The 57,671-nt window shown below is 60.0% G+C and carries 49 protein-coding genes and 1 pseudogene (2 of these 50 cut by a window edge); 20 read left to right on the forward strand and 30 right to left on the reverse strand.

Going from position 1 to position 57,671, the window contains the following annotated elements; translation table 11 throughout:
- The 4 genes from HFO99_RS02115 to HFO99_RS02130 all read right to left on the reverse strand — a co-directional run.
- Positions 1-394 carry the 5' portion of an ABC transporter permease gene (locus HFO99_RS02115; protein ID WP_222358884.1) on the reverse strand. 521 nt of this gene lie to the left of the window's left edge, so only the first 394 of its 915 coding nucleotides appear in the window; the start codon lies at positions 392-394; the stop codon falls past the left edge of the window.
- A 158-nt stretch (positions 395-552) separates the two neighbouring features.
- Complete coding sequence (locus tag HFO99_RS02120) at positions 553-1,428, reverse strand: DMT family transporter (RefSeq protein ID WP_222358886.1); 876 nt, start codon at positions 1,426-1,428, stop codon at positions 553-555.
- Positions 1,429-1,810: 382 nt separating this feature from the next.
- Positions 1,811-2,092, reverse strand: coding sequence for a hypothetical protein (locus HFO99_RS02125; protein WP_131663474.1), 282 nt, complete (start codon positions 2,090-2,092; stop codon positions 1,811-1,813).
- A gap of 172 nt (positions 2,093-2,264) precedes the next feature.
- Entirely contained in the window at positions 2,265-2,729 is a 465-nt protein-coding gene (locus tag HFO99_RS02130) for an NUDIX domain-containing protein (protein WP_222358888.1), read from the reverse strand.
- Between the two features lie 388 nt (positions 2,730-3,117).
- On the opposite strand from HFO99_RS02130, the gene HFO99_RS02135 reads away from it, so the two are divergent.
- Positions 3,118-3,798: a peroxiredoxin-like family protein gene (locus HFO99_RS02135; protein WP_222358891.1), complete on the forward strand. Its 681-nt coding sequence runs from the start codon at positions 3,118-3,120 to the stop codon at positions 3,796-3,798.
- Positions 3,799-3,885: 87 nt separating this feature from the next.
- Here HFO99_RS02135 and HFO99_RS02140 read toward each other — a convergent pair whose 3' ends face one another.
- The 9 genes from HFO99_RS02140 to HFO99_RS02180 all read right to left on the reverse strand — a co-directional run bounded on the left by HFO99_RS02140 (position 3,886) and on the right by HFO99_RS02180 (position 13,597).
- Positions 3,886-4,956, reverse strand: coding sequence for an ABC transporter ATP-binding protein (locus HFO99_RS02140; RefSeq protein WP_222358892.1), 1,071 nt, complete (start codon positions 4,954-4,956; stop codon positions 3,886-3,888).
- A gap of 70 nt (positions 4,957-5,026) precedes the next feature.
- Entirely contained in the window at positions 5,027-6,322 is a 1,296-nt protein-coding gene (locus HFO99_RS02145) for a D-tagatose-bisphosphate aldolase, class II, non-catalytic subunit (RefSeq protein ID WP_222358894.1), read from the reverse strand.
- A complete protein-coding gene (locus HFO99_RS02150; RefSeq protein WP_003562434.1) occupies positions 6,319-7,272 on the reverse strand; it encodes an SIS domain-containing protein in 954 nt (317 codons plus the stop codon). Before HFO99_RS02150 ends, HFO99_RS02145 begins: the two co-directional genes overlap by 4 nt.
- 11 nt (positions 7,273-7,283) lie before the next feature.
- Complete coding sequence (locus HFO99_RS02155; RefSeq protein WP_222359245.1) at positions 7,284-8,117, reverse strand: carbohydrate ABC transporter permease; 834 nt, start codon at positions 8,115-8,117, stop codon at positions 7,284-7,286.
- 23 nt (positions 8,118-8,140) lie between these two features.
- Entirely contained in the window at positions 8,141-9,058 is a 918-nt protein-coding gene (locus HFO99_RS02160; protein ID WP_222358896.1) for a carbohydrate ABC transporter permease, read from the reverse strand.
- The gene (locus HFO99_RS02165; RefSeq protein WP_222358898.1) at positions 9,055-10,311 is read right to left on the reverse strand and encodes an ABC transporter substrate-binding protein; all 1,257 of its coding nucleotides are present in this window, start codon (positions 10,309-10,311) and stop codon (positions 9,055-9,057) included. The genes HFO99_RS02160 and HFO99_RS02165 overlap by 4 nt, the downstream gene beginning before the upstream one ends.
- 30 nt (positions 10,312-10,341) lie before the next feature.
- A complete protein-coding gene (locus tag HFO99_RS02170) occupies positions 10,342-11,301 on the reverse strand; it encodes an N-acetylglucosamine kinase (RefSeq protein ID WP_222358900.1) in 960 nt (319 codons plus the stop codon).
- Positions 11,298-12,092, reverse strand: coding sequence for a DeoR/GlpR family DNA-binding transcription regulator (locus HFO99_RS02175; RefSeq protein ID WP_222358902.1), 795 nt, complete (start codon positions 12,090-12,092; stop codon positions 11,298-11,300). The genes HFO99_RS02170 and HFO99_RS02175 overlap by 4 nt, the downstream gene beginning before the upstream one ends.
- Before the next feature lie 188 nt (positions 12,093-12,280).
- Positions 12,281-13,597 (reverse strand): alpha-glucosidase/alpha-galactosidase, encoded by a 1,317-nt coding sequence (locus HFO99_RS02180; RefSeq protein WP_222358904.1) that lies wholly within the window; start codon positions 13,595-13,597, stop codon positions 12,281-12,283.
- Positions 13,598-13,696: 99 nt separating this feature from the next.
- Between HFO99_RS02180 and HFO99_RS02185 the strand changes: the two genes are divergently transcribed.
- Positions 13,697-14,563, forward strand: a complete 867-nt coding sequence (locus HFO99_RS02185) for a helix-turn-helix domain-containing protein (protein WP_222358906.1) — start codon at positions 13,697-13,699, stop codon at positions 14,561-14,563.
- Positions 14,564-14,798: 235 nt separating this feature from the next.
- On the opposite strand, the gene HFO99_RS02190 is transcribed toward HFO99_RS02185, so the two are convergent.
- Positions 14,799-15,758 (reverse strand): HD-GYP domain-containing protein, encoded by a 960-nt coding sequence (locus HFO99_RS02190; protein ID WP_222310577.1) that lies wholly within the window; start codon positions 15,756-15,758, stop codon positions 14,799-14,801.
- An 84-nt stretch (positions 15,759-15,842) separates the two neighbouring features.
- Positions 15,843-17,657: a putative bifunctional diguanylate cyclase/phosphodiesterase gene (locus tag HFO99_RS02195; protein WP_222358908.1), complete on the reverse strand. Its 1,815-nt coding sequence runs from the start codon at positions 17,655-17,657 to the stop codon at positions 15,843-15,845.
- Between the two features lie 368 nt (positions 17,658-18,025).
- On the opposite strand from HFO99_RS02195, the gene HFO99_RS02200 reads away from it, so the two are divergent.
- Positions 18,026-19,561 (forward strand): sensor histidine kinase, encoded by a 1,536-nt coding sequence (locus tag HFO99_RS02200; protein WP_222332153.1) that lies wholly within the window; start codon positions 18,026-18,028, stop codon positions 19,559-19,561.
- Positions 19,562-19,725: 164 nt separating this feature from the next.
- Positions 19,726-20,049 carry an antibiotic biosynthesis monooxygenase family protein gene (locus HFO99_RS02205; RefSeq protein ID WP_222358910.1) on the forward strand — a complete coding sequence of 108 codons (324 nt, stop codon included), beginning with the start codon at positions 19,726-19,728 and terminating at the stop codon, positions 20,047-20,049.
- A 144-nt stretch (positions 20,050-20,193) separates the two neighbouring features.
- Here HFO99_RS02205 and HFO99_RS02210 read toward each other — a convergent pair whose 3' ends face one another.
- Together HFO99_RS02210 and HFO99_RS02215 are read right to left on the reverse strand one after the other, a co-directional pair.
- The gene (locus HFO99_RS02210; protein WP_222358912.1) at positions 20,194-21,681 is read right to left on the reverse strand and encodes a xylulokinase; all 1,488 of its coding nucleotides are present in this window, start codon (positions 21,679-21,681) and stop codon (positions 20,194-20,196) included.
- A gap of 104 nt (positions 21,682-21,785) precedes the next feature.
- On the reverse strand, positions 21,786-22,742 hold the full coding sequence (locus tag HFO99_RS02215) for a sugar-binding transcriptional regulator (RefSeq protein ID WP_222030865.1): 957 nt from the start codon (positions 22,740-22,742) through the stop codon (positions 21,786-21,788).
- Positions 22,743-22,877: 135 nt separating this feature from the next.
- Between HFO99_RS02215 and HFO99_RS02220 the strand changes: the two genes are divergently transcribed.
- The 16 genes from HFO99_RS02220 (at position 22,878) to HFO99_RS02295 (ending at position 41,842) form a co-directional block, all read left to right on the forward strand.
- Positions 22,878-24,233, forward strand: coding sequence for a sn-glycerol-1-phosphate dehydrogenase (locus HFO99_RS02220; protein ID WP_222358914.1), 1,356 nt, complete (start codon positions 22,878-22,880; stop codon positions 24,231-24,233).
- Between the two features lie 4 nt (positions 24,234-24,237).
- On the forward strand, positions 24,238-25,050 hold the full coding sequence (locus HFO99_RS02225; protein WP_222358916.1) for an HAD-IIB family hydrolase: 813 nt from the start codon (positions 24,238-24,240) through the stop codon (positions 25,048-25,050).
- Positions 25,047-26,594 (forward strand): glycerol-3-phosphate dehydrogenase, encoded by a 1,548-nt coding sequence (gene glpD, locus HFO99_RS02230; protein ID WP_222358918.1) that lies wholly within the window; start codon positions 25,047-25,049, stop codon positions 26,592-26,594. The genes HFO99_RS02225 and glpD overlap by 4 nt, the downstream gene beginning before the upstream one ends.
- Positions 26,595-26,760: 166 nt before the next feature.
- Complete coding sequence (locus tag HFO99_RS02235) at positions 26,761-27,648, forward strand: carbohydrate ABC transporter permease (protein WP_222030860.1); 888 nt, start codon at positions 26,761-26,763, stop codon at positions 27,646-27,648.
- A gap of 19 nt (positions 27,649-27,667) precedes the next feature.
- Positions 27,668-28,531 carry a carbohydrate ABC transporter permease gene (locus HFO99_RS02240; protein WP_260688968.1) on the forward strand — a complete coding sequence of 288 codons (864 nt, stop codon included), beginning with the start codon at positions 27,668-27,670 and terminating at the stop codon, positions 28,529-28,531.
- 73 nt (positions 28,532-28,604) lie between these two features.
- Positions 28,605-30,104, forward strand: coding sequence for an ABC transporter substrate-binding protein (locus tag HFO99_RS02245; protein WP_222358920.1), 1,500 nt, complete (start codon positions 28,605-28,607; stop codon positions 30,102-30,104).
- An 83-nt stretch (positions 30,105-30,187) separates the two neighbouring features.
- Positions 30,188-30,913 carry an SDR family oxidoreductase gene (locus HFO99_RS02250; RefSeq protein WP_222358922.1) on the forward strand — a complete coding sequence of 242 codons (726 nt, stop codon included), beginning with the start codon at positions 30,188-30,190 and terminating at the stop codon, positions 30,911-30,913.
- A 58-nt stretch (positions 30,914-30,971) separates the two neighbouring features.
- Entirely contained in the window at positions 30,972-32,036 is a 1,065-nt protein-coding gene (locus tag HFO99_RS02255) for an ABC transporter ATP-binding protein (protein ID WP_222358924.1), read from the forward strand.
- 70 nt (positions 32,037-32,106) lie between these two features.
- Positions 32,107-34,155: a bifunctional aldolase/short-chain dehydrogenase gene (locus HFO99_RS02260; RefSeq protein WP_222358926.1), complete on the forward strand. Its 2,049-nt coding sequence runs from the start codon at positions 32,107-32,109 to the stop codon at positions 34,153-34,155.
- A 45-nt stretch (positions 34,156-34,200) separates the two neighbouring features.
- Positions 34,201-35,241 carry a glycerol-3-phosphate dehydrogenase gene (locus tag HFO99_RS02265; RefSeq protein WP_222358928.1) on the forward strand — a complete coding sequence of 347 codons (1,041 nt, stop codon included), beginning with the start codon at positions 34,201-34,203 and terminating at the stop codon, positions 35,239-35,241.
- A 135-nt stretch (positions 35,242-35,376) separates the two neighbouring features.
- Entirely contained in the window at positions 35,377-36,387 is a 1,011-nt protein-coding gene (locus HFO99_RS02270; RefSeq protein WP_222358930.1) for a LacI family DNA-binding transcriptional regulator, read from the forward strand.
- Positions 36,388-36,429: 42 nt separating this feature from the next.
- Entirely contained in the window at positions 36,430-37,704 is a 1,275-nt protein-coding gene (locus HFO99_RS02275) for an ABC transporter substrate-binding protein (RefSeq protein ID WP_222358932.1), read from the forward strand.
- A gap of 72 nt (positions 37,705-37,776) precedes the next feature.
- Positions 37,777-38,628 (forward strand): carbohydrate ABC transporter permease, encoded by an 852-nt coding sequence (locus HFO99_RS02280; RefSeq protein WP_222358934.1) that lies wholly within the window; start codon positions 37,777-37,779, stop codon positions 38,626-38,628.
- The gene (locus tag HFO99_RS02285; RefSeq protein WP_222358936.1) at positions 38,625-39,482 is read left to right on the forward strand and encodes a carbohydrate ABC transporter permease; all 858 of its coding nucleotides are present in this window, start codon (positions 38,625-38,627) and stop codon (positions 39,480-39,482) included. The genes HFO99_RS02280 and HFO99_RS02285 overlap by 4 nt, the downstream gene beginning before the upstream one ends.
- Positions 39,483-39,495: 13 nt before the next feature.
- On the forward strand, positions 39,496-40,554 hold the full coding sequence (locus HFO99_RS02290; RefSeq protein ID WP_222358939.1) for an ABC transporter ATP-binding protein: 1,059 nt from the start codon (positions 39,496-39,498) through the stop codon (positions 40,552-40,554).
- A gap of 19 nt (positions 40,555-40,573) precedes the next feature.
- Positions 40,574-41,842 carry an MGH1-like glycoside hydrolase domain-containing protein gene (locus tag HFO99_RS02295; RefSeq protein WP_222358941.1) on the forward strand — a complete coding sequence of 423 codons (1,269 nt, stop codon included), beginning with the start codon at positions 40,574-40,576 and terminating at the stop codon, positions 41,840-41,842.
- A gap of 12 nt (positions 41,843-41,854) precedes the next feature.
- On the opposite strand, the gene HFO99_RS02300 is transcribed toward HFO99_RS02295, so the two are convergent.
- The 13 genes and pseudogenes from HFO99_RS02300 to HFO99_RS02360 all read right to left on the reverse strand — a co-directional run.
- On the reverse strand, positions 41,855-44,482 hold the full coding sequence (locus HFO99_RS02300) for an AAA family ATPase (protein ID WP_222358942.1): 2,628 nt from the start codon (positions 44,480-44,482) through the stop codon (positions 41,855-41,857).
- Positions 44,479-45,603: an exonuclease SbcCD subunit D gene (locus HFO99_RS02305; RefSeq protein WP_222358943.1), complete on the reverse strand. Its 1,125-nt coding sequence runs from the start codon at positions 45,601-45,603 to the stop codon at positions 44,479-44,481. Before HFO99_RS02305 ends, HFO99_RS02300 begins: the two co-directional genes overlap by 4 nt.
- 308 nt (positions 45,604-45,911) lie before the next feature.
- A complete protein-coding gene (locus tag HFO99_RS02310; RefSeq protein ID WP_222358944.1) occupies positions 45,912-47,303 on the reverse strand; it encodes an aldehyde dehydrogenase family protein in 1,392 nt (463 codons plus the stop codon).
- A 1-nt stretch (position 47,304) separates the two neighbouring features.
- Positions 47,305-48,951 (reverse strand): acetolactate synthase large subunit, encoded by a 1,647-nt coding sequence (locus HFO99_RS02315; protein ID WP_222358945.1) that lies wholly within the window; start codon positions 48,949-48,951, stop codon positions 47,305-47,307.
- Between the two features lie 371 nt (positions 48,952-49,322).
- A pseudogene (locus tag HFO99_RS02320) lies at positions 49,323-49,851 on the reverse strand (GNAT family N-acetyltransferase).
- On the reverse strand, positions 49,848-50,126 hold the full coding sequence (locus tag HFO99_RS02325) for a DUF1778 domain-containing protein (protein ID WP_222310552.1): 279 nt from the start codon (positions 50,124-50,126) through the stop codon (positions 49,848-49,850). The pseudogene HFO99_RS02320 and the gene HFO99_RS02325 overlap by 4 nt, the downstream one beginning before the upstream one ends.
- Before the next feature lie 201 nt (positions 50,127-50,327).
- Positions 50,328-51,164, reverse strand: a complete 837-nt coding sequence (locus tag HFO99_RS02330; protein ID WP_222358946.1) for a DUF6030 family protein — start codon at positions 51,162-51,164, stop codon at positions 50,328-50,330.
- 448 nt (positions 51,165-51,612) lie between these two features.
- Positions 51,613-53,727 (reverse strand): carboxy terminal-processing peptidase, encoded by a 2,115-nt coding sequence (locus tag HFO99_RS02335; protein ID WP_222358947.1) that lies wholly within the window; start codon positions 53,725-53,727, stop codon positions 51,613-51,615.
- Positions 53,728-53,874: 147 nt separating this feature from the next.
- Complete coding sequence (locus HFO99_RS02340) at positions 53,875-54,354, reverse strand: MEKHLA domain-containing protein (protein ID WP_222358948.1); 480 nt, start codon at positions 54,352-54,354, stop codon at positions 53,875-53,877.
- 124 nt (positions 54,355-54,478) lie between these two features.
- Positions 54,479-55,669, reverse strand: a complete 1,191-nt coding sequence (locus HFO99_RS02345; protein WP_222358950.1) for a M20 aminoacylase family protein — start codon at positions 55,667-55,669, stop codon at positions 54,479-54,481.
- A gap of 70 nt (positions 55,670-55,739) precedes the next feature.
- Positions 55,740-56,519 (reverse strand): amino acid ABC transporter ATP-binding protein, encoded by a 780-nt coding sequence (locus HFO99_RS02350; RefSeq protein WP_222358952.1) that lies wholly within the window; start codon positions 56,517-56,519, stop codon positions 55,740-55,742.
- A complete protein-coding gene (locus tag HFO99_RS02355; protein ID WP_222358954.1) occupies positions 56,516-57,445 on the reverse strand; it encodes an amino acid ABC transporter permease in 930 nt (309 codons plus the stop codon). Before HFO99_RS02355 ends, HFO99_RS02350 begins: the two co-directional genes overlap by 4 nt.
- A protein-coding gene (locus HFO99_RS02360; protein WP_222310559.1) for an ABC transporter substrate-binding protein crosses the window boundary here: on the reverse strand, positions 57,442-57,671 show its 3' end. The gene runs 661 nt beyond the window's last position; only the last 230 of its 891 coding nucleotides appear in the window; the start codon falls outside the window, past its right edge; the stop codon is at positions 57,442-57,444. The genes HFO99_RS02355 and HFO99_RS02360 overlap by 4 nt, the downstream gene beginning before the upstream one ends.

The raw sequence follows: 57,671 nt of genomic DNA on the forward strand, positions 1-57,671 counted from the left end.
TGGCGAGACGGTCGAAGACGCCGCCGACGCGAAACGCCGCGAGCGAACCGATGACGATCGCGGCGACCGTGACCAGCGCCATGGTGATGACAGCCAGCCAGAAGGTCCAGACGAAGGCTTCCAGCACGACGTCCATGGCAGGTCGGGCCTGTCGCAGTGACTGACCGAAATTGCCTTGGGCGAGATCCAAGACATAACGGCCGAACTGGATGATCAACGGATCGTTGAAACCGTTCATCTCACGGAATTGCTGGCGCATTTCCGTGGTCGCATCGATCGGCAGATAGAGGTCGGTCGGATCGCCCGTCAGACGGGAGAGGAAGAACACGATGACGATAAGCACCACGAGCGATACGCCACTGGCGATCGCGCGTTTGCCGATGAAACTCTTCATGCCACTCCTCCCGAGTGAACCCCATGGGGTCGTGATGTCCGGTTTCGTCTTCGTCTGTGCTGCCTGTGATACCCCTCCGGCAACAGGCACAGCTCGACGACCAGTCGCTAGAACTGAAATATTAGTGCATCTAACATTTTTGTGAACCCCAAAAATGATCAGAGCTTGTCAACCGGCGGCTTGCGTCGCCATGCCATGCCGCGGGTTCCAATAATGGCTGCGCCAATGATGACCGCCGCACCGATCCACATCTGTGCGGCAGGAACTTCCGAGAAAAATGAGAAGGCCATGAGGGCCACCACAGGCAGCCGGAGAAAATCGAGGGGCGCCAGGACGCTCGCAGGCGCCATGCCGAAGGCACGCGTGATCAGCGTCATGTTCAGTGCGCCGAGGGCTCCTTGCATAGCAAGCAGCCCGAGTTGGCTCCAAGTCGGCATTGACCAGACCGGCAGCATGAGGATCACGCCAAGCGGCACCGTCGCTATCAGATTCCATGCAACCAGCCGGTCGGCACTATCCCTCAAGGCCATCCGCCGCAGCATCAATTGGCTGGCCGCCGTCAAGACCGCTCCTGCCAGTGCGAAAAGCAGCCATTGGTCGAAACCGGACGCTCCAGGGCGAATGATGATCATGACGCCGATAAAACCTGCGACAATACCGGCCACGCTGGAGATGCCGACATGTTCCTTGAGCACCAGCCAAGCACCCAGAACGAGAAACATCGGCATGGTAAAATTGATCGCCGTGGCATCGGCGAGTGGCGCGTGCGCAAAAGCGATGAACAATGCGACCAGTGAGGCTAGCTTCAGACCCGCACGCACGACATGCAGAACACGATAGGGTGAGGCTTTCAGGTCAACCCGTGAGACGATCCAGGGCGTGACGACAAGAAGCCCGAAAAACGACCGGAAAAAGCCGATCATCAATGGATGCACGTCACCGGCCAGTAAACGCACAATGACTGCGTCGAAACTATTTAAAAAAGCGGCGGCCACCATCAAGCAGACGGCAAGTCCTGTGCGACCAGGCTGCATCACGCTTCTGACCGAACAAAGGTGAACCCTGCTATATCGGCTATTCGATACGGCAGTGCGTTGAACCGGCAATCCATGAGAAATAAAGCCTTCCTGGCGTGTCTGCTAATCTCCCACTCCCACGGTTTGCCGCAGCGGAGACCACTCGTTCTCACCCGGGACTGGCGGCATCCGCTATCCCCCAGCGCGGATTAACGGCTTTATCTCAATCCATCGGCCGCCGTCCAAATGACAGAGCGCATTGCTGACGGGGCCGCCCTCGCTCACAGTTAGAGCATGATGCCGAAAAGTGTGAGCGGTTTTCGGACGACATCATGCTCCAACTATTTAATTGAGAACAGGATTCAAATTTTTGGCCGAGCCGGCCTAAAGCCATCCTGTTCTAGTGGATCACTCCGTTCGTCTTCGCCCGGTTCGAGAACTGGTGGACGAGCATGATGCCCTGCTCAAGGAGCAACTCGGCCGCCTGCAGATCGCGGGGCGTCATGTCCCCGGATAGTCCGCGAATCGTATTGGCGACGCAGATGGAGTTGGCAACGAAGCGGGTGTCGCCCTCACCTTCCGCCTCCTCGGCCGTTGCTTCCAAGGCATCGGCGACGGTGTCGAGCAGGCTCGAGCGTTCGACAAGCGTCATGTCGTTCAGAGTTTTGGAAATGCCGTTCATGATTGTCTCCTCGCGCGTGCTCAAGGCGGATCGCAGCTCGATCTCTCGATTTCAGTCATATGGCGGTGACTGTCAGATAGGATGGCTGTCTTCAGAAGCAACTCATGGCTGCCACGCACCTCACGCATGAGTGAAGCGAGATCGGACGGCTCAATGAACAATTTCGAGCCGATCATTCCAGATGCGTCAGGAGGTCGGCAAGCATCGGTCGCTGCCCTTTCAACAGCTTTATGGCTGCGTCGGGCGGGGAAAACCACCCCGCCCGATCGACCTCAGGAAAGCTCTTTACCTGGCCCGACCGTGGTGGCCATTCCATTTCGAATTGGCAACTTTGTTTCGCATTCACGTCCAGTATCGGATCGGCTTCGATCGCCCACGCGACAACTGTCTTTCCGCCGGGTTGTCGGTATTCGCCCAACCGTGCGAATCTGCCATCGACTGCGAAACCCAGCTCCTCGGTAGTCTCCCTAATGGCCGCCGCGAGCTCATCTTCTCCAGGCTCGATCAGCCCCTTCGGGATCGACCATGCAGCCTCGTCTTTCCCAGCCCAGAAAGGGCCGCCCGGATGGACGAGAAGCACTTCGATGTCTCTGGAAACGCGCCGGTATAGCAGAAGTCCGGCGCTGCGGATTGCCATCGCGATGTGCCCTCTTGTGCATCAGGAGGCCAGGCATTCCTCACAGATGCCGCAGCCGTCATCGTCCATCCACCGACGCCGGCGCTTACAGCAAAGGCAAGCACGACCATCCGGTTGTTCCTTTGTGTCTTCCGGTGGAATAATCTCGATCGTCGTGTCGATTTGAGTGTCGGCCACAAGCTCCGCCATCTCGTTGCTCCATCAGTCTATTCTAAATAAGATAGGAGCGGCGATCGATACCGGCAAGCTCTCAACGCAGGTCGGAGCGGTAAATGGCATGCCGAACCACATTCGGCGTTCTCAACATCGAGTGCTGGGCCTTCTTGCTACAAGTGATATAATCAAATTTCGGTCGTCCACGCGGACGATACGACAAAGGAATTATTCCATGGGAGACCAGAAACGCCCGCTGCAACCAGGAGAAACCGCCCCCGCCTTCGCACTCGCCACGGCCAACTTCGACGGAACCGTCTCTTTCGCCGACTTGAGCGGTCGTCCGTTCGTGATCGGGTTCTTTCGCGGGCTGCACTGCCCGTTCTGCCGGCGCCAGTTAGAACAGCTTGCCGGCGTACAGCCGACCCTGCGCGCCGCCGGGGTGGAGACCGTGGCCGTTATCAATACGCCGGTGGAACGTGCCCGCCTGTATTTCCGCCACCGGCCGACGCCAATAAAGCTTCTGTGTGACCCGGACTGCCGCACGCATCGAGCCTACGGTGTGCCGCATGGCGAGTTCCTGCCCGAAAGGAGCTGCGAGCAGCCCAAATGGCCCTATGGTGCAACGATGGCGCAGTTCCAGGCGGCACGCATCAACCCCACGGGCGAGCTGCCGGAACCGCTGCACCCGATGGAAGCCAACACAGTCCTCAACGCCAAGGACGGCTTCGAGCTTGATGAAGTCGATATGGCGATCTTCTCGAACCACCCCACCCAGCTCGTCGGGCACTTCCTGGTCAATGCGAACGGCACCATCGTCTGGTCGCAAATTGAGGCGCTGGACGGACCGAACAGCCTTTGCATCTTCCCAACCGCGGCGGAGATAATCGCCGCCGCCGGCAGCCTTGAACGCTGACCTGCAGCGAACCATTCGCCGGCGTTGGCGAACTCGTCTCGGGACCTGTCATCAGCTTGACCTCCACCGTTCCGCCAGTCCGTCACGTTAGACTGACCTCAACCGCTTTTCGCTTTTTGCGTCGAACAGATGCAGTTTGCTGAGATCTGGGGCAATGACGATCTGGTCGCCGGCGTGGAGATCAAGGCGCTCTCTTACCGTCGCAACGAGGTGATCGGCGCCAAACTTCGTTGTTATCTGGATCTCAGCACCAGTAGGCTCAACGAGGACGACCTCAGCGGTAGCAGGACCTTGTCCGATTGTAAGATGTTCAGGGCGAATGCCGTAGATAATCTGCGCGCCGCGTTCCAATGACGCTGCTTCGGGCAGTGGCAACCTACCTCCGCCGTCCGCGATCAACTCCAGCGGCCCCGAAGTGCTGACCAGGCCTCGAATAAGGTTCATCGCCGGCGAACCGATGAAGCCCGCCACGAAAAGGTTTTCCGGCCGGTCGTAGAGGTCGAGCGGCGAGCCTATCTGCTCGACGAAGCCGTCCCGCATCACAACAATCCGATCGGCCATCGTCATCGCCTCGATCTGATCGTGAGTGACGTAAATGGTCGTTGTCTTCAGTCGCTGATGCAGTTGCTTGATTTCGGAACGCATCTGCACCCGCAGCTTCGCGTCCAGGTTCGACAATGGTTCGTCAAACAGGAAGACCTGCGGATTCCTGACGATGGCACGGCCCATCGCCACCCGCTGGCGTTGGCCACCAGACAGGTTTCTGGGGTATCTGTTGAGCAGATGCTCGAGCCCCAGAATTTCAGCGGCCTCCCGAACACGTTGCCTGGTCTGTTCCTTGGGTGCTTTCGCCAGCTTCAGCGAAAAACCCATATTCGCCTCGACGGTCAGATGGGGGTAGAGCGCGTAGGACTGGAAAACCATCGCGATATCGCGTTCTTTTGGCGCGACATTGTTCACGACCTTGCTGCCGATCGATATCCGGCCAGCCGAAATCTCTTCGAGGCCGGCGATCATCCGCAACAATGTCGACTTCCCGCACCCGGACGGACCGACCAGGATCACGAATTCGCCGTCTCGGATATCAATATCCACCCCATGCAGAACCTCGAAGTGACCGTAGCTCTTGCGGGCATTCGCCACACTTACTGACGCCATAACTTTCTCCGGCTAAATGTTGATATCTTCGGGACGCAGCCGCTCGTCTGACGCGGCTGTCGATTGCTCATTAACTTGCCGCGGCGGCTGAATAGGGTGCCAGTACCGCGTCGACCGCAGCAAGGCAGAGCTCGCGGGCCTTCGGAGCGACCCGCTTCGACACCACGTCGGAATAGAACCGGCCGAGATATTGGCTGATCAGAGTTTCGGGGATTTCATCTGGAAGCCGGCTGAACAATTCGCCGACTGCGGCGGATGCACGAGGATCCGGCCAGTAATAGCGAATTCGATCGCTATAGCTGAAATGCCGTTGCAGTCGCTGCTCATCGGGACTGCCGCCATAGTGGCCCGCCCAGCTTGCCGGTTGCTCAACCATCATTTTTTCCATGGTCGACACCAGTCCGGTTCGTTGCGTCTTCCCTGCAAGTGCATCGGCGATCGCATCGAGACCGTACAGCGCTTCGCGCAGCGCGAAAGTCAGCCCTGGTCCGACCTTGAGGATTGCAAAGCCGCCGTCAACGAGAGCAGACAAGGCTTCGGCCGGTTGGTAGTCGGTGGAGTGGGCTTCGAAGACCAAGCCGGGCATGTCGTCCAGCGAACGAATGAGGCTCTTGGCCCGTTCGGGCTTGTAGAGCGCCACGTCCGTGTTGCCAAATTCCACGCCCGGCTGAACCACGATCCCAATGACCCGCTCCATCGCCGACGTCAAACCTGCTTCGGCAAACGACGCCCGGTGAACCGCAAGGGTTTTCATCGCCGCATCGGCCCGCGTGATTTCAATGTCGTCGAGCGCGTGCGTTGCACCACCTGGAGGCGGCACCTCGGTTCCGATGATATAGACCGGCGGACGGCGGCCTGAACGAAGAGCGGCCTCCTCAGCGGCCTTTGCCAATCGAGTGGCCCGCGCCGCGGTCAATTCGTCATCGAGCGCCGTTGGTTCACCGGCACAGCCCATCGACGTGTCCAGGTGAATCTTTTCAAAGCCTGCCTCGACATAGGCCGTCACCATAGCCGCGGCGCGCAGCATTGCCTCCTCGGCCGCCAATTTTCTCCATGGGTTGGGACCGAGGTGATCGCCTCCCAGGATGATGCGTTCGGCTGGAAAATCAGTCGCTGCGGCGATGTCCTCGATGAACCTGCGAAAGTCTGCCGGCGTCATCGCAGTATAGCCGCCCTCCTGATTAACCTGATTGCAGGTGGCTTCGATGAGGACCGCCCGGTGCTCCATGCCGGCACGCCGAAGGGCTGCCTCGATGACCAGTGGATGCGCCGAGCAGACCGAAGTGACGCCATGGGGAAAAGGCAGGTTCCGGGCACCGAAAAGCTTTCGCAGCGCGATCTGCCGGTTCTCTTCGATCGACGTCATGCGAGCGTCACGACCTTCGTCAGGTGACGGGGAGAAACCGTATCGATTTGCCGAGCCTGCGCGGCCCGTTCGCCGAGGACCTGCAGCGCCGGAAGGACAACGAGACCCGCAAGCGACAGATCGACATCAACGGCGAGTTCCAGATCGCCTGGACCACCTACACCGATGACAACCGCGCCTTTTTCTCTCAGTTCTCCCACCAGTTTCGTCTCCGCCTCCCTCTGGTCGGAGCTGTAGAGCATGACCGCAACCGTCTTCCCGTCAACGAGGCTGATCGGCCCATGCCGGTATTCCAGCGGGTGGAAGGCCTGGGTCATGATCTGGCTCATTTCCATCAGCTTGAGCGCTCCTTCTAGGGCGACGCCGAAGAGCGGCCCACCACCGAGAAAGACGAAGTGCGACCGGTCGGCGATAATTCCAGGAAGTGCGGCATCGAGAGCGCTTGCGAGCTTGCGGGCGGAATTCACGACAGAGACAGGAACCTTCTGCCCGATCATCTGCAAACCGAGAAGGACCATGAGGCTCGCCGATACCGTCATGACGATCCCTTCGTCCGGATGGGTTTCGGCCGCGACCATCCGATCGCAATTTTTCGCCAGAGAGCTTTCCGGTTCGACGGTGATCGCCGTCACGAAGGCGCCGGCGGCGCGGCTTGCCTTTGCTGCGGCGACTGTCTCTGTCGTCTCGCCGCTCCGGGAAAGTGCGACGACGTGCGTGTTGCGCCACTCCGGCCAGAAGGCCGAGGGGCGGTTTTGCCATTCGGCACCGGGCACCGCGATTGCCTTGCGTCCGGCCATATTGGCATAGGCTGCCAGCGAGAGTGCAAGATTGAAGGATGTGCCGCAGCCGACGAAAACGAGCAGCTCCGCCCTATCGGCAGCTGAATTCGAGCCGATCGCCTTATCCCAGTAGGGAAATTGCTCGAAAATGACTTTTTCGGTCGTGTTCATGAAGTCTCCGATTATTTGACTGAACCAGCCAACAGGCCGCTGACGAGGTAACGGTTGAGGAAAATGACGACGAGGGCGGGGATGACGATGGCGATCGAGCCGCTCGCTGTGATCAGGCCGTAGTCGATGAAGTTCTTCGTTACGAATTCCGGAATCAGAACCGTTAGCGGCTTCGTCGCCTGCGGTGAAAAAATGAGCGGTACGAGATACTGTCCCCAGGCACCCAGAAACGTAAGGATTGACGCTGCCGTCAGACCCGGTCCGGCCAACGGCAGGACGATGTAGAAGAAGATGTAGAGCCGGCCGGCTCCGTCGAGTTGGGCCGCTTCCTCCAGTGCGATCGGAAGAGCTTCGAACACGCTCCGCAACAGCCAGAGCGACAGGGGCAGGAAGGCCGAGACGTAGATCAGCGAAACACCCAGATAGGTATCGACGAGATGAAGCTTGATCATGATCTGATAGAGCGGGATCAAGACAGCGTAGGCAGGAATGGCGAGGGTCGCGACGACAGCGACAAAAAGCGCTTTGCGGCCGGGAAACTGCAGCCTGGTGAACGCGTAAGCCCCAAGAGAGGATATCGCGACGCAAAGCAGCGTAGCAGCGATCGATGTCACCACGCTATTGAGCAATGCGGCACGGAACTGTTTGAACACCTCCACACCCCCGATCCGGGCGATATTGATGCCGAGCAGCCGCGAGTAGTGATCGAGCGTAAAGTGCTGCGGAAAGAAGTTGATCGGTCGGGTCGAAAAGTCTTCGCTTGGCGTAACCGAACTCGCGATGGTCCAGTAGATCGGCCCCAGAGACCAGATCAACAGGACGACGACACCGGTCCAAATCATCATTCTATAGGCAATAGTGGATCTCATCAGTCGAACCGTGTGTTGCGATAGACACGAAGGACGTAGACCAGCGAAATCAGCAGAGACACGAGAGTGATCACCACCGATAGCGCCATGCCATACGAGAAGCGGAGATTCTGGAAGGTTTCGAGGTAGATCTGGACGAGCACCGGTCGGGTCTCGACGCTGGCACCCGCCAGAACCCAGGCCTCGTCGAAGAGATTGAAAGCGTTCACGGTTGCGTTGGTCATGGCGACAGCGATCGCACTGCGAACCAGCGGCAGGGTTACCCATCCGAACATCTGAATGCGCGTGGCCCCATCAATCCGCGCAGCCTCATAGAGATGAGCAGGGATGCTCTGCATAGCGGCAAGGACGATAACGATCGTCAAAGGCATCATGCGCCAGACGTGGACCACCGTTACGGCGACGATGGCGCTGGTGCGATCGTTGAACCAGACGTGATTTTCGAAGGGGAGCCCGAGTGCCGAAAGAATGCCGTTCAACAGACCCGCGCCCGGTTGATAAATCCAAAGCCAAATGACCGAGTTCACAACGCCGGGCAGAGCCCAGGGCAAGATCACCGCTGCGAGAACCCACTGCCGCCCGACCTTGATCTGATTGATGAGAGCGGCTGCAAGAACGCCGAACACGGTTTCGGCGGTGACAGCCAGAACAACGTACATGAGCGTGTTGCTCCAGGTCGTCGCGAGCTGGCCATCCGACAGCATTCGGCTGTAGTTCTCAAGACCGACGAATGGCGTGCCGGCCTGCATGGGGTTGACCCTGTGCAGGCTGTCCCAGACGGTTCTTCCCATCGGGTAGAAGACCAAAGCTGCCATCGTGAGAACGATGGGCGACACCAACAGCAAGCCGAGTGTGGCGTCGGCGTTGAAGCCGACCCCACGCTTGCTCGTGGCCCCTTCGGACGCCAAAGCGGTCATTGCGCCATCGCCTGCTTGGCGGCGGAAGCGATGGCCTGCATCGCCTGGTCGACGCTCATCTCTCCCTTGGCAGCGCTATTGATCGCTGTGTTTACGCCGCTGGAAAATTGCGGGTACCAAGGCGGCGTGCCCTGCGGGAACAGCGGCTCAACCGTCTTCGACTGCGCCACCAAAGCGTCGCCGCTGTTCAGCTTTCCGGACTCGTTGAGTTCGGAAAGCGCCGACGTGCGTGTCGGCAGGAAGCCGTTCACGGCATTCTTCTTCTGGAAGTCCTTGCTGGTAAACCATTTGACGAAGGCAATCGCCGCCTCCTTGTTGGGAGAGACGTTTGGAATAGCCAGCGCTTCCGGAAGGCCGAAACTGCGCGTTTCGCCGCTTGCCGTCGGCACGAGGATCGCCTCTACCTGGCCGGCGACTTTCGACTGCTTGGGATCGTTCATCTGGCCAAGACGACCAGGCTCGCCGGAGATCATGATGCTGGTGATGCCCTGCCCGAACATGCTCTCATTGATTTGGCTGTCCTTCAGGCCGGTAGACGCCGGATCGACCAGCCCTTCCTTGAGGAGCATCAACTCGAAAGCAAGCGCCTTGTAACCAGCCGAATCCGGCGAGGTGAAGAGCGGATTGAAGTCCTTGTCGAAGAGTTCGCCACCGAAGGCCTTGGTCAGCAGGTACCAACTCGTTGACGCGCCTTCGGTCGCTGAAACCGGCAGGCCGACCGGATACTCGACAATACCCTTTTCCTTGATCTTCTTGGCTGCAGCGACCAGGGCGTCCAATGTTTTCGGCATCTCGGTGATGCCTGCATCCGCGAAATGCTTCTTGTTGACGAGCATCACCCGGAAGTCGTTGGTGTAGGGAATTCCCAATAATTTGCCGTCAACCGTGAAGATCTTGGCAACGCCGATATCTTTCACCGTATCGGCGTCGATCACGTCGTTGAGCGGCATATACCAACCGGCCGCGCTGAACTGACCGGTCCAGGACCAATCGAATTCGGTCACATCCGCTGGCGCTGTACCGGCAACCAAGGCTGTCACCAGCTTCGGGCGGATGTCGTCCCACGACAGGGTCTGCAGATCGACGTGAATGCCGGTTTCGGCCTCGAAGTCAGAGGCGATGTTCGGTCCCTGCGGCGATGGCATGAGCACCGTGATCGACTGACCGGCAAGCGGCTTGGCGTCCTGGCCCAGAGCGGGCATGGCGATTGCCAGGGCCGCCGATGCAAGTAGAGGCAAGATCAATTTATGCATGTTCCCATCCTTCATTATTCTTGAGCTCAATTACTGGGATGCGCAGTCACCGCCTTCGGCCGTGGCCACGATTTGCCCGAACCAGCCGTCGTCTAACGGCCAGTCGAGAAGTTGGGCGGCAGCCAGGAGCGCGCCGCCAATCGGGGGAAGTTTCGGCAAAGCCGGAGGCCTGCCAATTCGCCGTTCAATCGCCTTCAAAAGAAGCCGGCTTGAAAAAGTACCGCCAGCATGGGTCCAGTCGGCATCCGGATCACAATGGCCGGCAATTGCCGCATGATGCTTCGCCAGTTCATCGGCGGCCTGCTCGATCAACCCGATCGCCCCTCTGTCGCCGCCAAGTGCAACCTGATCGACGAGGGCCGAAATTGCTGCAATGTCCGCCCGTGGGTTCGCCAGGGAGCTGGCCCAATCACCGAGCCCATTCATGGGATTGCTCGGGTCGATGCCAAGGTGGTCAAACAAGGCCTTTGCGAGAGCTGTTGCGGGAGCACGCCCGTCCAGGCTTTGGCTGACGAGATTGAGCGCCCTCTGCCCGATCCAATGACTGCTGCCTTCGTCACCGATGAGATCTCCCCAGCCGCCGGTGCGCGCCGACTGGCCTTTGGAATTACGCGCCCATGCCATTGAACCGGTGCCGGAAAGAATGAGGATACCCGGCTCGCCAGCAAAAGCACCAAGGTGCGCCGCGTCGACGTCGTTGAGGACGCGCGGGTGGACGTTTGGGAACATGCGCTCGATCGCATCGCGCTGTAGAGCCGAGAGGCGCTCAACCTCGTCGTAGGCGGGCAGCGCTGCGGCGACGGCCGCCAGATTTCCTTCATCGCGAAAGGGAAGGAGATGCTGCTCCAGCTCCTGGAGCCAATTCGCATTGTCCATGGGATTGACGCCATGGCCGCGGGAACGCCGCAATATCCTGCCACGCTTGTCCGCAAGCGCAACCAGCACCTTGCTTCCGCCACCGTCGATGCCGAGGATCAGCGCGTCGCTCACTCTTTTACCCTCAGATCCGCGATTGTTGCGTCGATGCCGAAGTTGACAAGCTCGTCGCGCCAGTGCCGCGAAAGCCCGGAATCGGTAATGACTTTCGCGGTGTCCAGCGGCGCGACCTTGTAGGTCGCCGTTGTTCCGAATTTCGATGAATCGGCCAGGACGAAACGATGGGCCGACCGAGCCAGCATGCGCCGGTTGAGGTTTGCTTCCGCACTGTCCACGCTGTAGATCGCACCGTCGGAGCTGATGGCGCTGGCGCCAAGAAAGAGCTGGTCGAACCATAATGTTTCCAGCATTGCCTCCGCCTGGGGTCCGACAAGCGACGCATTCTCGCTGCGCAGCTGACCGCCGAGAAGCACTACTTCCAAAGTCGGAATATTCAGGAATTCCTGCGCTACCGTCAGGCCGTTGGTGAATATTCTGAGCGGCATGGGGTTGATGCGAACGAGGCGCGCAAGCTGCAGGACGGTGGTTCCCGCGTCGAGAAAGATTGCCGTATGCGGATGAAGCAGGTCGTAGGCCGCGGTGGCAATCGCCCGCTTGGCCGATAGATGGCGCTTTTCCCGCTCCTGAAACGCAACCTCAACCGATGATCCTTCGGCAATGCGCGCTCCGCCATGCACGCGATCAATGGCCCCCTCCTGCTCAAGGATCTGCAAGTCTCTACGAACCGTGGCAAGCGATGCCCCGATCGCATCGGCAAGAGCCTGGATGGTCGAAAAGCCGTTCGCATAAAGGTGGCTGCGAATGGCATCCAGCCGATCGACCTTTACTCCAACTGCTTGGCTCAACGAAAATCTCCCTCACGACCTACCCCAATTTCGATCACATTTTCACTTCAAGTAATCAGTGTCAATCAATTTTCTGACGTTTTATGATTTGTTGGGTGAGGCTCGAACGAAAAAAGACGCGCCGTGAAATCACGGCGCCCTAAAACGAATGAACTTCCATGTCCTGTGGCTGGCTTACCCGCGGGATCTCACTGATATCTCGGCAGCAAATCGCCGTGCGCATCGATCAGGTCATCGACAAGATTCCAGACTTGATCCGGTGACAATTCCGCAGACGTATGCGGATCGAGCAGAGCGGCTTGGTAGATGCGCTCGCGGTTTTTTGTAAGAGCTGCCTCGACCGTCAGCTGCTGAACAGAAACGCTCAGGTTCATGACGGCAGAAAGCTGAGAGGGGATCCGACCGACCCGGACCGGCTGAATTCCATTTCTGTCGACATGGCAAGGTACTTCCACGATGCATTCATCGGGCAAATTCTCGATCAAGCCGTTGTTTGGGACGTTGCCGTATATCAGCGCCGGGTTGCCAGTGACTGCGGCATGGATGATGCCGGCCGCATATTCGTTGCTGCGGCACACCTCGATCGGCTCGTCGCCTTCCAGTTCCTTGCGCAGGGCATGCCACTCTTTGATCTGCACCTCGCAGCGCCGGATGTATTCGTCCAACGGGATATTGAGCTGATCGACCAGGTCCCCTCGTCCCTCCTTGATGTACCAGGAGGTATACTCGGAGAAATGCTCGCTGGATTCAGTGACGAAGTGGCCGAGCCGCTTGAGCACATCGAAGCGCACCCGATCGTCCGGCGGAACGCGGCCGCCGGCGGCGAGCGCGTTCAGTCTCGGATAGAGGTCTTCCCGCCGTCCGTCGCTGTGAACTTTTTCATATTTCAGGAAGAAGGCGACGTGATTGACCCCGGCCGAAACATAGTTCACGTCGGCAATGTCCTCGCCGAGGCATTGCGCGAGATGCCCGGCTGTGTGCTGCACGCTATGACACAAGCCGACGGTGCGGATTTCCGGGGCCAGATCCTTGATCGCCCAGCAGTTGATGGCCATCGGGTTGACGTACTGCATCAGAAGAGCCCGCGGGCAAACCTCCTGCATGTCTCGGCAGATCGCCTCAAGGACTGGTATCGTCCGCAAACCGCGGAAAATGCCGCCGATGCCAAGGGTGTCGGCGATTGTCTGACGCAAGCCATATTTTTTTGGAATGTCGAAGTCCGTGACGGTCGCCGGCTTGTAGCCGCCGACCTGCATCATGAGGATCACGAAATCGGAACCGCGCAGCGCTTCCCGCCGGTCGAGCGTGGCGTCGATCCTGACGTTTGAAAGCTTAAGCGCGTCGCAGATCCGGCGAGCGACGATCTCTGACGTCTTCAGTCGCTCTGGATCGATATCGAAGAGGCTGATGACGTAGTCGCCGCCTCTCTGCGAAGACAGGACGTCTCCCAGAATGTTCTGTGCAAAAACGGTGCTACCAGCGCCTACCAGGCAAATCTTCGGCATTGCAATCTCCCTATCGGTTGTGATTGCTTATTGCTCCTCCTAGGTCAGAATTTCTTCCCGACATTGGCCTATTAATTCCGGAATTCGAGTCTTGCGCGCATGAACCATACCCAAAGCCGCGGCGAATGGATTGGATCCCGAGGGGAGTTCCTGATCGAGCGTCACATCGCTGATGCGATGGCCGCTCCGCATTGGCACGACCACGTTGAATTAAACCTGCTCATGGAAGGCCGGATGACCTACCTTTTTAATGGAAGGCAGGAACAGGTGGAGGCCGGCCGCCTGGTTTTATTCTGGGCCGCAATTCCGCATCAGACGATCGCTGTTGCCGAAAACGTGCCGCTCGTATGCCTCTACCTTCCCCTTGTCGATTTTCTGGGTCTGCCGGTGGACAGAAAGGCAAGGCAGTCGATCATGCAGGGGAGATTTCTGTCGCAGGGAAATCAGGAAGCGATGGATGCTTTGACCCTCCAAAGATGGGAAAAGGAATGGCAGTGCGGCAGTGCGGCAAGACGGAAACTGGTCGTGGAGGAAGCACGACTGCTAATACGACGTCTGATCCTGGACAATGCTGAAAGCGACAATTCGCCAACCCATGTCTCTTCGACATCGTTGGCCGGCCACGCGGTGCGACACGTCGAGCTGCTGATCGACCTCATCAATTCCCGCTACGCAGATCCGGTAAGCGTAGCCGATCTCGCCAAGCTTGCGGGAATGCATCCAAGCACCGCCAACAGCGCCTTCCGAAAGGTTCTGGGAATATCAGTCAACGAATGCCTGGCCCGACATCGGATTGCCCGCGCGATGCAGCTACTGACGGACACGGACGATCCGGTCCACCAGATCGGTTTTGACTGCGGGTTTGGTTCCAGCAGTCGCTTTTACGAGATTTTCAAGGAGCGAACGGGTACGACCCCCCGTCATTTCCGGGAAGCGGTGAACTCCAAGAACGCTCCAGCGCCCTGATGGGATTCAAACCGACGAAATAGAGATCGTTCTTGTGACCCTGGCCTCCGCTGCCGAAATGGCCGCCGATCGAGAGCGGAGTTGCAATTGACGTTTAGCCGCTACGACGCGCCACCCGGCAAATGATGGCTCTAAAGCATGTCGCGCAAGAGTATGTAGCGGTTCTGCGCTAACGACATGCGTAAAAACAAAGACCTAAAGCGCGAGGAGCGAATCTGAAAGATTGCGACGCGCTTTAGTGGAGCGTGCCGCTGATTACCATTTTCGACACGAATGCGGAAAGAAGCTGGCTATCGAAATGGCCGGGCGAATTCATCATCATGTTGATCGCCTCCGCTTGTGAGAAGGCGCGCTTATACGGCCTGATTGTGGTCAGCGCTTCGTAAACGTCACAAATCGCCGCAAGCCGGGCGACGTAAGGGATCTTCTTTCCGGCGAGCCGACCAGGATAGCCAGAGCCATCGAACTTTTCGTGGTGGTAGCGACAAATGTCGAGCACCGGCTCCGGGATATTAGCGACACAAGAAACCAGCTCATATCCCCGCTGGGGATGCCTGCGGACTAGATCCATTTCCTCGGCCGTCAGCTTACCGGGTTTCGTCAAAATTTCTTCCGGGAGCGCCATTTTTCCAAGATCGTGAACCAGCCCACCCAGCCCCAATACCCGCACATCCTCTTCTCCATGACCGAGGCTGCGCCCTAGGGTGATCATCAATGCGCTAACCGCCAGCGAGTGGAGGAACGTCAACTCATCCTTTTCCTTCAGCTTCGCGACTGCGATCAGCGCGCCGGCGTTGTCGAAGGCTGCCGACATGATCCGCTCCACAGCTGCGCTTGCCGCATCACTGGCGAAAGAGGCTTTGATCCTGGCATGGGCAAGCATTTGACGGATCTGCGGTCTTGTATCCTCGACGCATTCTCTCGCCTGCTTGATATCCTCTGCCGAAAACACGGCACGGAGCTGGGCGTCAAACGCAGCCCGGTCGATGTCCTGTGCCCCGCCCGGATCGACATCCGCGCCCTTTCCAACATCGATCACGACCGTCATCAGGCGGCTTGCCATCAAACTTTCGAGCTGACCGGCGGCCGAGATCAGGAACGGCTTGAACCGACGTGTCCTGTCTTCTCCCTCAATTTCGACATCCTCAACATACATTCCGACCCGCAATTGGCTGACATGTATCCGTTTTCGCATTTCTGATCCGTTCAAAATAATCTTGGTACTCAAGCGTTGTCTCAGGTATCCGGGGCTGGCCCGAGCGCGAAAACCTGGCTCAAGCTATAGGGCTCCGGCACGGGTCTTGTCTTGGTTGAGCCGTTGTCCGTGCTGCTCCAAAATGGCTGTGGCAACCGTTCGATCGACTGCTTTCGAAAACAGATAGCCCTGTCCGAGCTTGCAGCCGAGTTGGCTCAGTTGAACAGCTTGGGGCTCTGTTTCAATCCCTTCTGCGACGACCCGGATTCCCAGCTTGTGAGCTATTCCGATCAGGCCCTCGACAATGAAAGTCCCAGCGTCGCCCGGCACCATGCGGTCGATGAAGGACTTGTCGATCTTGATGATGTCGACCGGCACCGTCAGCAGGTGGGTCAAAGACGCGTAACCCGTGCCGAAGTCGTCGAGAGCAACTCGCAAGCCCTTGGACCGAAGAGCCTTTATCTCGTCCGCGACGACATAGTCCCGTTGTCCGAGATAAACCGATTCCGTCACTTCGAGGATGATGTGCTTGAGAGGAACCTCCGCTTCCCCGAAAATTCGGCACAACCTGTCTTGCAGATTACCGCCACGAAAATCTGCGGCGGACAGGTTGATGCCGACATGCTGGAGAGGAAGGCCTCGGGCCAGCCAGCTGCGGATGTCGCTGGCAACCCTCAGCAACATCCGTTGGGTCAGCTCAGCAGCAATATGCGCGTCTTTCGTCGCCTCATGGAAATGCGCTGCGGCTATGATTTCGCCGGAAGGCGTGGTCATTCGACACAAGGCTTCGAAACCGACAATTTCGCGCGTATCCAGGCGCAAGATCGGCTGGTAATGCGCGTCGATGCGATCGTCCTCCAGGGCGACGCCCACATCGCGAACCGCCCTGAAGCGTCTGGTCAGGGCGGTGCCGAGGCCGGGATAGTGTTGCACGTACCGACCGCGGTTGTATTCTTTCGCATGATAGAGCGCCACATCGGCGTTCTGGCGGATCTGGTCAGGGTTTGTTTCCGTCTCTGCCAACGCGCCGCCAATCGTCGCGGCGGGAAAGACGACATGGCCGTCGCACGGTGAAGGAGAAGACAGTGCTGTGAGGATGTCGGTCGCTCTCGCTTTCAGATCAAGGTCTTTGTCGTCCGACACGATGACAGCAAACTCATCTCCGCCGAGCCTAAAGGTGTTTTGGGCGCCTGCTGTCGCGCAAATCCGGTCTGCGACCACTTGGATCAATGCGTCGCCGGCTGCGTGCCCGAACGTGTCGTTCACGAGTTTCAAGTTGTCGATGTCAACGAGCAAGATGCCCCAGGGGCGCGGGGATCGAGGCAGCTTTTCGGCGAGAAGCAGGTTGAAACGAGCGCGATTCGACAGGCCCGTCATAGCGTCGCTGTATGTCAGCCGCTGGCGTTCCATCACTCGCTCTTCGCGATCGATGGCGATTGTGCAGAGATGGGCACAAGCGTCGACGAGGTCCCGCTCGACGGCCTTTGGACCGCGGTGGTCTCGATAGTAGAAGGCGAAGGTGCCGATCACCCGGTCGCCGCTCTTGATTGGGCTGGACCAGCAAGCCCGCAACCCCAGCGGAAGTACCAGGAACTTGAAATCCTGCCAGCGAGGATCGGTCTCGATATCGGTGACAACGACCGCTTCTCCGAAGTAGGCAGCAGCGCCACAGGAGCCCGCAAGAGGACCGGCTTCAAGATTGTCGACAGCCGCTGAGTAGTCAGGCGGAAGTGAAGGTCCAGCGAGTGTGTGAAGACGACTTCCGTCGAACCTCAGCACCGAAGCGACGATCCCAGGAACGGCGGCCTCAACCTTTAGGCAAAGTTGCTCGATCGTTGCTGCCAGCGGTTCCCCTTTGGCAATCATTTCCAGAATGGCATTCTGCAACTCAAGGATCATAACGTCACTTCCCGGAAGGAAACCCATGCCTACCAAACCGACTTTCAAATCAGGTTACGCCGTTGATTAGATTTTGATCGAATAGACGCCGAATGATCAGTTCGGGACCTGTCGTGCCGAGCTTCGCGTGCGAAAGTTTTCTCCACCATTCTGACCTCCTGCTCGGACGGAGTGAGATTGACCGATGTCACGCTCATTCTCTAAAGACGATTATCAAATACAATCCTCAGTCGCGCTCTTGAGGGCGCCGAGTCGGTGAGCACGGCATAATTTTCGAGAGTCAGAAATCAGCTTATCGGATATGGTTCTAAATGCGTTGCAATGTCCCCATCTGGCCGTCGCCGCACAAATGGAAATTGGCCTAAAAGATGATCGGTGGCGATAAATACGTTGGCTCCGTGGGAAAAGCATCGCTCGCGATCATCGCGCTGATGTTTCTGTCACTGACCACCCTCTTGTCGCTCTGGCTCATATCCAGCTACGAGACAGCTGTTCGCCGGGGCGATGAGCGTGTCAGCGCCGCTTCCAAAATCGTTGCAGCGAACGCGAATTGGTTGAATTCCCTTGCCCGGGAGACCCTGCACCGAATTGATGATGCCCTGGGGCCGAGTACGTCTTTGCCGGGCCCGGACCGCGTGCGCGATCTCGACGCTGCCGTCTACGACCTTCCTCCTCAGGCGACTGCCTATGTCATCGGGGCCGATGGAGAAACGCTCTATTCAAATGACCGCGATCTCCGGCCGGTCGACGTTACGGATCGCGACTACTTCGTTCGGCTGAGAAACGGTGCTGACGAATATACATCGCCGCTGATCATCAGCCGCCTTTCCCAGCGGCAGATATTCGTCTTCAGCCGCAGGCTCGAACGAAATGGCGTGTTCGCCGGCGTCGCCGTGATTGCCTTCGACGCGACCATCCTAAGGCCAATATGGGACGCGGTCGCGATAGGCGAGAACTCGATTGTCAGCCTCATAAGACGCGACGGACAACTTATCGCCCGATACCCGGAACCCGCCGGACCAGTCGATATGCGAAACCACAAGCTGTTTACCGACTATATGAGGAAGGCGACATCAGGCACATATCGCTCCGTGTCGCCAGTCGACCATGAAGACCGCCTGGTCGGATACCGAATCCTCGAACGCACCCCTTTTGTGGCCATTGCTTCGGCAGATATCCATGTGATCATGCAGCCCTTTTGGGAAGATGCCAAGATCGCGGCTTTGTTGGTCGCTTTCGCCCTTGTCGGCGCTTTAGCAGCTGCAATGTGGATTCAGAACCTCATCAAAGTGGACACATTGCACACTAGGCAGCTTGCGGATGCGTTGCGGTCGAATGAAACGCTCATGCGCGAGATACACCATCGCGTCAAGAACAACCTGCAGACGGTGATGGCCCTGTTGCGTTTGCAGGGTTTCGAGCCGGAGGCCGTTCAAAAATTAAATGAGCGCATTTCTGCAATGTCCGCAGTTCACGAGCAGATGTACGGCTTCGATCAGTTTAGCGGAATATCTGCTCGAGATTTCATTCCATCATTCGTCAGGACGCTCGTCGACGTCCATGGTCGCGCCGTTTCCGTCGACTTTGAAATCGACGACATCGTGATTGCAGCCGACAAGGCAACGCCGTTTGCCCTCCTGCTCAACGAGTTGATTGCCAACAGCATGAAATACGCGTTCGACGGCCGGGCATCGGGAAACATTCGCGTCATGCTGCACGCGACTGAAAGAGAGGATTCTCTGCTTACCGTCGCGGATGACGGGATTGGATTTGATGGCCGATCAGACAGCGCCGGGATGGGGACGCGGCTGATTAAGGCCTTCGTCAATCAACTGCATGGCGAGGCGAGATACAATCGCCTGGAAGGGACGCAGTTTACGGCGACACTCAAACTTACGGATTGAGCGAGAGAAGCCACCTCCCTGCCCAAAGCGAGCCTTCGTTTATCCCGCCGCGTCGGGCCCTTTTCATTGGGCTTGGGGCGACACATTTTCCAGATGGCCGCCGCTCGTGCGGGATTGTTCCTCGCCGTCGGCTTGCTTCGTTCAGATGTCACTGGGAGCAAAACATGACGAAAGTTCCAACCATAGCCCGTATCTGGCGTGGTCGCACGAAGCCGGAATTTGCCGATGAATACGAAGCCTACAATCGCGCGGAGGGAATTCCACCACTGCTAAAGACGGCACTCGACGTCCAATTGCTGCGCGAAGATCGAAAGGATGAAACATGGTTCACGACGATCTCCTACTGGGCCGACATGGAATCGATGACGGCATTTACGAAAGGCGATCCACGGCAGGTTCATCATCTGAAGCGAGACGCAGAACTACTTTGCGAACTTCCCGAGCGTATCCAGATACACAAGATAGTGGTCCCGCCCAGGCTCCGTTGAGAGTTCGTAGTTGCCAGAGCTCTATCGCCTGACGCCCTGCTCCGCAGCGGTGAACGGTGCCGGTATTCGTCTCAATAAGGAGAGTCGCTTCCTTCGTAAGGTATATGCCACCTCGCAGACTCGATAGCTTCATCGAATAGCTTATTAAAGTTTGTCACAGTTGTTAAGGTAGACGCGGGCCTGACGTTTGGAGAGGCCGGACCAATCGCCATGGGCGGCGAGGTCGGGGGCTATCGCCTCGGTTGTTCTGGACATGGCGCTGGCCGCATCCTGGAAGGTTCCAAACCATCCGGCTCCGACGGCTGCCGACATACCTGCGCCAAGCGCGGAGGCCTCGTTCGACAGGCTTCGGTGAACGGGAAGGCCGGTCGCGTCCGCCACCATCTTGCGCCAAAGCTTGCTTGAGGCGCCGCCTCCGATCACGAAGATGCGATTCGTTGCCAGGCCCTTTGCCTGCATCTGTTCGAGGGCGCGGGTGAATTCCAGGGTGATGGCCTCCAGGGACGCGCGGTAGAGATGTGCCATGCCGTGGTCCGACCCAAGACCGGTAAAGGTCGCGTGTGCGTTTCCATCCCAATGCGGATCCATGCAGCCCACCAGATAAGGGCAGACCGTCAGCCCGTGGGAGCCGACCGGCAGCCGCATTGCTTCGGTTTCGAGCCGTTGGAACACCGTGGGATCGGCCCGTCCGCCGGCAAAATTATCGAGCAGCCAGTTGACGAAAAAGGCGCCGCTGCGCTGCACGCTTTCCAGCATGTAGCCTTGACCGGTCGGGGACACCAGCGTTCGCCAATAGGAACTGAGTTCGGGAGTGGCAGACCAGACTCCTCCAACCACGGCCGTTCCGAGATTGAGATAGACAGTTCCCGGTTCGATTGCGCCAACTCCCAGGCCCGCACAATGGCCGTCCCCACCGGCGGCGTAAATCGGTGTTCCCGCTCCGAGGCCCGTCGCAATGGCGGCCTCCTGCGAAATCACGCCTATCCGGGACGCGGGTGGGTTCAGCGGTGGAAGCTTGTCCTCGCTGATTTTCAGGTGATCGAGGAGCTTGCGCGACCAAGTCTTGGTGACGATGTCGAAAATGCCGAACGGATCGGCGCTGGTCCATGTTGCCTGGGGTTGCCCGCTCAGCCGCATGACCAGGTAGTCGTGTACGGAGAGGATATAGGCGGCTTTGTCGAGCAGGTCCGGTTGGTGGGCGCGCAACCAGCGCAGACGATAGATGCAAGGGATGACATCCACCGGCTTGCCGGAAATCGAATGTAGTGTCTCCGCGCCTATTTCGTCAGAGAGAACGGTGGTCATGTCACGGGCGCGACGGTCGAGCCAGATCGTTGCGGGCGCAAGCGGACGTCGATCGGCCCCCAGCAAAGCCATGGTTTCTCGCTGGTTTGAGATCGCCACGCCATCAATGCGGTCGGGATCGATCACATCGGTTACAGCCTTGAGGGCTATCGTCGCCGCACTCCACCATTCATCGGGGTCCTGTTCGGACCTATAGGCATCCGGGTTTGAGAGTGTATGAGGCGCACGCCCCTCGAATCGAGGTTCGCCCTCGCGCGTCCAGGCAATAGCCTTGACCGATTGCGTCGATGAATCGATGCCGATGACATAGCGTTCGTTCCGGTGCATCAAAGCGGCTCCTCCTTCCGCTGACCGACTATCGAGCGGCACGCCGCATCCGGTCTGTTCTATTCTCCGCAACCGGCGCCCTCATCGGCCGCCGGTCTTGCGTGTCAAACCGCCAGCAAGGCCTCTCCCGTAGCCAAGTCGGTGACGAAATGTGTGGCATAGCCGCCCTCGAGGGTTGCGGTGATCGCTTCGATCTTTCGGGATCCGCCGGCCACGCAGATCCTGTTTGGTGTCTGCTTCAATTCCTCGAGCGCAATGCCCACCATGCGCTCGTCGTGATCTCCGCCGACAGCCCGGCCGTGCGCATCGATGAAGCGGCCGATAATGACTGCTACCGCGCCATCCTCGACATATTTGTCGATTTCCGCCTGGCTTGCGATGCCTGACGCCCTAACCGTGCTTTTCGCACCGACGTCGCCGACACCAAAAAGGATACGGTTGGTGGAGTGGATCAGATCGAACTGCTTCTTCAGGACCGGTTCGTCGAGCAGCATCGTTCGCAGTTCCTTGGTCGAAAGAACCGCCGGTGCAAGAAGGTTGACGCAGCGCGCGCCGATCCTGCTCGACAGCAGCGACGTGCAGAGTTCGGGTGAAAAATCCGGTTCGCCGGTCGAACTTCCCGAGACCTGGACAACCGTGAGATCGTGCACAGCTTCTGGCAGCGAAATCTTGTCCGCGACCGACAAGACGGTGCGTCCCCATGCAACACCGATCACGTCACCCGCCACGATCTGCTCGGCGAGGACGCGCGCACCGGCATCGCCCAGGCGAGAAACCAGGTCGCGATCCTCGGCGTGCGGGATCACCAGCGCGCCGCCCAAGCCGAATTTCTCTACCAGGCCCCGTGCGACCCGTGTACGCCCACTCGCATTCGTGTTGATGCGGATCGAGACGATACCCCGGTCGCGCGCCTCTTGAAGATAGTTGACGATGGTCGCACGCGATACGCGTAGCGTCTTGGCAATTTCGCTCTGGGTCATCTCATCGGCGTAGTAGAGCCATGCAGCCCAGGTGACGGCGTCGTCGAATTCCATGGGCAGGGGGGCGCCCGCATCCAACATATGATTCCTCGAATTTTTTGTCCTGGCATATCTGACGGCATCCCATGACAAATGTCAACGTGCGTTGTCTTATGTGTTGACAAATGTCACCGCATGCTGTCACTTGTATTCATCGCATAGCAAACGGATTGCAGAATGGAAACGGCAAAGAACCGGGGTGGCGCGACAAGCGCTCCCAAGGGCGGCTGGACCGCGCTTATTGATGACATCGTGGCAGGCCGGTGGACGTACCCGGCGACTGGAAAATGCGCTGTCGTGCCGTATGAATCCATCGTTATCGCCGAGAGCCTTGAAGGGCGAGAAGCGGAGCTTGTTTCAAGCCTGGGTCTGGGCGAGACCTTTACCGTCGTTGCCGATAAGGCGACTTGGGATGCAATGGGTGCGCGGGTTGCCCGCGCGTTGGAAAAGCTCGGCCCAGTCAAGTCGATCCTTCTCGATCATCCGCATGCCGACATGGCAACGATCGCGCTCCTGACCGAAAAGTTGAAAGGTGCTGAAGGCGTCGTGGCGGTCGGTTCCGGTACGATCAACGACCTTGTCAAATATGTGACGGGACTTGATGGCCGCCGGTATTGTGTCTTCGCCACCGCGGCATCGATGAACGGGTATACATCCACCACAGCCTCGATCACCCTGGACAGCGGGTTAAAAGTCTCGCTGCCATCCCACGCGCCGGCGGGGTTTTTCGTCGATCTCTCGGTGTCGGCGGCCGCGCCGACCTACCTCTCGGCTGCCGGATTCGCCGACTGCCTGGTGCGCTCCGTCGCCCAAGTGGACTGGTGGCTGTCGCACCGGTTGTTCGGAACCGTCTACTCCGATGCGCCCTATATCATTCAGGCCGAGGACGAGATCGCGCTCAACCGGAATGCCGCCGGGATCGGCAGCGGTGATATTGGCGCCCATGGCTATCTCTACCGGGTGCTGACCGAATGCGGCCTTGGCGTCTCCTTCACCGGCATGTCCAACCATGGCTCGATGGGCGAGCACCAGATTTCGCATTACATCGACTGCTTTGCGGGGGACAGGCACCCCGGGACGCTGCATGGGCAGCAGGTGGGTGTCGGCGTGCTGACAATGGGCCGATTGCAGCGCCACTATCTGGACAGCGCGACAGCCCCAAGAATGAACGCAACGAAGATCAGCTTCGATGGCATGGTCCGCCGCATGGGGCCAAGCATTGCCACGCAGTGTTTCGACGAGATCCAGCCGAAGATTTTCGATGACAAGGCAATCGGCGCGCTGAATGAAAAAATCGTCGATCTCTGGCCGGTGCTGCGGGAAGAATTGAAAAGCTTCGTCGTTCCGGTCGACGAAATGACCCGGTTGCTGAAAACGGCAGGCGGTCCGACGACAGCACGGGAGCTGGGCCTGCCCGTCGACTTTTACCGGGAGGCGGTTGTTCACTCGCGCGAGATGCGCAATCGGTACTCCTTCCTCGATGTTGCCGCAGACGCCGGCCTCCTCGAGGATTTCGCGAGCGAGGAGACCTGAGGCCATGCGCGCGATTTCCGATATGCCGGCAGACGCTGCAAGCAGGATCACCACCCTGTTTGCCGATATAGATGATACGCTGACCAATGACGGTCGTCTGCCCGCATGCGCCTATGAAGCACTCGAGAGGCTGCTTGTTGCGGGCATCGCGGTGGCGCCGATCACTGGCCGTCCGGCAGGCTGGTGCGACATGATCGCGCGAATGTGGCCGGTCTCGGGTGTCGTCGGCGAAAACGGCGCATTCTACTTCTCCTATCATCAGGACAGCCGGCGGATGCGCCGTGTGTTTGCGATGAATGATGGCCAGCGCGCCAATGACCGAAAAAAGCTGGAAATTGTGCGAGCGCGCATTCTCACTGAGGTCCCTGGCGCCGCCATTTCAGCCGACCAGCACTATCGCGAGGCAGATCTTGCCATCGACTTCTGCGAGGACGTGCCGCCATTGCCGACCGGCGAGGTGGAGCGCATCAAGCGGATTTTCGAAGAAGAAGGCGCGGTCGCCAAGGTGTCCTCCATTCACGTCAACGGCTGGTATGGCACCTATGACAAGCTGACCATGACACGGCGGTTTGCGTCCGATGTGCTCGGGTTGGATATCGATGTGGATAAAGACAAGATCGTCTTCGTTGGCGACAGCCCCAACGACGCGCCGATGTTCCGTTTCTTTCCGAATGCCTGCGGTGTGGCAAACGTCGTTCAGTTCCGGGGGCGCATTGAGGCTGAGCCAACCTATGTGACCCGCGCTGAAGGCGGACATGGCTTCGTCGAGGTCGCCAATCACATTCTCGCTGCGCGCAGAGAAAGAGCCGTCGCATGACCGCCCGGGTATACGATCTAGCCGTTATCGGCGGCGGCATCAACGGGGCGGGTATTGCCCGCGATGCGGCCGGGCGCGGGTTGAGCGTATTTCTCTGCGAAAAATCGGATCTCGGTTCCGGCACGTCGTCGGCGTCGACCAAACTGATCCATGGTGGTTTGCGTTATCTGGAGCACTACGAATTCAAGCTCGTGCGCCATGCACTGCGCGAAAGGGAAATTCTCTGGCGGATCGCGCCGCATATCATCTGGCCGTTACGGTTCGTTTTGCCGCATCGCAAGGGACTGCGTCCGGCGTGGATGCTTCGGCTCGGTCTCTTCATCTACGACCACCTTGGGGGGCGGCAGACACTGCCGGGCACGAAGACGCTGAGATTGTTACGCGATCCTGCCGGCGAACCGCTTCGGGACGTGTCCACGGTCGGGTTCGAATATTCCGACTGCTGGGTGCAGGACAACCGCCTCGTGGTGTTGAACGCCCGGGATGCCGAAGCCCATGGTGCACACATCCGCACCCATGTGCGATGCACCGGCGCCGTGCGTGAAAACGGTTTCTGGCACGTCACCATTGAAGAGGTGGAAACAGGAAGACGTCAGACCATCCGTGCGCGTGCATTGGTCAATGCTGCCGGTCCGTGGGTCGATCAGGTGCTGGCAACAGTGAGCGATCGCAAAGCTGCGGGACAAATCCGGCTGGTCAAGGGATCGCATATCATTGTGCCGCGCCTCTACGAGCACGACCGATGCTATATTTTCCAGAACTCCGATGGGCGCATTGTCTTTGCCATACCCTATGAGGACGATTTCACGCTGATCGGCACGACAGACGTCGACTACAAGGACCAGCCGGAAAAAGCATCGATCTCGGCAAGCGAGACTGCGTATCTTTGCGAGGCGGCATCGTCATATTTCAAGCGGTCCGTAACACCGACCGATATTGTCTGGACCTATGCCGGCGTTCGGCCTCTCTACGATGATGGCGCCGCCAACGCGCAGGAAACCACGCGCGACTATGTGCTGACAATCGATGCAGCGACCGGCGAGGCCCCTCTTCTTTGCGTCTTTGGCGGGAAAATCACCACATATCGCTGCCTTGCGGAGGACGCGCTGCGTAAACTGTCGGCTCATTTTCCGCAGTGGATGATCGGTGCGGGATGGACCGGACGGACACCCCTACCAGGCGGCAATTTTGAAGCGGGCGCCGCCGATCGGCTCGCGCATGATCTGGGCAAGGAATACCCGTTTCTCAGTACACGCGCCGCCCGGCGGCTTGTCCGGCATTATGGCGTCGATGCACGCAAAATCCTGGCCGGTGCGCGCAGCATGTCTGATCTTGGGCGCAGCTTCGGCCCCGATCTCAGCGAAGCTGAAGTTCGCTTCCTCATACGGCACGAATATGCACGGGCCGCCGAAGACGTGGTGTTTCGGCGGACAAAGGCCGGAATTCGCATGAGTATGGAAGAGATATCCGAACTGGACACATGGATGGCACGGGAGCGCGCCGCCCAAGAAAATGAAGAGAACGGGATCGCCAGAGTGGGATAGCTGCATCGGCGCCCAGACGCATGGATGAGCCGGGTTCGCCGGCGACGAAGAGCAACAGGGTGGAGAATGATCCGGACAGGCAGAGGAGCGCCGGGCCGGATCGGGAGAAGGTCAAAGCGCCGGAGCGAGGCGTCAACGCCATCGCCCGCTCCAGGGAGGAGTACGAATGTCCGTCACACAGGTAAAGCGTATAGCGATCTCGGATTCGCCTTGGCCGTGGCTTCTGCCGCTGGTCAGTCTGCTGGTCGTTTTTACGATCTACCCACTAATCTACAATATCTGGCTGAGTTTTCACGAGTTCATGCCGCGCAAGCGTGCACTTGTCTTTGTAGGTTTCGCCAACTGGGTGCAGCTTTGGCACGATACGCGCTTCTGGGGCGCGCTCGGCGTGACCTTCGTCTATTTCACCATCGCACTTGTCTGCGAGATCGTGCTGGGCATGGCGGTCGCCCTGTTGCTGGATGCGGAACTGCCCGGATTTGGCGCATTACGTGCCGTCTTGTCGATGACGCTAGTGATACCGCCGGCCATCGCCGGCATGATGTTCCTGTTGATGGAAGATCCGCAATTCGGCGTGCTCACCTATTTTCTTAACATGCTGGGCCTGCTGGACAAGGCAACGCCAATCCTTGCCACATCCTCACTGGCGCTCGCGGGCGTGCTGGTGGCCGAGATCTGGCAATGGACGCCCTTCATGGTGCTGATCTTCATGGCCGGGCTGCGGTCGCTGCCGCCCGAGCCCTACGAGGCGGCGATGATCGACGGTGCCTCTTCGCTGCAAATGTTCCGGCGCCTGACGCTGCCGATGATGTCGCGTGTCATCGCAGTCGCGGTCCTGTTGCGCGGCATCGATCTGTTCCGCGTCTTCGACTACGTCTTCGTCATGACCTCCGGCGGGCCGGGCACATCGACCTACAGCCTCAGTCTTTACGCTTGGCAGCAGACCTTCAGCTTCCTGAAATGGGGGTATGGCGCAACTCTGAGCCTCGTCAGCCTGGCGATCGTGATGATCCTCGCCAATCTCTTCATCCGGGCCTTCAAGGTGAGGTGGTAAAATGCCGCAAAGCAAATCCATGCGCATTTTCAGAACGCTCGCCGGCTGGCTCGTCGTTTCCTTCTTTTTCTTCCCGATCTTCTTTTGGACGTCGGTCGCTTTCCGCAACGCCAAGGACATATTCTCGTGGCCGCCGAAATTCTTCGAGTTCGAGCCGACGGTCAGAAATTTCGAGCAGGTTTTCGGCATCTCGCTTGGGTTCGGTTTCGGCACGCAGGAGACGGTCAATCCGGGTGGCGGCAATTTCTATATGGCGCCTCGCCTTTGGGACTCGATCGTCGTCGCCTCGATGTCGACCGTACTTGCGATCGTGGTTGCGACGCTGGCCGCCTATTGCCTGTCGCGCATGCAATTCCGTGGGCGGCACGAGTTCGTCAATTGGGTTCTGTCGACCCGCATGATGCCGCCGGTTGCCGTCGCCATTCCGATGTTCTTCATTTTCAAGCAGCTGAACCTGCTCGATACCTATCTGGGCCTGATCCTCGTGCATGGACTGATGAACCTGCCGTTGGCCGTATTGCTGCTGAAGAGCTTCTTCGACGACATTCCCGCTGAGATCGATGAAAGCGCGTTGCTCGACGGCGCGTCCCGCTGGACGATTTTCCGGCGCATCGTCCTACCGATGGCCAAGGGGGGCATCGCCGCATCCGCCGTACTCTGCTTCATCTTCAGTTGGACGGAGTTTCTGTTCGCACTGACATTGACGCAGACCGGCATCAAGACTGTCCCCGTCGTGTCCTCGACATTCGTCACGTCCATCGGCACGGCCTGGGGCAACATGGCTGCCCTGGGAGCGGCAGCCATCGTTCCCGCCTTCATCGTCGTCCTGCTCGTGCAGCGCCATCTGGTTCGTGGCCTGACGATGGGTTCGCTGAAGCAATAGGAGGATGCGCCAGCGGCGCATCTGGAGCATCCGGACGGCGATCCCGTCGGCCGATTTAGAGGAGGAGAAGTTGATGAAAGACAGTGTGAGAAAACATTACCTCGCGTCGATCACGGACAAGTTCGTCCGGGGTCAATTGGGGCGCCGGGAGTTCCTGCGAGCCGCTGGAAAGCTTGGCCTTGGGGCAGGTGCGCTCGGGATGGGTTTCGGCAATCGTCCGTTTGGTGCGTTTTCCAGCGCCAGGGCAGCCGAGGAACTGACCCCCAACCCTGAAATCCTAAAATGGCTCGCGGATGTCGGCAAGCCTTTTGCCGGGACGACATTGAAGCTTGCGACGGAATCAACCCCGCCATCGAACGCCATCAACGGCCAGCTGAAGAAGTATTTCGAGGAAGCCACCGGCATCAAGGTCGAGATCGAGGTGCTTCCGCTTGAGCAGGTGCTGCAGAAGCTCACGCTCGACGTGGCGTCCAATCTGGGAACCTACGATCTCTACTACATCGATCAAAGCTGGGCGGCGAGCTTCAGCCAAGATGTCTTCGATCCGCGCGAACAATATTCGGCCAAGGCTGACCTTGCCATGCCGAACTACAATCTCGACGACTTCCTGCCCGCCCTGGTCGATGGCATCGCCAAATACGAGGATCGATGGGTCGGTGTGCCCTACGATATCCCGATCTTCATCATGATCTACCGCAAGGACATCTACGACAAGCTCAACCTCAAGGCACCGGAAACGATTGAGGAGCTCTACACCAACTCCAAGATCATCACTGATGAGAAGGGGCCGAATGTCTACGGCACGACCGGCCAGATGAAGTCCGGGCATTACAGCCTGGAATGCGACTGGACGGCATGGCTGTGGGGGCATGGCGGCTCCATCTTTGGACCGGATGGCACGTTTACCGGCAATGATGAGAAGGGTGTTGCAGCGCTGGAATACTGGACGAAACTCAAGGCGACGATGCCTCCGGGTGTCGACGGCTGGACCTGGGATGGCCAGGGGCAGTCGGTGGCGCAGGGTGTTGCTGCGTCCATGCTGTCTTGGGGCGAGTTCTTCCCGTACTTCGACGATCCGACTCAGGCGAAGGTCTCCGGCCTTTGCGAAGTCGCCGTCCCGCCGCGGGCCACGTCGCTTCGCACCGTGAAGGAAACCGGTTATGGCGAAATCCCCGGGGTCGGTCACCAAGGCGGTTCATCGCTAGCGGTTTCCCGCTACTCGAAGAGCCCGGATGCTGCCTGGATCTTCATGCAATGGGCGACCTGCGCCGATACCCAAGCCCTGATCACAACGCTCGGCGGCGGCACGGGTCCGACGCGCGCCAGCGTCTACGATGATCCGCGCGTGCTGGCGCAGGCCCGTGTCGGGGCCGGCACCACGCGGCACCTGCCGGTCGTTCGCGAAACCATTGCGAAACACATGGGCTCCGAGCCGGATCTACCGGAATGGGCGCAGCTGTCGAGCGACACGATACCGGTGTCGTTGGGCAAGTATTTCGCAGGCAGCTACGGTTCTCCCAAGGAAGCACTTGATGACATCGCCAAGCAGGTGGGCGAGGTACTCAAGGGCTGATTGACCGCGCGACGACGATCGTGGCGTCTGCCACGATCGTCGTCGCGAGGACCGCCGGACCTGTGCATTTTGGAGTTTTAGGAATGACCAGAAAATCCCTGATTGCGATCACCGGCGCCAGTTCCGGTATCGGCGAAGCTACCGCGCGCGCCTTTTCCGCAGCCGGTCATCCGCTTCTTTTGATGGCGCGCCGGCTGGACCGGCTGGAGGCGCTCGATCTCCCTGAAGTCGTCTTGAAAAAGGTCGATGTTCGCGACCGCGCGGCGATCATTGAGGCCGTTGCTGAGGCCGAGGCCCGGTTCGGGCCGGTCGGCATGATGTTTGCCAATGCAGGTATCGCCCGGCTGGGGGATATTGCGACACAGCCGCCGGTGGAATGGGACGAGATGATCGACATCAATACCAAGGGCGTGATGAACAGCGTCCATGCGGTGTTGAACGGCATGATAGCGCGCCGATCGGGGACCTTGATGATGATGAGCTCGATTGCCGGTCGCAAGACCTATCCGGACCACACCGTTTATTGCGGCACCAAGTTTTTCGTCCACGCGATTTCCGAGAGCCTGCGCGAATATCTTGCTCCGCATGATGTGCGGGTCATCGTCTTGTCGCCGGGTATCGTCGAAACCGAGGTGTTGGATCACGTGAAGGATCCGGCGACCCTCGCCAACTACAAGGCCAACAAGGCCGCGATCGGCGGCGGGATTGCCGCTGACATCGTCGCCGACCTGATCTTGAACGCCTATCAGCTTCCGCAAGAGGCGATCGTGCAGGAAATCGTCATCACGCCGACCCGGCAGAAATACTGAGCGCGGATGTGCATAGCCCACATGCGCGGCCGATATAAAACAGAGAGTGGAATCTGCAATGGCAACCGTTGAATACAAGCATATCGGTAAGGCCTTCGGCGCCTTCACCATCATGCGCGACATTTCCTTCCTGATCGAGGACCATGAGTTTGTCGTTCTGTTGGGGCCGTCAGGCTGTGGCAAGACGACCCTTTTGCGCATGACGGCTGGGCTCGAGAGCGTGACTGCCGGCGACCTTATGATCTCGGGACGCCGCGTCAACGACGTGCATCCGCGCGACCGCGATATCGCCATGGTGTTCCAGAATTATGCACTTTACCCGACAATGAAGGTCTATGAAAATATCGCCTTCAGCCTGGAGGTGGCCAGGTTGCCGCCCGCCGAAATCAAGAGGCGGGTGGAACACGCTGCAGAGATTCTCAATCTCACGCCTTATCTGCAGCGCTACCCGAAGGAGCTTTCCGGCGGCCAGCGCCAGCGTGTTGCGATGGGGCGCGCCATGGTGCGTGAAGCGGCAGTGTTTCTTTTCGACGAACCGCTTTCCAATCTCGATGCCAAGTTGCGCGCCCATATGCGCACCGAAATCCGCCAGTTGCACAATCGCCTGAAGACGACGACGATTTACGTTACCCATGACCAGATCGAAGCGATGACCATGGCCGACAAGATAGTCGTCATGCGCGCGGGCAAGATCGAGCAGATCGGCACGCCTGACGATGTCTACGACCGGCCGGCGAGCAAATATGTCGCCGACTTCATCGGCTCGTCGGCGATCAATTTCCTCGGCGGCGTGGTTGTCGCCGATCAGGGCATACCGGCGGCTCAAACCAGTGCCGGCCTCATTCGTCTCGACCCGGCGCTCAAGGTATCTGTGGGGCAAAAGGTGATTTGCGGCATCCGCCCGACCGATGTCTTGGTCGACCCGAATGGCTCTGTTGCGGCGCGATCCCTGCTGATTGAGCGCATGGGACACGAAGCGCAGCTTTGCTGCCAAGGACCGGAAGGCCAGTTTCTCGCCATTGTCGACAAGTCGGCACGATTTGACGAGGGGGCCGAAGTCCGTTTCTCGATCGCTTCGGAGAAAGTCCACGTTTTCGACGCGGCAACGGAAGATCGCATCTGACCCGTCAGTGCGGCTCAGTCAACATACTTTGACCCGCTCCAGAAGGACGCGGGGATGAAAGGTGATACCGATGAAATCAAGATGGAACGATGGCGAACTTGCCTCCTTGCTCAATGCCTACGAGGCCAAGGGCATCAATCGCGATCTGGCGATCAGGACATATACGACACGTCTTCTCGGCCAGGATCCGGAACTGGTTCTGCACGGCGGTGGCAATACTTCTGTCAAGACCGCGTTTATCGATCGCGATGGGTCGTCGGTGGATGTTCTCTGTGTCAAGGGCAGCGGCTGGGACATGGGCACAATCGAGCCTCAGGGGCTGCCGGCCGTACGGCTCGACCCGCTGAAGGCGATGGTCGGCTACGACGCACTGACCGACGACGAGATGGTGATGCTGCAGCGACGGCTGCTCATGGACCCGAATGCGCCGAATCCATCGGTAGAAGCGATCCTGCATGCGATCCTGCCCTTCAGGCACATCGATCACACGCATGCCAATGCAATCGTCTCTCTGACCAACCAGCCGCATGGTGAGGACCTTGTGCGGGAGTTGTTTCCCAATTCGATTATCGTCCCCTATGTGATGCCCGGGTTCGTCCTGGCGAAGGCCTGCGATGCGGCGTTTCGCGCCAATCCCACGGGCGACGGCATGATCCTGCTGAAACATGGGATTTTCACGTGGTCGGATGATCCGCGTGAAGCCTATGAGGATATGATCGCCAAGATCGATCAGGCCGAACGGCGTCTGGCGCGCGGCCGCGCGAAGCCTTTCGTCTCGGTCGCCATTCCGCAGGATATCGCGGCAGCAAAGGACATCGCGCCAATCCTGAGGGGTGCCATTGCCATCGATACTGGGATAGAGGGTGCGCCAAAACGCCTCATTCTCGAACACCGCAGCAGTGAAAAAATCCTCGATTTCTGTAATGCAGAGATGGTCGAGAGCCTAGTGCAGCGCGGCAATGCCACCCCGGAGCATGTCATTCACATCAAGCGCTTCGGCATCGCTCTGCCGGCGCCGGAGGCCGGACGCATTGCCGAATGGGGTGACACGGTGCGGGCTGCCGTAGAGGCTTATCAGGAGGACTACAGGGCGTATTTCCAGCGCAACAACGATCGCGCTGGCGGCGGCAAGACCATGCTGGATCCGATGCCCCGCGTCTTCTATGTGGCGGGCGTCGGACTGTTTGCAGCAGGGGCCACACGGAAGAATGCGCTTGTCGGCGCTGATGTGGCCGAAGCGACGATCGCGGTCATCACCAGTGCAGAAGGAATTTCGTCGTTCGAGGCTCTCCCGGAAGCGGACCTCTTCGATATCGAATATTGGTCCTTGGAACAGGTCAAACTCACCAAGCAGGTGGAAAAGCCGCTGACGCGCCACGTGGCAATCGTCACGGGTGCTGGCGGCGGGCTCGGCCTGGCGATCGCCGAAGCTCTGCGTGCCGAAGGCGCGGAGGTGGCGTTGGTCGACATTGCCGAAGACCGTGTGACACGCGAGGCAAAAAGGCTGGGCGGGATCGGTGTCGCCTGCGACGTCACCGATCCCGCCCAGGTGGACGCGGCCATCGCCAGGGTGGTGCAGCATTTCGGGGGTGTGGACATTCTGATCTCCAATGCAGGCGCTGCCTTCCAAGGACGTCTGCTTGAGGTATCGGAGGATGTTTTCAGGAAGGCGTTCGATCTCAACTTCTGGAGCCACCACTATGTCGCGCGGGCGGTTGTCCGAGTGATGGAAGAGCAGAGAAGCGGTGGCGCCATCGTTTTCAACGTGTCCAAACAGGCCGTGAATCCCGGAGCCGATTTCGGACCTTACGGCACATCGAAGGCCGCGTTGATGGCACTGATGCGGCAATATGCCATTGAGCATGGCCCCTCCGGCATCACGGCGAACGCGGTCAACGCCGACCGGATACGCACCGGCCTGATGACGGATCAGATGGTGGTCGAGAGAAGCCGGGCGCGTGGCCTGACGCCGGAGGCCTATATGCGCGGCAATCTTGTCGGCCGCGAAGTGACCGGTGCGGACGTTGCAGCGGCCTTCATTCATCTTGCCAAGGCACGCACCAGCACTGGCGCGGTGATCACCGTCGATGGCGGCAATGTCGCTGCCATGATGCGGTAAATTGGGCTTCCGCTCAGTGTTGAAGACAGCCAAAGGATCAGGATCGTGGCGAAAATAGTAATTCTCGGTGCCGGTGTGATGGGAACAGCGCTGACAGTGCCGGCAACGGATAACGGCCATAACGTCCTGCTTGTCGGCACGCCGCTGGACCGCAAAGTTATCGCCGAAATGCACCGTCGCGGTGGTAGCCATCCGAAGCTTGACGAGCCCTGTTCACGCCTTGTCACGGCGATCTCGATTGATGATCTGGGATCGGAGCATCTGGAGGGTGCGGACATTGTCATTGTGGGTGTTAGCAGCCCGGGCATAGGATGGGCAGTCGATGTCCTGAACAATCTGATGGTCAATCGCCTGCCGGTGGCGTTCGTGACCAAGGGGCTCGCTGTCCGGGGCGAGGGGTTGGCGACCTATGCCGAAACGCTTCCCCCTCAATTGCGCCAGATGCATGCCTTCATCGGGATCGGCGGTCCTTGCATTGCGCGTGAACTGGCTAACCGCCAGCCGACGGCCAGCATTTATGCCTGCAAGGACCTGCAGATTGCCGAACGTTTCGCGAGTTTCATGCGGACCGACTATTATCGGCTGTCGGTTACCACCGACGACACTGGCGTCGAAGCCTGCGCCGCCCTCAAAAACTTCTTTGCGATTGGCGTCAGCGCCATGCAGACACGATATCCCGACAAAAAACGCAGGGATGGACAATCGAAAAATCCAACGGCGGCCGCTTTCACCCAGGCAACACTTGAGATGGCGAGACTCTGCGAAAGGCTGGGTGGACATCCCGCCACTGCGTTCGGCCTTGCCGGACTGGGCGATCTCCATGTCACCGTGGGCGGCGGGCGCAACAGCCGGCTTGGCCACGGTCTGGGCCGCAACCAAAACTTCACGGATCTCATGTCCAGCGAACTGGCAGGCGAAACGGTGGAAGGCGTGGACACTGCCCGTGCCCTGGCAACGATGGTTTTGAGCAATGCTGCAAATACGATGGATAGTGCCGACTATTTTCCGCTCACTTTCGCCATTATGGAATCGCTTATCAGGCACAGGCCGTTTGTACTGGACTTCGCAAGTTTAATTGTGCGGTAACCAGGCCCGAAACCTACTCCCGGACCTAGCTCGAAATAATCCCACATTTCCTGACCCCCTTATCGAACCAAAACGTCCTGGCTTGACTCCCAAAACGTTTTGGAGAATCTTTTTTCTTAATTCGGGAGGAAGATCTTGGCCAATCTCAAACAGCTCGCGCAATCGCTGGGACTGTCGATCACGACGGTGTCGCGTGCGCTCGACGGTTATGCCGATGTATCGGCCGCCACGCGCGAGCGGGTTCGTGAGGCTGCCGACAAGGTCGGCTACCGGCCGAATGCTTCGGCCCGCCGTCTGCGCAGACAGCGCGCCGAACTGGTCGCCGTCACGCTGCCGAGCGATCCTGGCCATATCGGCCCTCCGCATTTCCTCGATATGCTGTCCGGCTGTGCCGAACATCTTGCCGCCGCCGGCCTCAATCTGGTGATTGCGCCGGTGCCGCGCGGCGAGAGCGAACTCGACATCTGCCGCCGCTTCGTCGATGGCCGCCGCGTCGACGCCATGCTTCTCGTCCGCACCAAGCGGAAGGACGAGCGCGTCGAATTCCTGCAGTCGCGTGGCATTCCCTTCGTCACCAACGGCCGCACGGAAAGCCTGCTGCCCCATCCCTATATCGACGGCGACGGTTTTGCCGGCTTCCGGGCTGCGACGCTGCGCTTCCATGCAGCCGGCCATCGCCGCATCGGCCATGTCGCCGGCCCGCAGGAGTATTACTTCGCACATGACCGCTGCCGCGGCTGGCGGGCGGCGATGGAGGAATGTGGCCTTGCGACCGACCTCTGCGCCGAGGGCGCGCCGCTGGAACAGGGCGGTTATCTCGCAGCACTCGAACTTCTGCGCCAACCGTCGCGTCCGACCGCACTCGTCTGCGCCACCGACGAAATGGCGATCGGGGCACTCCGCGCGCTGCGCGAGGTCGATGGGGGCAACCAGATCAGCATCGTCGGCCATGACGACCTGCCGATGGGCGCCTTCACCAGCCCGCCGCTCTCGACCATGCGCATGACCGGCGAACACCTCGGCGCGAGCTTCGCCTCGCTGCTGCTCCGCGCCATTGGCGGCGAACCCGCCGAAGAACTCCAGGAGCTTCACGCGATCGAATTCGTCGATCGCGACAGCCATCGCCGTCCCGCCAAGGCGGCATAGACAGAAGTGCATCTCAAATAAAGAACAATGAAGGAGGAGAAGATGAAACATATCATGTCATTTGGAATTCTGGCTTCCACTGTGCTGGCCTTCGCCTCGCCGGTGCTTGCCCAGACCGTTTTCGTGTCCACCCAGCTTCGTCCGATCGAGGAAGCGACCGTCGTCCGCGAGGAACTCCTGAAGGACGTCGGCTCGGTTGACTACGTGGTCGAGGAGCCGCCGCAGTTTGCCGTCCGCATGGAAGCCGAGCGTCAGGCCGGCAAGCGCACAGTCAGCCTCGTCGGCGCGCTGCATGGCGAGCTTTCGCCGCTTGCCGACAAGGACACGCTTGAGCCGCTCGATGACCTTGCCAAGAAGCTGGCAGCGAGCGGCATGCCGCAGTCGCTGCTCGACCTCGGCAAGCTTGGCAAGTCGACCCAGCAGTACATCCCGTGGATGCAGGCGACCTATGTGATGGCTGCCAAGAAGGAAGCGCTGCAATACCTGCCGGCCGGCGCCGACGTGAACGCGCTGAACTACGATCAGCTGATCGAGTGGGGCAAGAATATGCAGGACGCCACAGGCCAACCGCAGATCGGTTTCCCGGCCGGACCGAAGGGGCTGATGGCGCGTTACTTCCAGGGCTATTTCTATCCGTCCTTCACCGGCGGCGTCGTGCGTACTTTCCAGAGTGCCGATGCGGCCGCCGGCTGGGTGAAGCTGAAGGCGCTATGGGCCTATGTCACGCCGAACTCGACCAGCTATGACTTCATGCAGGAGCCGTTGGCTGCCGGCGAAGTCATGGTCGCCTGGGACCATATCGCCCGCCTGAAGAATGCCATTTCCGCCGCACCGGATGATTATGTCGTCTTCCCAGCGCCTGCGGGTCCGAAGGGCCGCGGCTATATGCCGGTCGTTGCCGGTCTCGCCATTCCGAAGGGTGCACCCGACAAGGCCGGCGCCGAAAAGGTCATCGAGCACCTTTCCATGCCGGAGACGCAGCTCCTGACTGCCTCCAAGGTCGGCTTCTTCCCGACGCTGAACATCAAGCTGCCGCCGGATCTCGATGCCGGCGTCGCCCTGCTCGCCGGTGCCGTCACCGCCACCCAGGCGTCCAAGGACGCGGTCATCTCGCTACTGCCGGTCGGCCTCGGCGACAAGGGCGGCGAGTTTAACAAGGTCTACATGGACAGTTTCCAGCGCATCGTGCTGCAGAACGAGCCCATTGCAGACGTGCTGAAGACCCAGGGCGCGACTATGGCCAAGCTGATGACCGACACGAAGGCTGCCTGCTGGGCGCCGGATGCCAAGAGCGATGGCCCCTGCCCGGTCGAATAAATCCGCCTACGAAGCGTCCGGGCGAAATGCCCGGGCGCTCTTTCAACCCTCTGCTCGTCGAGGCGGGAGCCGATGACCAATAGCCGACCCTGGATCCCCTATCTGCTGATCCTGCCATCCGTCGCCTTTCTGGCGCTGCTCTTCGTCGTGCCGCTGGTGCAGACGATCTGGCTGGCGGTTTCGGATAATGGCGCGCCATCGCTCGCCAATGCCGAGCGCATGGTAACCGACATCAATTTCACCCGCTCGGTGAAGAACACCTTCCTGCTGACGATCGCGGTCGTGCCGGTGCAGATCGCCTTGGCGCTGGCCATGGGCACGATGGTCGCCAAGGTCGGCCGCGGGCGGGAGACGATTCTGTGGATCTGGACAATCCCGCTCGGCATTTCCGACCTTGCCGCCGGTCTCGTCTGGTTGTCGATCCTGCAAAATACCGGCTATCTGAATTCGCTGCTCTTCGGCCTCGGCATCATCGGCAGGCAGGCAAGCTGGCTTTCCTACCAGACGCCGGTTGCGCTCTTCATCGCGATTGCAGTTGCCGAAATCTGGCGCGGCACGGCCATCGTCATGGTCATCATCGTCGCCGGTCTGAACCAGGTGCCGAAGGAGTTCAAGGAGGCTGCCGAAATCTTCGGTGCTAGTCCGTGGACGCGCTTCTGGCGCATCACGCTGCCGCTGATCCGCCCCGCCCTGCAATCGGCGCTCATCTTGCGCACCGTGCTCGCCTTCGAGGTCTTCGCGGTGGTCTATGCGCTCGGCGGGCGCAATTTCCCGGTCCTCGTCGGCGAGGCCTACACCTGGCAGAACCAGAACCAGAATTACAGCGTCGCCGCCGCCTACGCGGTGCTGATCATGATCATCTCGCTTGGCGCCACGCTCATCTATCTCAAAGCCTTGAAGGTCGATCCGGAGCGCCTGCCATGACCACGGATACCATCAGCACGACCGCAGACACCCCCAACGCCGCCGGCTTCGTCTCCTCGCGCCGCTGGCTTCTCTGGAGCGGCATCGCCGCGCTTTGCGCCTGGGTGCTGGTGCCGATCTATCTCGTCGCGCTCGGCGCCCTCGGCGGACGCCAGGGCGTCTATATCTGGCCGAAGACCGGCCTTCCCACTGGCATATCGCTGGAGCCCTTCATTCTCTTCCTGAAGACCGAAGGCGTCGTTCAGTCCTTCCTCAATTCGCTGGGGGCAGCCGGCATCACGGTGGCGCTTTCGATCCTGCTCGGCGCGCCGGCTGGTTATGCGCTCGCCCGCTATGATTTCCGCGGCAAGGACAGCTACCGCCTCCTGGTGTTGCTGACCCGCGCCTTTCCGCTGGCGATCCTGGCATTGCCGCTGACGGTCTCCTTCATCCGGCTCGGCCTCTACGACACGATCCTCGGCGTCGGCCTCATCCATACGGTCCTAGCGCTGCCTTTCGCGGCACTCGTTACGCAGGGCATTTTCCTCGGCGTGCCCAAGGAGTTGGAGGAAGCCGCCTGGGTGTTCGGCTGCACCCGCATCCAGGCCTTCTTCAAGGTGGTGGCACCCTTGGCGCTTCCCGGCATCGTCGCAACCGCGATCTTTGCCTTCGTCATCTCATGGAACGAGGTCTTTGCTGCCTCGGTGCTGACGGTGCGCAACCGCACGCTGACCGCCTACCTGCTGACCGTGCTTTCGGAAAGCCCGATGCATTACCGCTTTGCCGGGGGCCTGATGCTCATCCTTCCCTCGGTTGTCTTCATCTTCGCGGTCAGGCGCTACCTCTTCGCGATCTGGGGCATTTCCTCCAAATAACAGGATCAGAGATATGGCCAATATTGTCATCGACCGCATCCGCAAGAGCTTCGGAGCCTTCCAGGCGCTGAAAGAGGTCTCGCTGACGATCAACGACGGCGAATTCGTCTCTCTGCTCGGCCCGTCCGGCTGCGGCAAGACCACGCTGCTGCGCATCATCGCCGGCCTCGAGACGGCAACATCAGGAGACGTCCGCATCGGCGACAAGTCGGTAATCGGCCTGCCGCCTAGGGATCGCGGCCTTGCGATGGTCTTCCAGAACTACGCCGTCTTTCCGCATATGACGGTTTACGAGAACGTCGCCTTCGGGCTGCGGATGCAGAAGGCCGACGACGCCAGGGTGAAGGCACAGGTCGAGAAGGCCGCCGGCCTTCTGCATATCGAGCAATATCTCGACCGATACCCGAACAAGCTCTCCGGCGGCCAGCGCCAGCGCGTCGCGGTCGCTCGCGCGCTTGCTGTCGAACCGAAGGTGCTGCTGATGGACGAGCCGCTTTCGAACCTCGACGCGCTGCTCCGCCTGGAAATGCGCACCGAACTCAAGACCGTGCTGCAATCTGCGGGGACCACGACGATCTACGTCACCCACGATCAGACGGAAGCGATGGGCCTGTCCGACCGCATCGCCGTCATGCATGGCGGCGTGGTCGAGCAGGTCGGCCATCCGGTCGAGATCTACAATCGCCCAGCGACACGTTTCGTCGGCGGCTTCATCGGCAACCCGCCGATGAACTTCATCAAAGTGCCGGTGACGAACAGCCTGGTGGCGGCGGGCACTGAGCAGCTTGCCGCGCCGCAGGGGTCCGGCAATGAAGTGATCCTCGGCCTGCGCGGCGAGGCGGTCGAACTCGCGCCGCTGCCGCAGGGTCTCGAAATGCGGGTGCGCGTTGCCGAACCGATGGGCTCGCACCTGCTTTTGACCGGATCGATCCACGACCAGCCGGTGCGGGTCATCCTGCCGGCCTCGGAAACCGTAAAGAGCGGCGACACGATCGGCCTGAAGCTCGACCAGAAGCGCATCACCTGGCTTTCGCCCGAAAGCGGCAAATCCTTTCCGCCCGTCCTGGCCTAAGAATACCGGAGTACCCGAAATGAACATGAATATCGACCAGGCGAAGCGCATCCTCGCTGCGAACGATCGCGGCGGCTATACCGTGCCGACCGACAGGCTCTACCCCTTCCAGTGGAACTGGGATTCCGCCTTCGTCGCCATGGGCTTCGCACTCTACGATACAGATCGCGCCTATCGCGAGCTGGAGCGGCTGGTCGAGGGCCAGTGGGCGGACGGGATGATTCCGCATATCGTCTTCCACGCGCCGAGCGAAACCTATTTCCCGGGACCAACCGTCTGGCGCACGAAGCACACGATCCCGACCTCCGGCATAACCCAGCCGCCGGTCTTCGCGATCGCGCTACGCAAGCTGCACGAAGCCGCCGGCAAGGACGGCGAGGCGCGCGCCTTGCCCCTTTACGAGGCGGCGCTGAAATGGCACCGCTGGTGGTATTCCGCCCGCGACCCTGAAGGCACGGGGCTCGTAGCACTCCTGCATCCCTGGGAAAGCGGCAGCGACAATTCTCCCGCCTGGGACATCGCGCTCGCTCGTGTACCCACCACCACCGATACCCCTGTGGTGCGCAAGGATACCGGCCATGTCGATGCCGACATGCGTCCGCGCGACGAGGATTATCGCCGCTTCATTCATCTCGTCGATACCTATGCCGCCTGCGGCTGGGATCCGGCGAAACAATGGGAAAAGGCGCCGTTCAAGGTCGCCGAGATCCAGACGACCGCCATCCTGCTCAAGGCGGGCGAGGACCTCGAGCACCTTGCCTGCCTGTTCGGCCGGACCGAGGACGCGCTCGAAATCGCTGCCTTCAACAACCGCACGCGAAAGGCGATGATGGCCCAGTGGCGGCCGGAGCTTGCCCGCTTCGTCTCGCGCGACCTGATCTCCGGCCAAGATGTCGAGGCCGCCACGCAAGCCGGCTTCATCCCCCTTCTCTCGCTGGACCTCGACAAGCAGGTTGCCGACGCCCTGGTCTCGGAAATGAAGGCCTGGTCCAAGGATCTCAAGGTTGCCTTCCCCACGACCAAACCCGGCATCGCCAGCTGGGAGCCGAAGCGCTACTGGCGCGGCCCCGCCTGGGCGATCATCAACTGGCTGCTGATCGACGGACTGAGGCGCAATGGCCATGCGGATGCGGCCGAAGAGCTGCGGAAATCCACCATCGCGGCGATCGAGACGGAAGGTTTCGCCGAATATTTCGACCCGGTCACCGGCCAAGGCTGCGGCGGCCTCGGCTTTTCCTGGACGGCTGCCGCCTATCTATGGCTTGAGCGAGGAGCAGTCTCCGCCTGAGTGTGGAACCTTCTAATCCGGCTGCCATGGCTGCATGGTGAGCACATTGCCGCCCAGCTTGGCGAAGGCGCGCTGGCGACAGGAGAAGACGAGGATTTGCTGGTCGCGCGATTGGCGGTGCAGCGCATCGAACATTCGCTCGATCCGGTCGTCGTCGGAATAAACAAGCGCATCGTCGAGGATGACCGGCGCCGGCCGGCCGTCGCGGGCAAGCAGCCTTGCGAATGCGAGGCGGGTCAGCACCGAGAGCTGCTCCCGCATACCGCCGCTCAGCCGGTCGACATCCTCGTCCAGGCCGTTGCGGCGCACGATCTGCGGCAGCAGCGTGTCGCCGTCGAAGGTGATCGAGATGTCGTCGAACAGCAGGCCGAGCAGCGGGGCGAGTTCGTTCATGACCGGCTTGAGATAGAGGTCGCGCGCCGCTGCCCGCGTCGCCGTCAGCGCCTTGCGCAGGCGATCGAGCACGCCGACCTCCGTTTCGAAACGCTTCACCTGCTCACGCGCGGCTGCCAGAAAATCCCGCGTTTCCGACCAGTTTTCTTCCAGCGCATTGTCCGAGCGGGTGCGGATCTGACCGCCGAGATCGGCAAGCTCCTCGCGAAGCCTGGCAATTTCGCGGCCCGCGGCGTCGGCGACCGAGCGCGCCCTGGCAAGGGCGGCCTCTGCGCCTGCCAGGTCCCGCCCTGTCCTGCGCAAAGGCGCGGCCCGGAGTTCGACAGCATCGACCTGCTCTTTGGCGCTGGAAAGCTTGAGAACAAGGTCCCGCTGCAATTCAGTTCGGCCGACTTCGGGGCCGATAACCGCTTCGATCGCCTCGAGTTCCTGGCCAAGCCTGGCGTGCTCGGTCTGCGCGCGCAATGTGGCCTCGCCGGCTTCCGTGCGCATCATTGACGCCTCCCGCGCCCGGTTGCGCGCCAGTTCGATGCGCCGTGTCGCATCCGCGAGACCGGCACGCACCTCTTCCGGGTTGGCATCGAGTTCGACCGGACCCTGGCTGAGTTCGGCAAAGCGTGCGGCGTCGAGGTGAAGCGCGTCGATGCCATTCGGGGCGAGATCGGCGAGCCGCTGGCGCGCCCGCACCAGTTCCTCCTGCTTGTTTCGCGCCGCGATATCGCGCTGCCGCGCCGTCCGCAGACTGTCGACACCGAGCTTGGCAAGCAATGTTTGGCGCGTGGCTTCCTCGGTCTCGAGCGCCCCATCGTGATCGGCCTGCCGGCTGGAATGGATGGTCAGGGTGCCGACGCCTGCTATGTCGAGCCTCGCCATTCCGGCAAAGCTCTTATCCTCGCCCCCATGCAAAGGCTGGCGGTCCATGCTCACCAATCCGGAGACGTCCTTCAGATAATCGATCCTGAGCGTGGGAAGGCCGACTTCGGCGGCAGCGCGCAAGCCGACGATCTTGATGTCGAGTGCTTCAAGCCGTTCGATGGCATCGGCCGGAATCGCGAGCAATGCATGCGCCGCCTCGCCGTCCTCGATCTGCTGCCGCGCCGCTTCCGCCTGTTCGAGACGCAGACGGACCTCGGCCAGACGCTCAGCGGCGTGGCGTGAACGTAGCGCTGCCTCCAGCCGCGCAAGCAGTTCACGGTTCAACCGCTCCTCCTCTTCGGCCGCCTGCACCTCCGTCGTTGCAGCCTCGCTTTCAACAAGCGATGCCGTGCGTCGCTCGGCTGCATTTGAAAGCTCCTTTTCCGCCAAGGCGAAACGCCGCGCCAGTTCGCCGCTACGGTTCAATGCCGTATGGAAGCGGTCGAATGCCTGATGCGCCTCATCGCGGCGGCTGGCGGCCAAGGCTGCCTCGGCATCGAGCGCTTTGAGTTCCCTATCATGCAGTTTAGCGGCTTGGAGCACCGACTCGGCATTGGCAATCGCGGTCTTCCTGCCCGCCTCCTCATCAGGGTTTTCCAGTTCGCCGAGTCTCGCCTGCACCGAACGGCGGCGGTCGAGTGCGCCGTGCAGCATCTCCACCTCCTTGGCCAGCCGCGCCTCCTCCTCCTGCAGCCGGTCACGCTCATCGATAGCGGCGGCAAAGCGGCCTCCTGCCTTCGGCCGCAGCGTTGCGGTAACCAGGCGATTGAGTTCTTCCTCGCAGGCTTCGAGCACCGCCGACATGCGCCGTCCGCCCGTCAGCGCCTCCACCTCGCCCTGCACCGAAGACAGCAGGCTTTCGCGGACCCGCTTGTCGTTTTCTTCCTCGCTCTTGCTGCGATTTTCGATGCCGGTGACGCCCTGGCGCACCCAGAGCAGGCCTGCCGGGCCGGAGGTTCCACCGGAAATGAGATCGCCGATGAAAGCCTCGGCTTCGTCGGCCTGGGCGACGATCCGGCCGCTGCCGAGATCGGTGACGCTGGCGCGCCGTCCGCTATGGAACTGCTTGGTCAGGCGGTAGCGGCCGGCTTCGATCGTGATATCGGCCTCGACGATCGGATTGCCGCCGCTATAGGGGCGGAGCATCTGCACGCTCTTTGGGTTGCCGCTGTGCGGCTGGAAGAACAGGGCATGCAGCGCCTCGAAACAGGTTGATTTGCCATGTTCGTTGGCGGCGCTCAGCACATTGACGCCGTCGGTGATTCCTTCAACTGATATTCCGCGGCCGGCGAAGCGTTTGACATTGTGGAGGCGAAGGGCGGTGAGTTTCATCGATCGATCGTCTCGCAATAGGAAAACAGGCGGATCAACGCTTGGCGCGCCACGTTCCTGTCATCGCCGGAACGGGCCTCGTCGAGGCTTTCGGCAAGCAGCAATTCCGCAGCATCGCGGAGCGCACCGGCTCGGTCGATGGTCTCGAGATCATCGCTCTCGCAGTCGGTCCCCAGAAGGTCGGCATCGATCTCCAGATGCGCAAATTCCGGCGCGACCTGCTCCAGCAGGCTGATCATTGCCGTTCGCCCGTTCAACCGGGCACGGCCGGACAGCGCGACGCGCAACAGGGTTTGTCGCCGCGCGAACGGTTCCGGCAACGCGGCCTTCAGCACTTCAATTCCGTCTTCCGATGCCAGCAGGGGAAGGTGCAACGTCTGCCAGGAAAAACTGGCGGTCGTCACCGCCGTCGTCGTCGGCATCGCCCCCTGCCCGGCAATGGAAACGACCATCGCCTGCCCCGGTCGGTCATGCTTGAAACGGTCCGGCTCGGGGGCGCCGCTATAATATGTTCTGGCGTCCACCGCCACCGATCCGTGCCAATCGCCGAGCGCCATGTAGTCGAGGCCGGCCAGCGCCGCGCGGTTCGGCGCAATCACGTTGGTGGCCGTGGCATCCTCCGAAAATTCCTGGATGGGGCCATGGGCGAGGCCGATGCGGATAGCGCCGTCCGGTGTGGCGGCACCCGTCATCCATTCGGTCAGGTCGCGGCCCGGCCTCCTGGTCGTGCAAGGCGCCGGCAGCAGGATGACATCAGGTCGAAGCGCAAGAGGCTCCGCTTCCGTCGCCAGGATGACATTGTCGGGCACCACGCCGCGCGCAGCACTCCAGAGCTGATCGGCCAGAAGCGAGTCGTGATTGCCCGGAAGCAAGACCCAGCGTAGCGGCGCATTCCGGGCCATCTCGCCAAGCGCTTGCCGAAGCACGGCAGGCGTCGGCGTCTCGGTGTCGAAGGTGTCGCCGGCGAGCAGGATGACACCAGCGTCATGCTCTCGTGCTGCACCGGCAAGCCTGGCGATGACGCCATGCCGCGCCTCGCGCAGGCGCCCTCTCAAATCCTCCGGAAGATTGCCAAATCGCTTGCCAATATGCAGGTCCGAACTGTGCAGGAAGGAAAACATTAATCAGCCATGTTTGCGATGCGCTGCGAGCTTTCGAGCATGGCCAAAGACCTCTCGTGCGCAGTTTTGTGATTCCGTTGTTCCGAGGCAGACCATGCCTCCCGGCTATGGGCGATGCAAGTCCATCCTGGCCGAGCAAGCGGTTATCCAATGTTTGTCTAATTTTGAGCGGTGCACGACACCCATCCCGTCGCCGTACTAGAATTATGCAGACGCGGTGACCGACCACGTCGGCGAAGGCATCGTCTATTATCCAAGGGTTTTACCTGCCGATGGAAATCGAACAGTTGGTCCCATCATCGCTGCCCCTAAGTCACCTGGTTGAACACCACCATCTTGTCGTCGGCCATCTCTTCCATCGTCCAGGGAATGCCGCCGACCCCGTATCCTGACTGCCTGCGTCCGGCGAAAGGCATCCAATCGGTGCGGAACGCGGTGTGGTCGTTGACGAGAATGGCCGATGCATCCAAGTGTTTTGCCGCCCTGAGAGCAACCGCTATGTCGGCGGAAAAGACGCTCGCCTGGAAGGCATAAGGCAGCGAGTTGGCAATGCGGATCGCTTCGTCGAGGTCGCGGTAGCCGTAGACGCAGGTCAGCGGTCCAAAGACCTCGAGCATGGACACTTTCGCCTCAGCAGGCGGGTCCAGCAGAACCGAAGGCAGAAGTGTCGTCTCGGACATCCGCCCACCTCCGATCTGCCTGGCTCCGGCGTTCGTCGCCTCCTTGATCCAGGTCATAACGCGGTCTGCCTCGCGTGGCAGGATGAGCGGACCTACTTCTGTTTGCGCAAGCTTGGGATCACCGACATGCAGGGCTGTCACCCTGGCGGCGAGGGCCTCGGTGAAGGAAGCCAGAATATCTTCGTGCACGAAGAGACGCTGGGCCGACACGCAGACCTGCCCGGCGTGATAATAGCCACCTTTGACGATGGTGCCGACGATCGCATCGACATTGGCGCTGCGGTCGACGATGACGGGCGCTGCTCCACCATGCTCAAGCGCGCATCGAGTACCCGGCGGCAGCTTGGCCTTGAGGTACCAGCCGACCTTTGCCGAGCCGATGAAGCTCAGAAACGCGACACGGCGATCGGTTGCGAAGGCTTCGGCAAGCGCATTGTCCTCGGTGATGAGGGTCTGGCACCAGCGTTCGTCGAGACCGGCCTCCCAGAACAGCTTGACGATCTCGATGCAGGAAATCGGCGTCGTCGCTGCCGGCTTGATGATCACCGGGCAACCAACGGCGATCGCCGGCGCGATCTGGTGGATGATGAGATTGAGCGGATGGTTGAAGGCCGAGATCGCCGCCACGACGCCGATCGGTTCCTTGGTGGCGAAGGCCCATCGGTTGGCGCTGGCCGCAGTCAGCCCCATGGGGATTTCCTTGCCGCCGAAATTGCGCAGTTCGTCCGCCGCATTGTGGAGGCCGTCGATCCCACGCGTCACCTCGATGATCGCATCCGTCAGCGGCTTGCCGCCTTCACGAGCGATCATCATCGCAAAACGATCGCGGTTCTCCTGCAAAAGCGCCGACGCCTTTCTGAGGATTGCCATCCGCTGATGCGCGGGCAGCCAGCCGTCGCGATCGGCGAAGGCGTTGGCGGCGATCTGAAGCTTGCGTTCGAGTGCGGCCGCGTCGTCTGCCGGCAGCTCCGCAATCGGCTCGCGGTCGAACGCCTGATAGACCTTCATGGTAGACTGCATCTCAGGCCTCCAATATCGCGGGGAGCCGTCCGCGAAGCTCCTTCACCAGCACGCGTTCATTTTCCGAGTAGTCCACCGGCACATTCACCAGATGCACCCCGCCTCCGGAGAACGCCTCCTCGAGGACCTGTTTGAACCGGCCAATATCGTCGACCCTGGTTCCCCTGGCGCCATAGGATTCGACATATTTCACGAAGTCGGGATTGCCGAAGGTCATGCCGAAATCCGGGAACTCGTCCACCGCCTGCTTCCAGCGGATCATGCCGTAGGCATTGTCCTCGATCACGAGCACGACGAGGTTGAGTTTAAGCCGGACGGCGGTTTCGAGTTCCTGGGAGTTCATCATGAAGCCGCCGTCACCGCAGATCGCCATGACCCGTCGCTCGGGATAGAGCATCGAGGCAACCATCGCCGATGGCGGTCCGGCTCCCATCGTTGCAAGGGCGTTGTCGAGCAGCAGCGTGTTCGCCATCCGGGTCCGGTAGTTGCGGGCAAACCAGATCTTGTACATGCCGTTGTCGAGCGCCAGGATGCCGTCATGCGGCATCACCTCTCTTATATCGTGGACCAGCCGCTGTGGGGTGAAACGATCCTCTGTTGCCCGCGCGGCGATGCGCTCGAGAATGCGCTCCCGGAGATGGAGAAGCGCCTGCGCATTCGGCAGCTTGCCCTCGAGGCGATCCGCCAGCGCCTTCAGCGAGGGGCCGATGTCGCCGATGACCTCGGATTGCGGGAAATAGACCTGCTCGACGGTCGCCGGCTGATATCCGACATGGACAACCTTCGGGCCGCCCTTGCCCATGATGAACGGTGGCTTCTCGATGGTGTCATGGCCGATCGTGATGATGAGGTCGGCCTGTTCGATGGCCTCATGGACATAATCCCGCTCCGACAGCGCCGCGGTGCCCATATAAAGTTCGGTTCCACCTGGAACCGTTCCCTTGCCCATCTGGGTCGTGAAGAACGGAATGCGCGTGCGGATCACGAATTGGGCGATGTCGGAGGTCGAGCGAGGACGGGAGGCGGCAGCCCCGAACATCAGGAGTGGACGTTTGGCCGCGGCAATGAGGGCGGCGGCGCGGTCAAGCGCCGCGTCGCTTGCCGTCGGCAGTTCGAGCTGATGCGGCGCAATCAGCGCCACCTCCTGGCACTCTTCGGCCGCGATATCTTCCGGAAGCTCGAGATGCACCGGCCCCGGCCTTTCCTCCTGCGCAATGCGGAACGCCTCCCTGACCATCGTCGGGATCATCTGCGGCGACACGATTTGCCTTGCGAGCTTGGTCAGCGGCTTCATCGACGCAACGACGTCGACCACCTGAAACCGCGCCTGGCGGGACGAGAGGATGCCTTTCTGACCGGTGATCATCACCATCGGCATCGCGCCGAGCAGGGCGTATGCGGCACCCGTCGAGAGGTTCAGAGCGCCGGGCCCGAGCGTCGTCAGGCAGACGCCGGGCTTTCCTGTCAGGCGGCCATAGGTCGCGGCCATGAAAGCCGCCGCCTGCTCGTGTCGGGTGAGCACGAGCTCAATCGACGACTTGCGGGTGGATTCGACAACGTCGAGATTCTCTTCGCCGGGAATGCCGAAGATGCGATCGACACCTTCGTTCTCAAGCGCTGCCACTAGAAGATCGGAGCCTTTGGTCATGGATGTGTGCCCGTGCTGTTTGGTTTGAGGCTTCAAGAAAGGAAGGCCCCCTCGAAGATATGTTCTTTTTCGCACTCGTCCATGCATTCTAAGGCATCGGCGGTTGCCCTCAATCCTGGTGACCGAGAATTTGCAGATAGGATTTGCGGCGGGAACAAAAAAGCTCTCCGCAGTTCTGCCGGCAAACAGCTCTGACTGATGATGTGAGATGTTGCAGGTCATGCCGGCATCTCCCACCGGCAGCACGCAGATATTTTTCGGTGGTCCCTACCAAAACGAACATTCAACGCCGATGTGCTGTAGTGTTAAGTGGAAGCCCCTGCTCCGCCGGATTTTGCCGGAGAGAAATCAATGGCTTGGCAGCAAAGCGGCTACAAGAGCCCCTTGGCCTTGAAGTCGACGGCGAAGGTGGCAAGCGGCATAACGAGGGTGAGCGGTTTCCCTTGCAGCGGTTCGGCGCCGTAGGCCGGCATACCAATGGGCGGCGCGTTCGCTCTTGGCATCGATGATGAGCAGGATCCCGCCGCCCTCGCTGGCGAGCCGCAGGCAACGGAGCGCCGCAGCAGCGATGAGCTGGCCGCCTAAACCTTTTCCCGCCACCTTTATGTCGGTTGCCAAGCGCGCGAGCTTGAAGCCTGCGACTTCATGGCGCGCGAGGCCTCTCGTCATCTTCGGAGGCACGGCCTCATGCGTAACTGCCGAAGGGGCGACTGTGTAGAACCCGAGGATGCAATCAGGTTGGGCCTTGTCGATAGCGCAGAAGGTCTTCGCCGCATTCTGCTCATGGCTCTGCCGAGCGAAGCGCCGAATGAACTCGTTCATTGCCGCATCACCGCAATCGAATGCGGCCCGATCGTGCGACTTAGCGATCGGCTCTTCATGCCAGACGGGAAGGGTCACAAGGCATCCGGTAGAGCAGAGATCGCGGCGCGTAGTTTGGCGTTCGGTTTGGGCGGGTGTTCAAGCAGATCGAGGATGCGGATGAAATCGCGGCTCGACACGGTCTCAACTTCCGCAGCCTGGATGACGGCTTCGGCTTCAGGTACGATCTTATCGAGAATGAAATCGGCCATATCCTTGTTCGAGAGGGCAGCCGCGCGCGCGATCATTGCCTTCTGCTTTGGCGGGATGCGCAGCTGGTAGCGTTCGGTTTTACTGTCCGCGGTTCTCGCCATAATTATCTCCTTGGTCTCAATATAGTGTACACATGGTATGTGTACAAGCGGATTCCTGGATCGCAGCATTCAGGGCCGAAATCACACGGCGGTCTCACGTCTCACACTCGAAGGTGGTGACGCTCATCACTCAAAACGTTGATATCGTCGATGTTCAGACAAGCTCCAGCTTGATCCTGGATGTGACTGGTACTTGCGACGTCATTGAGCGCAATTGGCTGATTTCGACGTGCCCAAGCGGTCCGTGAGGATGAGGTTTGCAGGAACATTGCGGGAATTTGTTGCGGCTAGCCAGCGCTCAGTCGAAAAATACGTCTTCGTCCTCACCTGCGAACCTGACGTCGCCTTAAGACCAAGAACAAAATTGAAGATATTTTCGCTGCCGGCTTCGCGCGTGAAGCTGAGATAGGAGCCAAATCGTTCGTATTCGACGTTTCGAAGGTTTTGGATCGACGCAAGTGCATCCTCGAAATCATGCCAGCACGCCTGCTTCACAATGATCTCGAAAATGCGCAGGACGGCCGGGGCGAGACGCCCCTGGGCGTCGGTCGACGGCCCAATGATCTTGGCGCGGATCTCAAGAATATTGCCCATTTCATCTCCACGAACCTTAAGGAAGGTTGAACTGATGGGACGCACCTCGTCCCGTTCGTAGATCCGCTGAAAATAACATTCATAGCTGCGATTGCGCATCGATGCGGCTTTCCACTCGCTCATCTCGATGCCGGCCTCTCGAAGAGCGCCGCACATATTCCGCCCCGAGACGCGCCACATCCGCATAAACTGACTTGCCAGCTGCAGCTTCGGGACTTCGATCAGCTGCAGCGATATCGACATCGACGGGAGGGGAGAAGGAACCGCCGGATCCGGGCGGGCGGCTATGCGAGATGATTGTGCAGCCTTATCGAGAGCGCGATTTTCAACGCGCCCGAGATCTTCGAGGTCGTGGATTTCATGGTAAAAAACAACGATGCCTGCAAGAAGCAAAATTGATATCAAAAGCCCTGGCCAAAGGAGGGACCAGCGGTTCCTCGGCATTGGGAAATTCCGGTGCCAACGTGAACTTTCGCGAGGAGGATCGACTGCTGATGGCACTTTATCCACGGCGCGACCTCACAAGCAAATAGGAGCGGCTGCGAGTTCGAACTCAATCAATCTCGATCCTATTTGCGATCAACCGGTGTCGGTCGGGGCACGGACCAAGCAACCCTGCTGACGCCTCCCTCAGAGATGAGCAACGGATGCGAAAAACGGTACAGTCTGTCCGACTCACCTTCAACGCTGTAACTGTGAAGTCGCGTGTGTGGAGCGTCAAGCAACAACCCCAGTGGCTGGCGTTCGCCCCCTACAATTGGAGTGGAAAAGCGAACTGGCGGCTCTAAAGACAATCACATCCTCTGGACAAGCGTGCGTGAAGATATTGTCGTTGCACATTCGCGTCCCGTGATATTGTCGCAGGACCTGAATCTACACCCATCGGGAATGACTATTTTCCGTTCGTGTTTCCTGATTCTTTCGTGGCTGCCCTTAGCACGCCTTCCTGCAAATCCGCCTCGTCGGCAAGAATGGCGACGGTCTCGTCCAGCAAGACGTCTTTTGCATTCTTGCGAGCATTTTCAATGGCAATATCAGCACTCAGGCTGCGCTCGCCTGCCTCCAGGCCATCATCTCCAAGATCCTCGCCATCCCCTGCTTCCGCTCGATCCTTGAACCGTTTCTCGCGAGCAGCCGCTTCTTTGCGACGTTCGGCCTCATTGAGGGAAACAATCCCTTTCTCGCGCTGCGCCTTGAGGTCGGCAATGTCCTTTAGCAGGCGTTGGAAGTCCGGATTGCTCTCAACCCGCGCATCATGGCGGCTTTGCAATGTCGGCAGCAACGTCGTGATCGTGTCGGCGGGCGTGTAGTTCGCGGGCTTGATCTCAGCCCACGGCAGGGCATTGTCATAACTGGTCTCGCCGAAACTTGTCGGATCGGAAAGTCCGGGCAAGCTGATATCGGGCGTCACGCCGTGCAACTGCGTCGTACCACCGTTGACCCGGAAAAACTGGGCAATTGTCACTTTCAACTCCCCGAACTCGGGTTTGCTGTTGCGAACAATCCGGTCAAGATCGACGACGGTTTGAACCGTGCCCTTCCCGAAACTGGGTTCGCCGACGATCACACCGCGACCGTAATCCTGGATTGCCGCGGCAAAAATCTCCGAAGCCGAGGCCGAGCCGCGATTGATCAGGACGCCCATCGGGCCCGTCCAGACAGGCGCTGCAAGCTCAGCGCTTTTGACCTCGATCTTGCCGCTGCTGCTACGTTGCTGAACGACCGGGCCATTGCCGATGAAGAGACCGGTCAAATCAATCGCCTCGTCCAATGAACCGCCGCCATTGTTGCGCAGGTCAATGACCAGGCTGTCGACCTTTTCTTGCTTCAGTTCGTCGAGAAGCTTGGCGACATCGCGGCTTGCACTTTTGTAATCCTGGTCGCCTTTGCCCTTGGCTTCAAAATCCTCATAAAATACCGGCAGCGTGATGATCCCGATTTTGCGCGTCGCTTCGCCTACCTTCACGGACAGAACGGACTTCCTGGCGGCCTGCTTGTCGAGACTGATTTTATCGCGCACCAAGCTGATGACCCGATGCGTGCCATCAGCTCCGGCATCTGCCGGCAGGATGTCCAGCCGCACGACGGAGCCTTTTTTTCCGCGTATCATCTGCACGACTTCATCAAGGCGCGTGCCCACCACTTCTTTGATCGCCCCATCCTTGCCTTGACCAACGCCGGTAATGCGGTCTCCGACCGCGAGCTTGCCGGACAGCTGCGCCGGCCCGCCAGGCACGAGCTCACGGATCGTCGTGTACTCGTCGCGTTCCTGCAGCACAGCACCGATACCAAACAGCGAAAGCTTCATCGAGACATTGAAGTCGGCTGAAGCGGCCGCGCCGAAATAGTCCGTGTGCGGATCGATCGACGTTGAATAGGCGTCCATGAACGACTGGAAAACGTCGTCGCTTTTAAACTTGTAAGCGCGTTCGAGTGTGTTTTCATAACGTTTGTCGAGCGTTTCGCGAATGGCCGCGTCGTTTTTGCCGCCCAGCTTCAGCCGCAACCAGTCACTTTTGACGCGCTTGCGCCAAAGCTCATTGCTCTCGGCTTCCGACTGTGGCCACGGCGCTTTATCGCGCAGCACCGAATAATTTTCCTGCGCGCTGAAATCGAAGCCCTGCTTAAGCAGGCTGCGCGCGTAGTTCATGCGGTCGACAACGCGCTGCTGATACGCTTTGAAGATCGCAAACGGGATCTTCAAGTCTCTCTCCTCGATGGCATCATCGATCTCGCTGCGGTCGGACATGAATCCGTCGATGTCGGCTTGCAGGAAGAGCATGCGGTCCGGATCAAGTGACTTGATGAACGCATCCATGATCCTGGCCGACAGGGCGTCGTCAAGTGGAACGGGCTTGTAGCTATACCGCGAAAGAAATTGTGCGCTCAACTCCGCGGCTTGTGCCTGTCGCTTCAGCGGCGCCAAAACAGGCGGTGATGCAACTTCAGCATATGCGGACTGTGCAATTGCAAGAAATGCACCAAGGAAAAAGTAGGCTATGCGCATTCAGCGTTGATCCAATTCTTAAAGCCGAGTGTCGATGTGCGATCTATGTGACGCAATCATGGTTTTTTGGCAACCAAATGGCAAACGACATGGTTTGCAAAGCTGCGGACATATCCGGCGCCTGGTTGGGGTCTCCGCAGCCGGCGCTCAATCCGCCTGCACGTCTTGCCAGGAGTCGAAAGTCGCAGCCTGACCGCGACGGCATCCGCTGCGGTCGACAAGATCCCAGACAATGGCCTTCTCGATATAGAAACGCCGCCCTGACTTGGCGATGCGAAGTCCGCGGTAGTCGGCGATAAAGCCATTCGCCGCCACGGCATTCAACAGCCTCTCACGTTCGGCGCGATCGGGCGCCTCCGCCGAAAGACGCGATGGCAAAGTGACGAACTCCTCCCATGAATATTCAAAGCAAGCCTGGGCCGCGCGGTTTGCGTAGATGAAGCGCGGATCGGCGTCGGTGTTGTGGGCAAGGACAACCGCCGGCGACTCGTCGTAAAGCCATTCAGCACCCTCGCCTTCCGGCGCCAGACGGCGTCCCACACTTCGTTCGAAGCTTTCCGCCATCAGTGCGTAAAACTCGAGATCGTAAGGCAAGTCGAGTCCGGCGTCGTTATAATTGGCAATCATGCTACGCATCCTGCGGCGAGAGATCCTGAAGTGATGTTCTCACTTCAAAGGGCTACAAAATCCTTTTGCGCTACGGAAAGTGCAAGCTCCAAATGCGACACTGTAAAGCAGGGCGAGCGAGACTTCAGGCGTCGTCCTGAAGGTAGCGTTCCGCAAGCCTTGCCCACATGGCCGCGCCAACTGTCAGGCTGGCATCGGCGAAGTCGTATTTGGCGCTATGCAGGATGGCCGAATTCATACCATTGCCGAGACGCAGGAAGCTTCCCGGCTTGTGCTCGAGAAAGTGGGCGAAATCCTCGCTGCCGGGAATGAGCGGGCAGGTCGCGACCTTGTCTTCGCCGACCAGTTCCGCCGCGATGACCCGGGCGAAATCCGTCTCATCAGGCGAGTTCACGACGACAGGATTGCCGCGATCGTAGTCGATCTCGATCGAAGCATCGTGACCCTCGGCCACCGAGCGGGCGAGCTTGGTGATGCGCTCCTGCAGGAGATCGCGAATGCGGGGCTCGAAGGAGCGCACGCTCAATGCGAGCTTCGCATATTCCGGAATGACATTGACGGCATCGCCGGCATGGATGGTGCCGACGGTGATGACAGCCGTCTGGGTCGGATCGAGGTTGCGCGAGATGATCGTCTGCAGCGAGACGACGAGGTTGCACGCCACGACCACGGGATCGATGGTCAGGTGCGGCCGTGAGGCATGACCGCCTTTGCCCTTGATCGTCATCTCGACGGTATCCGATGCCGCCATCATCGGGCCGGATCGCAGCAGGATGGTGCCTTCGGGAGCGCCGGGGTGGTTGTGGAGGCCAAAGATTGCGTCGAACGGAAACCGCTCGAATAGTCCGTCGGCGATCATCGCCTGGGCGCCGCTATTCTTGCCCGCCTCTTCCGCCGGCTGGAAGATCAGCGTCACCGTGCCGCTGAAGCGGCGGGTGCGGGCGAGATATTCGGCGGCCCCGAGCAGCACGGTCGTGTGGCCGTCATGGCCGCAGGCATGCATCTTGCCGGGGGTGCCGCTGGCATAGGGTAGCCCGGTTTCCTCAACGATCGGCAGCGCGTCCATGTCGGCGCGGATGGCGATGCCCCGGCTGCCCTTGCCGGCGCTGAGGCGAGCGACAACGCCATGACCGCCGACATTGCGGGTCACGTCATAACCCCAGCCTTCCAGCTTTTCCGCGACGTAACGCGCCGTCTCCGCTTCCTCGAAAGAGAGTTCCGGATGGGCATGCAGGTGCTGGCGGGTCGCCTTCAGCTCCGCCTCCATGGCTTCGAAATCGGAAAGGCGGGCATAGGCATTGTCGAGCGTGGGCATGAAAACATCCGGTCTTGATCGAAAAGGGCATTGCTCCGGCCCGAGGGTCGAAGCAGCGAGCTGACACCAGTCAGAGAAAACGGGCGAGAAAAGCCTGGGTCCGGGGATGTTGCGGATTGCCGATGACATCCTCGGGCTTGCCTATTTCGACGACATTGCCGCCGTCCATGAACACCACCCGATCGGCAGCTTCACGGGCGAAACCGATCTCGTGGGTCACGACGATCATGGTCAGCCCCTGTTTGGCGAGATCGCGCATGGTGGAGAGAACTTCGCCGACGAGTTCGGGGTCGAGCGCAGAGGTGGGCTCGTCGAACAGCATCAGCTTCGGCTTGATCGCAAGGGCACGGGCAATGGCGACGCGCTGCTGCTGACCACCGGAGAGCTGACGAGGATAACTCCCCGCTTTTTCCGACAGCCCCACCCGCTCCAGAAGCCGCATGGCGTTCTCGGTCGCGGCCTGGCGGCTTTCTCCGTGCACGCCGACCGGGGCCTCGACGATGTTCTGCAGCACGGTCATATGCGGATAGAGGTTGAACTGCTGGAACACCATACCGATCTTGCGGCGTTGGTGGGCGACCCTGTTGCTGGACAGCTTTTCCAGCCGGTCCTTGCGGAGGCGGTAACCGATCTGCTCGCCATCGACTTCGATGAACCCCTTATTGATCGCCTCGAGATGGTTGATGCAGCGCAGGAAGGTCGATTTTCCCGACCCGGACGGGCCAAGCACCACGACGACTTCACCCGGCATGACGTCGAGATCGATCCCCTTCAGCACTTCGAGCTGGTCGAAGGATTTGTGGACGTTGCGGGCTCTGACGAGAGGTTTTGCGGTCTCGGCGGCGGTCAATGGTTTGCCTCCTGGACAAGGGTGGTGACCTTGGCGGCAGCGACACTATTGCGCCGTTCGCTGCGGCCGTAATAGGCCTCGATATAGCTCTGGCCGAGATTGAGGATCGAGGTGATAAGCAAGTACCAGAGGACCGCGACCAGCAACATCGGTACGATCTCGAAGGTGCGATTGTAGATCGACTGGACGGAATAAAGCAGATCGGCCATGGCGATGACGCTGACGAGCGACGTTGCCTTGATCATGCTGATCAGCTGGTTGCCGGTCGGCGGTACGATCGAGCGCATCGCCTGCGGAATGATGATCCGCCACAGCGCCCTCGCCTTGGTCATGCCGAAGGCTTCCGCCGTCTCAAACTGGCCGCGATCGACCGAGAGCAGGCCACCGCGAATGATCTCGGCCATGTAGGCCGCTTCGTTCAAGGCCAGGCCGACGATCGCCGCCGTCATCGGCGTAATCACCGAATTGGTCTCCCAGCTCGCGAGCGTCGGACCGAACGGAATGGCGATCGAAAGTTCGGGGAAAAGGGTCGAGAGATTGTACCAGAAGATCAGTTGCACCAAGAGCGGCGTGCCGCGGAAAAACCAGATGAACAGCGATGCCAGCGACCGAGCGAGCCGGTCATTCGACAGCCGGGCAATCGCCAGTCCGAGGCCGAGCACGATGCCGATGGCCATCGCTACCACCGTCAAGCCAAGGCTGACGTAAAGGCCGCTGATGACAGTCGGATCGAAGAAATAAGCCGCGACAACAGGCCAGCCGAAATTCTCATTATGGGCGACGATCCACAGGAAGTTCGCGGCAACCAGGAGCACGACCACCCACAGGAGGAGCCGGCCCGTTTGAAAAGGCTTGTGGGCGTGGGCAACATCCCGGAAGTCCGCACCGCCAGACGGCGGTGCGGCAGTCGTGCGGCTATTGTTCATTTCGGCAGGGCTCCACCCAGGTTGAGGCCGGGCTGCTTGATCATGTTGTTCTCAAGGCCCCACTTCTTCATGATGGCGGCATAGGCGCCGTTATCCATCAACGCCTTGATCGAGTCGAGCAGAACGGGGCCGAGCGGCGAGCCTTTCGGCACGACCGCGCCCTGATAGAGATCGTCGAACCCATTCTTCTGGCCGACGCCACTCAGTTCCAGCTGGCCGTTTGCCT

Source organism: Rhizobium leguminosarum, from assembly GCF_019798305.1.
GTDB lineage: Bacteria > Pseudomonadota > Alphaproteobacteria > Rhizobiales > Rhizobiaceae > Rhizobium > Rhizobium leguminosarum_U.

What these genes read in the sequence shown, in the direction of transcription:
- HFO99_RS02120 (WP_222358886.1), bottom strand. Translation starts at nt 1,428, where the DNA reads ATGCAGCCTGGTCGCACAGGACTTGCCGTCTGCTTGATGGTGGCCGCC.
- HFO99_RS02125 (WP_131663474.1), bottom strand. Translation starts at nt 2,092, where the DNA reads ATGAACGGCATTTCCAAAACTCTGAACGACATGACGCTTGTCGAACGC.
- HFO99_RS02130 (WP_222358888.1), bottom strand. Translation starts at nt 2,729, where the DNA reads ATGGCAATCCGCAGCGCCGGACTTCTGCTATACCGGCGCGTTTCCAGA.
- HFO99_RS02135 (WP_222358891.1), top strand. Translation starts at nt 3,118, where the DNA reads ATGGGAGACCAGAAACGCCCGCTGCAACCAGGAGAAACCGCCCCCGCC.
- HFO99_RS02140 (WP_222358892.1), bottom strand. Translation starts at nt 4,956, where the DNA reads ATGGCGTCAGTAAGTGTGGCGAATGCCCGCAAGAGCTACGGTCACTTC.
- HFO99_RS02145 (WP_222358894.1), bottom strand. Translation starts at nt 6,322, where the DNA reads ATGACGTCGATCGAAGAGAACCGGCAGATCGCGCTGCGAAAGCTTTTC.
- HFO99_RS02150 (WP_003562434.1), bottom strand. Translation starts at nt 7,272, where the DNA reads ATGAACACGACCGAAAAAGTCATTTTCGAGCAATTTCCCTACTGGGAT.
- HFO99_RS02155 (WP_222359245.1), bottom strand. Translation starts at nt 8,117, where the DNA reads ATGATGATTTGGACCGGTGTCGTCGTCCTGTTGATCTGGTCTCTGGGG.
- HFO99_RS02160 (WP_222358896.1), bottom strand. Translation starts at nt 9,058, where the DNA reads ATGACCGCTTTGGCGTCCGAAGGGGCCACGAGCAAGCGTGGGGTCGGC.
- HFO99_RS02165 (WP_222358898.1), bottom strand. Translation starts at nt 10,311, where the DNA reads ATGCATAAATTGATCTTGCCTCTACTTGCATCGGCGGCCCTGGCAATC.
- HFO99_RS02180 (WP_222358904.1), bottom strand. Translation starts at nt 13,597, where the DNA reads ATGCCGAAGATTTGCCTGGTAGGCGCTGGTAGCACCGTTTTTGCACAG.
- HFO99_RS02185 (WP_222358906.1), top strand. Translation starts at nt 13,697, where the DNA reads ATGAACCATACCCAAAGCCGCGGCGAATGGATTGGATCCCGAGGGGAG.
- HFO99_RS02190 (WP_222310577.1), bottom strand. Translation starts at nt 15,758, where the DNA reads ATGCGAAAACGGATACATGTCAGCCAATTGCGGGTCGGAATGTATGTT.
- HFO99_RS02195 (WP_222358908.1), bottom strand. Translation starts at nt 17,657, where the DNA reads ATGATCCTTGAGTTGCAGAATGCCATTCTGGAAATGATTGCCAAAGGG.
- HFO99_RS02200 (WP_222332153.1), top strand. Translation starts at nt 18,026, where the DNA reads ATGATCGGTGGCGATAAATACGTTGGCTCCGTGGGAAAAGCATCGCTC.
- HFO99_RS02205 (WP_222358910.1), top strand. Translation starts at nt 19,726, where the DNA reads ATGACGAAAGTTCCAACCATAGCCCGTATCTGGCGTGGTCGCACGAAG.
- HFO99_RS02210 (WP_222358912.1), bottom strand. Translation starts at nt 21,681, where the DNA reads ATGCACCGGAACGAACGCTATGTCATCGGCATCGATTCATCGACGCAA.
- HFO99_RS02215 (WP_222030865.1), bottom strand. Translation starts at nt 22,742, where the DNA reads ATGTTGGATGCGGGCGCCCCCCTGCCCATGGAATTCGACGACGCCGTC.
- HFO99_RS02220 (WP_222358914.1), top strand. Translation starts at nt 22,878, where the DNA reads ATGGAAACGGCAAAGAACCGGGGTGGCGCGACAAGCGCTCCCAAGGGC.
- HFO99_RS02225 (WP_222358916.1), top strand. Translation starts at nt 24,238, where the DNA reads ATGCGCGCGATTTCCGATATGCCGGCAGACGCTGCAAGCAGGATCACC.
- glpD (WP_222358918.1), top strand. Translation starts at nt 25,047, where the DNA reads ATGACCGCCCGGGTATACGATCTAGCCGTTATCGGCGGCGGCATCAAC.
- HFO99_RS02235 (WP_222030860.1), top strand. Translation starts at nt 26,761, where the DNA reads ATGTCCGTCACACAGGTAAAGCGTATAGCGATCTCGGATTCGCCTTGG.
- HFO99_RS02240 (WP_260688968.1), top strand. Translation starts at nt 27,668, where the DNA reads ATGCGCATTTTCAGAACGCTCGCCGGCTGGCTCGTCGTTTCCTTCTTT.
- HFO99_RS02245 (WP_222358920.1), top strand. Translation starts at nt 28,605, where the DNA reads ATGAAAGACAGTGTGAGAAAACATTACCTCGCGTCGATCACGGACAAG.
- HFO99_RS02250 (WP_222358922.1), top strand. Translation starts at nt 30,188, where the DNA reads ATGACCAGAAAATCCCTGATTGCGATCACCGGCGCCAGTTCCGGTATC.
- HFO99_RS02255 (WP_222358924.1), top strand. Translation starts at nt 30,972, where the DNA reads ATGGCAACCGTTGAATACAAGCATATCGGTAAGGCCTTCGGCGCCTTC.
- HFO99_RS02260 (WP_222358926.1), top strand. Translation starts at nt 32,107, where the DNA reads ATGAAATCAAGATGGAACGATGGCGAACTTGCCTCCTTGCTCAATGCC.
- HFO99_RS02275 (WP_222358932.1), top strand. Translation starts at nt 36,430, where the DNA reads ATGAAACATATCATGTCATTTGGAATTCTGGCTTCCACTGTGCTGGCC.
- HFO99_RS02280 (WP_222358934.1), top strand. Translation starts at nt 37,777, where the DNA reads ATGACCAATAGCCGACCCTGGATCCCCTATCTGCTGATCCTGCCATCC.
- HFO99_RS02285 (WP_222358936.1), top strand. Translation starts at nt 38,625, where the DNA reads ATGACCACGGATACCATCAGCACGACCGCAGACACCCCCAACGCCGCC.
- HFO99_RS02290 (WP_222358939.1), top strand. Translation starts at nt 39,496, where the DNA reads ATGGCCAATATTGTCATCGACCGCATCCGCAAGAGCTTCGGAGCCTTC.
- HFO99_RS02295 (WP_222358941.1), top strand. Translation starts at nt 40,574, where the DNA reads ATGAACATGAATATCGACCAGGCGAAGCGCATCCTCGCTGCGAACGAT.
- HFO99_RS02300 (WP_222358942.1), bottom strand. Translation starts at nt 44,482, where the DNA reads ATGAAACTCACCGCCCTTCGCCTCCACAATGTCAAACGCTTCGCCGGC.
- HFO99_RS02305 (WP_222358943.1), bottom strand. Translation starts at nt 45,603, where the DNA reads ATGTTTTCCTTCCTGCACAGTTCGGACCTGCATATTGGCAAGCGATTT.
- HFO99_RS02310 (WP_222358944.1), bottom strand. Translation starts at nt 47,303, where the DNA reads ATGCAGTCTACCATGAAGGTCTATCAGGCGTTCGACCGCGAGCCGATT.
- HFO99_RS02315 (WP_222358945.1), bottom strand. Translation starts at nt 48,951, where the DNA reads ATGACCAAAGGCTCCGATCTTCTAGTGGCAGCGCTTGAGAACGAAGGT.
- HFO99_RS02325 (WP_222310552.1), bottom strand. Translation starts at nt 50,126, where the DNA reads ATGGCGAGAACCGCGGACAGTAAAACCGAACGCTACCAGCTGCGCATC.
- HFO99_RS02330 (WP_222358946.1), bottom strand. Translation starts at nt 51,164, where the DNA reads ATGCCGAGGAACCGCTGGTCCCTCCTTTGGCCAGGGCTTTTGATATCA.
- HFO99_RS02335 (WP_222358947.1), bottom strand. Translation starts at nt 53,727, where the DNA reads ATGCGCATAGCCTACTTTTTCCTTGGTGCATTTCTTGCAATTGCACAG.
- HFO99_RS02340 (WP_222358948.1), bottom strand. Translation starts at nt 54,354, where the DNA reads ATGATTGCCAATTATAACGACGCCGGACTCGACTTGCCTTACGATCTC.
- HFO99_RS02345 (WP_222358950.1), bottom strand. Translation starts at nt 55,669, where the DNA reads ATGCCCACGCTCGACAATGCCTATGCCCGCCTTTCCGATTTCGAAGCC.
- HFO99_RS02355 (WP_222358954.1), bottom strand. Translation starts at nt 57,445, where the DNA reads ATGAACAATAGCCGCACGACTGCCGCACCGCCGTCTGGCGGTGCGGAC.